At 34.6% G+C, this 57671-nt stretch carries 48 protein-coding genes, 1 tRNA gene and 2 pseudogenes (1 of these 51 running past the window's edge); 42 read left to right on the top strand and 9 right to left on the bottom strand.

Annotation, left to right across the window (positions count from 1 at the left end; all coding sequences use genetic code 11):
- A protein-coding gene (locus JCM6256_RS01945; RefSeq protein ID WP_025080156.1) for a competence protein CoiA crosses the window boundary here: on the top strand, positions 1 to 293 show its 3' end. The gene continues 568 nt to the left of window position 1, outside the view; the window shows 293 of its 861 coding nt (coding positions 569-861); its start codon lies off the left edge, out of view; it ends in the stop codon at positions 291 to 293.
- On the opposite strand, the gene JCM6256_RS01940 is transcribed toward JCM6256_RS01945, so the two are convergent.
- Both JCM6256_RS01940 and JCM6256_RS01935 read right to left on the bottom strand, forming a co-directional pair.
- The gene (locus JCM6256_RS01940) at positions 279 to 920 is read right to left on the bottom strand and encodes a DsbA family protein (RefSeq protein WP_025080155.1); all 642 of its coding nucleotides are present in this window, start codon (positions 918 to 920) and stop codon (positions 279 to 281) included. The two genes, JCM6256_RS01945 and JCM6256_RS01940, sit on opposite strands and share 15 nt — an antisense overlap.
- Before the next feature lie 102 nt (positions 921 to 1022).
- Positions 1023 to 1643 (bottom strand): CYTH domain-containing protein, encoded by a 621-nt coding sequence (locus JCM6256_RS01935; protein WP_025080154.1) that lies wholly within the window; start codon positions 1641 to 1643, stop codon positions 1023 to 1025.
- Positions 1644 to 1717: 74 nt separating this feature from the next.
- Here JCM6256_RS01935 and yjbM point away from each other — a divergent pair, with 74 nt between their 5' ends.
- The 5 genes from yjbM to JCM6256_RS01910 all read left to right on the top strand — a co-directional run bounded on the left by yjbM (position 1718) and on the right by JCM6256_RS01910 (position 8356).
- Positions 1718 to 2350: a GTP diphosphokinase gene (yjbM, locus tag JCM6256_RS01930; RefSeq protein ID WP_025080153.1), complete on the top strand. Its 633-nt coding sequence runs from the start codon at positions 1718 to 1720 to the stop codon at positions 2348 to 2350.
- Positions 2347 to 3147, top strand: a complete 801-nt coding sequence (locus JCM6256_RS01925; RefSeq protein WP_025080152.1) for an NAD kinase — start codon at positions 2347 to 2349, stop codon at positions 3145 to 3147. The genes yjbM and JCM6256_RS01925 overlap by 4 nt, the downstream gene beginning before the upstream one ends.
- Positions 3144 to 4034: an RluA family pseudouridine synthase gene (locus JCM6256_RS01920; protein ID WP_025080151.1), complete on the top strand. Its 891-nt coding sequence runs from the start codon at positions 3144 to 3146 to the stop codon at positions 4032 to 4034. Before JCM6256_RS01925 ends, JCM6256_RS01920 begins: the two co-directional genes overlap by 4 nt.
- Before the next feature lie 143 nt (positions 4035 to 4177).
- Positions 4178 to 5953 (top strand): oleate hydratase, encoded by a 1776-nt coding sequence (locus tag JCM6256_RS01915; protein ID WP_025080150.1) that lies wholly within the window; start codon positions 4178 to 4180, stop codon positions 5951 to 5953.
- A gap of 114 nt (positions 5954 to 6067) precedes the next feature.
- Positions 6068 to 8356, top strand: coding sequence for a glycoside hydrolase family 31 protein (locus JCM6256_RS01910; RefSeq protein ID WP_025080149.1), 2289 nt, complete (start codon positions 6068 to 6070; stop codon positions 8354 to 8356).
- Positions 8357 to 8401: 45 nt separating this feature from the next.
- Here the strand turns inward: JCM6256_RS01910 and JCM6256_RS01905 are convergent, their stop codons facing one another.
- Together JCM6256_RS01905 and JCM6256_RS01900 are read right to left on the bottom strand one after the other, a co-directional pair.
- The gene (locus JCM6256_RS01905; RefSeq protein ID WP_025080148.1) at positions 8402 to 9091 is read right to left on the bottom strand and encodes a TVP38/TMEM64 family protein; all 690 of its coding nucleotides are present in this window, start codon (positions 9089 to 9091) and stop codon (positions 8402 to 8404) included.
- 95 nt (positions 9092 to 9186) lie between these two features.
- Positions 9187 to 10221 carry a lactonase family protein gene (locus tag JCM6256_RS01900; RefSeq protein ID WP_025080147.1) on the bottom strand — a complete coding sequence of 345 codons (1035 nt, stop codon included), beginning with the start codon at positions 10219 to 10221 and terminating at the stop codon, positions 9187 to 9189.
- 174 nt (positions 10222 to 10395) lie between these two features.
- On the opposite strand from JCM6256_RS01900, the gene JCM6256_RS01895 reads away from it, so the two are divergent.
- The 13 genes from JCM6256_RS01895 (at position 10396) to JCM6256_RS01835 (ending at position 24809) form a co-directional block, all read left to right on the top strand.
- Positions 10396 to 10776, top strand: a complete 381-nt coding sequence (locus JCM6256_RS01895; protein WP_025080146.1) for a PTS glucitol/sorbitol transporter subunit IIA — start codon at positions 10396 to 10398, stop codon at positions 10774 to 10776.
- A gap of 11 nt (positions 10777 to 10787) precedes the next feature.
- A complete protein-coding gene (locus tag JCM6256_RS01890; protein ID WP_025080145.1) occupies positions 10788 to 11990 on the top strand; it encodes an AI-2E family transporter in 1203 nt (400 codons plus the stop codon).
- 50 nt (positions 11991 to 12040) lie between these two features.
- Positions 12041 to 12601, top strand: coding sequence for a tRNA (cytidine(34)-2'-O)-methyltransferase (locus tag JCM6256_RS01885; RefSeq protein WP_025080144.1), 561 nt, complete (start codon positions 12041 to 12043; stop codon positions 12599 to 12601).
- Position 12602: 1 nt separating this feature from the next.
- A complete protein-coding gene (locus JCM6256_RS01880) occupies positions 12603 to 12995 on the top strand; it encodes a DUF1149 family protein (RefSeq protein WP_025080143.1) in 393 nt (130 codons plus the stop codon).
- Between the two features lie 18 nt (positions 12996 to 13013).
- Positions 13014 to 15515 (top strand): DNA translocase FtsK, encoded by a 2502-nt coding sequence (locus JCM6256_RS01875; protein WP_025080142.1) that lies wholly within the window; start codon positions 13014 to 13016, stop codon positions 15513 to 15515.
- Positions 15502 to 16719: a M16 family metallopeptidase gene (locus JCM6256_RS01870; RefSeq protein ID WP_025080141.1), complete on the top strand. Its 1218-nt coding sequence runs from the start codon at positions 15502 to 15504 to the stop codon at positions 16717 to 16719. The genes JCM6256_RS01875 and JCM6256_RS01870 overlap by 14 nt, the downstream gene beginning before the upstream one ends.
- Positions 16716 to 17963, top strand: coding sequence for a M16 family metallopeptidase (locus JCM6256_RS01865; RefSeq protein ID WP_025080140.1), 1248 nt, complete (start codon positions 16716 to 16718; stop codon positions 17961 to 17963). The genes JCM6256_RS01870 and JCM6256_RS01865 overlap by 4 nt, the downstream gene beginning before the upstream one ends.
- Positions 17963 to 18691, top strand: coding sequence for an elongation factor P 5-aminopentanone reductase (gene ymfI, locus JCM6256_RS01860; RefSeq protein WP_025080139.1), 729 nt, complete (start codon positions 17963 to 17965; stop codon positions 18689 to 18691). The genes JCM6256_RS01865 and ymfI overlap by 1 nt, the downstream gene beginning before the upstream one ends.
- Before the next feature lie 77 nt (positions 18692 to 18768).
- Complete coding sequence (locus JCM6256_RS01855) at positions 18769 to 19878, top strand: helix-turn-helix domain-containing protein (protein ID WP_025080138.1); 1110 nt, start codon at positions 18769 to 18771, stop codon at positions 19876 to 19878.
- A gap of 36 nt (positions 19879 to 19914) precedes the next feature.
- The gene (gene pgsA / locus JCM6256_RS01850) at positions 19915 to 20493 is read left to right on the top strand and encodes a CDP-diacylglycerol--glycerol-3-phosphate 3-phosphatidyltransferase (protein ID WP_025080137.1); all 579 of its coding nucleotides are present in this window, start codon (positions 19915 to 19917) and stop codon (positions 20491 to 20493) included.
- Between the two features lie 191 nt (positions 20494 to 20684).
- Positions 20685 to 21791 (top strand): recombinase RecA, encoded by a 1107-nt coding sequence (gene recA, locus JCM6256_RS01845; protein ID WP_025080136.1) that lies wholly within the window; start codon positions 20685 to 20687, stop codon positions 21789 to 21791.
- A gap of 120 nt (positions 21792 to 21911) precedes the next feature.
- A complete protein-coding gene (gene rny / locus JCM6256_RS01840; RefSeq protein ID WP_025080135.1) occupies positions 21912 to 23546 on the top strand; it encodes a ribonuclease Y in 1635 nt (544 codons plus the stop codon).
- Between the two features lie 105 nt (positions 23547 to 23651).
- Positions 23652 to 24809, top strand: coding sequence for a glycosyltransferase family 4 protein (locus JCM6256_RS01835; RefSeq protein ID WP_025080134.1), 1158 nt, complete (start codon positions 23652 to 23654; stop codon positions 24807 to 24809).
- 31 nt (positions 24810 to 24840) lie between these two features.
- On the opposite strand, the gene JCM6256_RS01830 is transcribed toward JCM6256_RS01835, so the two are convergent.
- Positions 24841 to 25503 carry a YigZ family protein gene (locus JCM6256_RS01830; protein WP_025080133.1) on the bottom strand — a complete coding sequence of 221 codons (663 nt, stop codon included), beginning with the start codon at positions 25501 to 25503 and terminating at the stop codon, positions 24841 to 24843.
- 43 nt (positions 25504 to 25546) lie between these two features.
- Here JCM6256_RS01830 and JCM6256_RS01825 point away from each other — a divergent pair, with 43 nt between their 5' ends.
- The 17 genes and pseudogenes from JCM6256_RS01825 (at position 25547) to whiA (ending at position 46463) form a co-directional block, all read left to right on the top strand.
- Positions 25547 to 26833 carry an ATP-dependent helicase ComFA gene (locus tag JCM6256_RS01825; protein WP_025080132.1) on the top strand — a complete coding sequence of 429 codons (1287 nt, stop codon included), beginning with the start codon at positions 25547 to 25549 and terminating at the stop codon, positions 26831 to 26833.
- Positions 26830 to 27526: pseudogene (locus tag JCM6256_RS09415) on the top strand (ComF family protein). Before JCM6256_RS01825 ends, JCM6256_RS09415 begins: the two are co-directional and overlap by 4 nt.
- 78 nt (positions 27527 to 27604) lie before the next feature.
- Positions 27605 to 28150 (top strand): ribosome hibernation-promoting factor, HPF/YfiA family, encoded by a 546-nt coding sequence (hpf, locus tag JCM6256_RS01815; RefSeq protein ID WP_025080131.1) that lies wholly within the window; start codon positions 27605 to 27607, stop codon positions 28148 to 28150.
- A gap of 141 nt (positions 28151 to 28291) precedes the next feature.
- Positions 28292 to 30691, top strand: a complete 2400-nt coding sequence (gene secA / locus JCM6256_RS01810) for a preprotein translocase subunit SecA (RefSeq protein ID WP_025080130.1) — start codon at positions 28292 to 28294, stop codon at positions 30689 to 30691.
- Between the two features lie 59 nt (positions 30692 to 30750).
- Positions 30751 to 31867, top strand: a protein-coding gene (gene prfB / locus JCM6256_RS01805) for a peptide chain release factor 2 (protein ID WP_169787497.1) whose coding sequence is annotated in 2 segments (ribosomal slippage) — positions 30751 to 30822 and positions 30824 to 31867 — 1116 coding nt in all. Because the reading frame shifts where the segments join, the coding sequence is not laid out codon by codon here.
- An 8-nt stretch (positions 31868 to 31875) separates the two neighbouring features.
- The gene (locus JCM6256_RS01800) at positions 31876 to 32163 is read left to right on the top strand and encodes a hypothetical protein (protein ID WP_025080128.1); all 288 of its coding nucleotides are present in this window, start codon (positions 31876 to 31878) and stop codon (positions 32161 to 32163) included.
- Between the two features lie 11 nt (positions 32164 to 32174).
- The gene (hprK, locus tag JCM6256_RS01795; RefSeq protein WP_025080127.1) at positions 32175 to 33140 is read left to right on the top strand and encodes an HPr(Ser) kinase/phosphatase; all 966 of its coding nucleotides are present in this window, start codon (positions 32175 to 32177) and stop codon (positions 33138 to 33140) included.
- A complete protein-coding gene (gene lgt / locus JCM6256_RS01790) occupies positions 33141 to 33980 on the top strand; it encodes a prolipoprotein diacylglyceryl transferase (RefSeq protein ID WP_025080126.1) in 840 nt (279 codons plus the stop codon).
- Between the two features lie 29 nt (positions 33981 to 34009).
- Positions 34010 to 35028 (top strand): annotated as a pseudogene (locus JCM6256_RS09410) (NAD(P)H-dependent glycerol-3-phosphate dehydrogenase).
- 129 nt (positions 35029 to 35157) lie between these two features.
- Positions 35158 to 36084 carry a thioredoxin-disulfide reductase gene (gene trxB, locus JCM6256_RS01780; protein WP_025080125.1) on the top strand — a complete coding sequence of 309 codons (927 nt, stop codon included), beginning with the start codon at positions 35158 to 35160 and terminating at the stop codon, positions 36082 to 36084.
- A gap of 119 nt (positions 36085 to 36203) precedes the next feature.
- The gene (locus tag JCM6256_RS01775; RefSeq protein ID WP_025080124.1) at positions 36204 to 37928 is read left to right on the top strand and encodes a phospho-sugar mutase; all 1725 of its coding nucleotides are present in this window, start codon (positions 36204 to 36206) and stop codon (positions 37926 to 37928) included.
- A gap of 97 nt (positions 37929 to 38025) precedes the next feature.
- A complete protein-coding gene (uvrB, locus tag JCM6256_RS01770; protein ID WP_025080123.1) occupies positions 38026 to 40071 on the top strand; it encodes an excinuclease ABC subunit UvrB in 2046 nt (681 codons plus the stop codon).
- Positions 40061 to 42904 (top strand): excinuclease ABC subunit UvrA, encoded by a 2844-nt coding sequence (gene uvrA, locus JCM6256_RS01765; protein ID WP_025080122.1) that lies wholly within the window; start codon positions 40061 to 40063, stop codon positions 42902 to 42904. The genes uvrB and uvrA overlap by 11 nt, the downstream gene beginning before the upstream one ends.
- Before the next feature lie 67 nt (positions 42905 to 42971).
- Positions 42972 to 43514: an HdeD family acid-resistance protein gene (locus JCM6256_RS01760; RefSeq protein WP_025080121.1), complete on the top strand. Its 543-nt coding sequence runs from the start codon at positions 42972 to 42974 to the stop codon at positions 43512 to 43514.
- 89 nt (positions 43515 to 43603) lie between these two features.
- On the top strand, positions 43604 to 44482 hold the full coding sequence (gene rapZ / locus JCM6256_RS01755; protein ID WP_025080120.1) for an RNase adapter RapZ: 879 nt from the start codon (positions 43604 to 43606) through the stop codon (positions 44480 to 44482).
- 9 nt (positions 44483 to 44491) lie between these two features.
- A complete protein-coding gene (mgfK, locus tag JCM6256_RS01750; RefSeq protein ID WP_025080119.1) occupies positions 44492 to 45535 on the top strand; it encodes a gluconeogenesis morphogenetic factor MgfK in 1044 nt (347 codons plus the stop codon).
- Positions 45528 to 46463: a DNA-binding protein WhiA gene (gene whiA, locus JCM6256_RS01745; protein WP_025080118.1), complete on the top strand. Its 936-nt coding sequence runs from the start codon at positions 45528 to 45530 to the stop codon at positions 46461 to 46463. The genes mgfK and whiA overlap by 8 nt, the downstream gene beginning before the upstream one ends.
- 70 nt (positions 46464 to 46533) lie before the next feature.
- Here whiA and clpP read toward each other — a convergent pair whose 3' ends face one another.
- The gene (gene clpP, locus JCM6256_RS01740; protein ID WP_005718663.1) at positions 46534 to 47118 is read right to left on the bottom strand and encodes an ATP-dependent Clp endopeptidase proteolytic subunit ClpP; all 585 of its coding nucleotides are present in this window, start codon (positions 47116 to 47118) and stop codon (positions 46534 to 46536) included.
- 170 nt (positions 47119 to 47288) lie between these two features.
- On the opposite strand from clpP, the gene JCM6256_RS01735 reads away from it, so the two are divergent.
- Positions 47289 to 48911, top strand: coding sequence for an SH3-like domain-containing protein (locus JCM6256_RS01735; RefSeq protein WP_025080117.1), 1623 nt, complete (start codon positions 47289 to 47291; stop codon positions 48909 to 48911).
- Positions 48912 to 48935: 24 nt separating this feature from the next.
- Here the strand turns inward: JCM6256_RS01735 and JCM6256_RS01730 are convergent, their stop codons facing one another.
- Both JCM6256_RS01730 and JCM6256_RS01725 read right to left on the bottom strand, forming a co-directional pair.
- The gene (locus JCM6256_RS01730; RefSeq protein WP_236694701.1) at positions 48936 to 49388 is read right to left on the bottom strand and encodes a Fur family transcriptional regulator; all 453 of its coding nucleotides are present in this window, start codon (positions 49386 to 49388) and stop codon (positions 48936 to 48938) included.
- A 126-nt stretch (positions 49389 to 49514) separates the two neighbouring features.
- On the bottom strand, positions 49515 to 50948 hold the full coding sequence (locus JCM6256_RS01725) for an APC family permease (protein WP_025080115.1): 1434 nt from the start codon (positions 50946 to 50948) through the stop codon (positions 49515 to 49517).
- Positions 50949 to 51086: 138 nt separating this feature from the next.
- Here JCM6256_RS01725 and JCM6256_RS01720 point away from each other — a divergent pair, with 138 nt between their 5' ends.
- The 5 genes from JCM6256_RS01720 to JCM6256_RS01695 all read left to right on the top strand — a co-directional run bounded on the left by JCM6256_RS01720 (position 51087) and on the right by JCM6256_RS01695 (position 57504).
- Complete coding sequence (locus JCM6256_RS01720; RefSeq protein WP_025080114.1) at positions 51087 to 52592, top strand: LBA0864 family S-layer associated protein; 1506 nt, start codon at positions 51087 to 51089, stop codon at positions 52590 to 52592.
- Positions 52593 to 52663: 71 nt separating this feature from the next.
- Positions 52664 to 54166 carry a hypothetical protein gene (locus tag JCM6256_RS10730; RefSeq protein ID WP_025080113.1) on the top strand — a complete coding sequence of 501 codons (1503 nt, stop codon included), beginning with the start codon at positions 52664 to 52666 and terminating at the stop codon, positions 54164 to 54166.
- Between the two features lie 101 nt (positions 54167 to 54267).
- Positions 54268 to 54678 carry a GtrA family protein gene (locus JCM6256_RS01710; RefSeq protein ID WP_155833140.1) on the top strand — a complete coding sequence of 137 codons (411 nt, stop codon included), beginning with the start codon at positions 54268 to 54270 and terminating at the stop codon, positions 54676 to 54678.
- A gap of 3 nt (positions 54679 to 54681) precedes the next feature.
- Positions 54682 to 56304, top strand: coding sequence for a putative glycosyltransferase family protein (locus JCM6256_RS09405; protein WP_025080111.1), 1623 nt, complete (start codon positions 54682 to 54684; stop codon positions 56302 to 56304).
- 270 nt (positions 56305 to 56574) lie between these two features.
- Positions 56575 to 57504, top strand: a complete 930-nt coding sequence (locus JCM6256_RS01695) for a glycosyltransferase family 2 protein (protein ID WP_025080109.1) — start codon at positions 56575 to 56577, stop codon at positions 57502 to 57504.
- Positions 57505 to 57540: 36 nt separating this feature from the next.
- Here JCM6256_RS01695 and JCM6256_RS01690 read toward each other — a convergent pair.
- Positions 57541 to 57612, bottom strand: a tRNA-Arg gene (locus JCM6256_RS01690).
- Positions 57613 to 57671 lie beyond the last annotated feature (59 nt).

Here is a 57671-nt window from a genome sequence, read left to right as displayed (position 1 = left end):
CTAATAAGCTACGATATCAAATTGTTAATTTTAAGTTAGATGAGATTGGTATGCGAAAGTTTTGGTATTTTAGACCTAAAAGGAAAAAGTATCAATTAAATTCTGATTCGCAACGGCAATATTTAATGCGCCAAATAAAACAAAAAACTCATTTAGGCTTAGCTGTGGCAGAAAAATTATATCGAAATCATCTTTCTGTTGAACAACTGCCAGATGAGCTTTTTGAAAAATGGCGAAAACCAGGTGAAAAGAGTTCGCTATTTAAATATTTAGAAAAATTAGATCAAGCGTAGATGACTGTTGCCTGAAAAGACATTAGAAATATCGGTATTTTCTGTTGCTTCTATTTTTGGGGATGCAGGAGTTAAAAGAGTAGTAAGTTCATCTTGATTAATTACGCCTTCTAATAAAAATCCATAGTTATTATCATCATCTTCATTGAAAATAATAGTTGTAGGAGTTTTATGAATCTTCCATTGTTCAGCTAATTTACGATCTTGTTTGATAGAATTTTGAACGTAATCTGATTCCGCTAATGATTGAACATCTTTATAATTCAATCCTAAATTAAGAATGATTTCTTTAACAAGACAAGCTGAAAAACATGAACTATCAGTAGTCATTTTTTGTTGCAAATTAAAAAGGAAAGTTCGAGCTTTTTTATTTCCATAAGCTAGTTTAATTGCGTGGTAAATTTGTAAAGCTTGATTTGCAGTGAGGGTGTAATAAGAAAGGCCACAAGTTTTTTGCTCATCTTGATGACGACGAATAATGTCATCTTTAATAATATTCATACTTGTAATTGGTACAAAATGATAACAAGTATCAATATTTAATCTTTGAATGGTTTCCTTAATTCGACGCTCAGTATCGTAGCAATAGATACCAGTAGGGTTAATAAAAAGAAAGATCTCAAACATAAACTTAACTCCTGTTCATTTATTTCATAGTTACTTTAGCAAGAAATAATTGAAGAAACAAAGAATATGTTTTGTTTTCTATACAAAAATTTTCTTTATGTGTTATTTTCTGTGTGCTAAAGCGCGGGCAATTTTATTTTGATTGGTATTTTCTTTGGTCTGTGTAAATAAAAAATCTTTTTCAAGTTGAAGCTGTACTTTTTTAATTAATTCAGGATCAGTATTTTCAATTTCCAGTTCATAGTCTTCATAACCGTCAGGATATTGCGTATCATCCAAGGTTAATTCACAATTTTCAGGACCGTTTGCAAGTATACGGCGAGTTTTACTCCAAGTAAAAAGATTTAATTTCGTTTTCTCATCTTTAAAATGTTTGTCTAGATATGAACCAATATTACCAGAGAAAACAAATTTTTGATTGTTTTTTGCTTGGTCAACAAAATTTTTAGCATCGTCTAAAGAAAGATCATCGTTAATTTCAATGACTTCATGGAACTTCTTTTGCAAAGGGCGCGTATCTGGTACTTTCATTGTTTGTTCAGCATGATCACTATAAATACGAATTCGTAAACCGATATTGTGATCTTTTAAAACCCAGTCGGGCGTATCAAAATAATAATTTTCTTGAATAAAATCACTTTTCACAGGAAAGGCGGCAATTAGCTTTTGATAAACTTCTTTGCTTAGTATAGTTTTTGCTTCGATTTCACGATTTTTTGACAATTAGGTTCACTCCAATCTCTATTACTTAATTATATGTTAAAATTACAGGTGTTTGAATAAGAAAGGATTTTTTCATGAATATCGATTGGGATAACTTCTTATGGCCTTATAATGAGGCTGTTCGTGAATTAAAAGTAAAATTTCGTTCTTTAAGACAAAGCTTCTTGACTAAAGGAGAACATTCGCCGATTGAATTTGTGATTGGTCGAGTAAAAACCGTCGATTCAATTAAAGAAAAAATGCAACGGCGGGTAATCAGTCCAGAAGTTATTGAAACGGATATGCAGGATATCGCGGGAATTCGAATCGTAACGCAATTTGTTGATGATATTTACAAGGTTGTCGATTTGATCCATGAACGTGATGATATGGAAGTTGTGGAAGAGCGAGACTATATAAAAAATGCGAAGCCATCCGGTTATCGTTCATACCACATGGTAATTTCTTACACAGTTTATTTGCCTGAAGGGCCTAAAAAATTAATTGCTGAAATTCAAATTAGAACAATGGCAATGAACTTTTGGGCTACGGTTGAACATACGCTTAATTACAAATATCAGGGTGTATATCCGGAAGATATTTCTGAGCGTTTAAAATCAACTGCTGAAGCTGCATATCAACTTGATGAAGAAATGTCGGCAATTAAGGATGAAGTGCAAGAAGCACAGAAGATTTTTACAAAAAATAAGGGCAAGGAAAAATCATGAAAGTTGCAATTGCGCACAATAACTATAAAAACACCTTGAAGGTAGTTGCTCATTTAAAGGATTTATTGAGTAAAAAGAATATTGTTTATGATGAAAAATATCCTGATATAGTGATTACTGTTGGTGGTGATGGAACGTTGATCAATGCATTTCATCGCTATGCAAATCAGGTTGATTCAATTCGTTTTATTGGGGTGCACACGGGCCACTTGGGCTTTTATACAGATTGGCGCAATTATGATGTTGATAAGATGGTTGATGCCTTGCTTTTGCAAAAGGGTGAGGCGGCTAAGTATCCACTACTTGATGTAAAAATGATTACTGAATCAAACGAAGAACGGCATTTCTTAGCATTAAATGAATCAGCTATTAAGAGAGTATCGCATACTCTTGAAGCCGATGTTTATATTGAGGATCAATTATTTGAAAATTTTCGTGGAGATGGATTATGCGTTTCAACGCCTACTGGCTCAACTGCCTATAGCAAATCATTAGGTGGGGCCGTTATTCATCCAGGATTAAAGGCCTTGCAAATGACAGAAATTGCTTCAATCAATAATCGAGTTTTCAGAACTTTATCAGCTCCGATTGTTATTGCACCTGATCAATGGATAACGATTATTCCAAATACGGATCACTTTGTAATGACAATTGATGGTGAAAGAAAAGATGTCCGTAATGCCAAGAAGATTATTTATCGTATTTCTAAGCATTCAATTCAGTTTGATCGCTTTGGACATCATCATTTTTGGTCGAGAGTAAAGACGGCATTTATTAACGATGAAGAGGAAGAATGACACTTTTTAAGTTGAGAGTAACAGAAAAGGATCCCAAGAAATTAGGATCCTTTTTATTAAAAAATGGTTTTTCAAGACAAGCCTTAAATAAGTCTAAGCATCACCATGGGCAAATCTTTGTTAATCATAAACGGCGTTATACCAGTTATATTCTTAAGGTTGGAGATGAGGTTCTCTTTTTAACGGGAGAAGAAAAGAAAAATCCGTTTCTTAAGCCTTCAAATGGTGAAATTAATATTGCTTTAGAAACAAAAAATTATTTAGTAATTAATAAAGCGGCTGGCGTATTATCTATTCCTTCAAGGTATGAAGATGATGACGCTTTGGTTAATCGAGTAATGGGCTATTTTGCTCGTAAAAATGAGACCGATTTGAAGCCACATGTCGTAACTCGTCTTGATCGTAATACATCTGGCCTGGTTTTAATTGGGAAAAATGCAATTGCGCACGCGCGTTTTAGCAAAATTGGCAAGCAAGATTTTATTAAAAAGTATCATGCGATCGTTCATGGTAATTTTAATGAAAATGAATTAACTGGTTTAGTCGATGCACCGATTGGTAAAAAAGGTACAGGAGTTAAACGCAGTGTAATTATAGGCGGACAAAGTGCTCAAACCGAATATCGCGTTTTAAAGCAAGTTGATGGAGCGAGCTTGGTCGAACTGCGACTTTTAACGGGAAGAACGCACCAAATTCGCGTTCATATGAGTCATATAGGTCATCCCTTATATGGGGATGATATGTATGGTGCAAATGATAATTTTTCACGTCAGGCTTTGAACTGTTTTTATTTAAAATTTCCCGATCCTTTTTCCAATGAAACTCGTGAAATTAGGATTGAAGATCCGCAGGATATGACAGCTTTATGGAACAGATTATGCAAGTAATCTGTTCTTTTTCATTAATCAAAAGTTATAAGCAGATTTAAAGTTTGTAATTCTTTGAACAAATCCATTGATAAATGAAACCGCTTTTAATACAATAGAAGGTGAAAGATAAAAGCTATACTTATACAGAAAAGAGGAACAATATGTATTATTCAAATGGTAACTATGAAGCTTTTGCAGATACTAAAAAGGCAAAAGATGTTGATCATAAATCTGCATATATCATTGGTAGTGGCTTAGCTGGACTTTCTGCAGCTGTATTCTTAATTCGTGATGCTAAGATGAAGGGTGAAAATATTCATATCTTAGAAGAATTACCTGTAGCCGGCGGTTCACTTGACGGAACAGATCGTCCAAATGCTGGGTTTGTTGTACGTGGCGGACGTGAAATGGAAAATCACTTTGAATGTTTATGGGATATGTATCGTTCAATTCCAAGTTTGGAAGTGCCAGGCGCATCATACCTTGATGAATATTACTGGCTTGATAAGAAGGATCCTAACTCATCAAATTGTCGTTTGATCCATAAGCGCGGTGAACGTCTTCCAAGCGATGGTCAATATGGTTTAGGTAAGTGCGCAAATGAAATTGTTAAATTGATTATGACACCAGAAAGTGAAATTCAAGGTGAAATGATTGAAGATTTCTTCAGTGATGAATTCTTTGAAACTAATTTCTGGGCATATTGGTCAACCATGTTTGCCTTTGAAAAGTGGCATTCACTTTCTGAAATGCGTCGTTACTGCATGCGTTTCATTCACCATATCGATGGCTTGCCAGACTTTACTGCTTTGAAATTTAACAAATACAACCAATATGAATCAATGGTTAAACCAGTTTTGGCCTACCTTAAAGATCATAATGTTGATATTCAATACAATGTTCATGTTCAAAACGTTATTGTTGATCATGAAGCTGACAAGAAGATTGCTAAGAAAATTGTCATGACTAAAGATGGCAAGCAAAGCGACATTGATTTAACAACTAATGATCTTGTCTTTGTAACTAATGGTTCGATTACTGAATCATCAACTTATGGTGATCAAAACACTCCAGCTCCAGTTTCTCATGAAAAAGGCAGTTCATGGAAGCTTTGGGAAAACTTAGCTGCTCAAGATCCAGCATTTGGTCATCCAGATGTCTTCTGTGAAAATATTCCGGAACGCAGTTGGTTTGTTTCAGCAACAACTACAATGAAGACTAAGAAGCTTGCGCCATACTTTGAACGTTTAACTAAGCGTAGCCTTTACGATGGCAGAGTTAATACTGGTGGTATCATCACCGTAACAGATTCAAACTGGGGCTTAAGTTTTACTATTCACCGTCAACCTCACTTCAAGAGTCAGAAGCCAAATGAAATTGTAATTTGGATTTATGCTTTGTACTCAGACACAGAAGGTAACTACATTAAGAAGAAGGTTACCGAATGTACCGGTAAGGAAATTTGTGAAGAGCTCCTTTATCACTTAGGTGTTCCAGAAAATGAAATTTCACAAGATGCTAGCGAGGAAAACATGAACACAGTTCCTGTTTACATGCCATACATCACAAGTTACTTCATGGTTCGTCGTGATGGTGATCGTCCAGCTGTTGTTCCTGAAGGCTCAGTAAACCTAGCCTTTATTGGTAACTTCGCAGAAAGTCCAACCAGAGACACAGTTTTTACAACTGAATATTCCGTCAGAACTGGTATGGAAGCTGTTTACACGCTTCTTGATGTTGATCGTGGTGTTCCTGAAGTATTTGACTCTATTTACGATATCCGTCAACTTCTTCGTGCAATGTACTACATGGGTGATAAAAAGAAATTGGTTGATCAAGAAATGCCAATGCCTGAAAAGCTTGCAATTAAGACAGGTATGAAGAAGATTAAGAAGACATGGGTGGCTCAACTTCTTAAAGAAGCCAACTTAATGTAATGAATAAATAATAAAAAATCTGGATTTATTCCAGATTTTTTTGTTTTTCTCTAGAAATATAAAAGTGCTTGTTTTAGTATAAATTATGTAGAAAACGCTTACAGGAGAAAAATGATGAAATTTAAACAAGATAATCAAAGCTTTATTTTTAATAATGATAAAAGAGAAATTTCTTTAACAGTTTTAACGCCGGAGATTATTCGCTTTTTTGAAGATCATGGTGAAGCCAATCCTTCTTTTGCTATTGAAGGAGATAAGCAAATCAAAACAGATGTGAGTGTAAAAAATGATGATAATAAGATAACTTTAAAAACGTCCGCGTTAAAAGTCCTTGTAGATAAAGACTTGCATGTTGATGTTTATGATCGTATGGGACATCCTTTGGTTTTGGATTATAAAGAAAAAAGAAAACTACTTGATCGTGGAATTAATCCTGAACAAGAAAAATTAGCTGCTTCAGAAGGACATAATGTTAATGATGGATTAGAACAAGACAAGATTTTAGTCATTAAGAAAATGGCTACAGATGAACAGTTTTATGGTTTAGGGGATAAAACCGGATTTTTGGATAAACGTGGTTATGAATACGATAATTGGAATACTGATAATCCTGATCCTCAAGTTGAAAGTTTCAAAGCCTTATATAAGTCAATTCCATTTTTGATAGGTGTGAAGGAAGGACATCCATACGGATTATTCTTTGATGATAGCTATAAGAACCATATAGATTTAGGTAAAGAAAGTCAAAAATATTACTACTATTCCGCAAAAGATGGTAATTTAGATTATTACATTATTGGTGGAAAGACTTTAAAGGAAGTTATTACTAATTATACTTATTTGACTGGACGTGTTCCTTTGCCACAAAAATGGATGTTGGGTTACCAACAATCACGGTGGGGATATAGCGTTAGTCAAAAAGAAGTAAGTCGAATTGCAGATAGCTTGCGTGATAATGATTTGCCTTGCGATGTTTTGCATTTTGATATTGATTATATGGATGGTTATCGTGTTTTCACTTGGCGCAAAGATACTTATGAAGACCCTAAGAAATTTATTGCGGAATTACGTGATAAAGGATTTAGAGTTATGCCAATTATTGATCCTGGTGTAAAAGTGGATGAAAATTATTGGGTATATCAAGAAGGAATTAAGAATGGTTACTTTGCTAAAAGTCCAGATGGAACTGTTTATGTGAATAAGGTTTGGCCTGGGGATGCTGTTTACCCTGATTTTGCAAGAAAAGAAGTTCAAGATTGGTGGGGCAAAAATATTAAGTTCTTGGTTGATCTTGGAACTTGCGGCGTTTGGAACGATATGAACGAACCTGCCTCTTTTAACGGCCCACTTCCTGATGATGTTGTCTTTTCTGACGGTGAAAAAGCATCAACTCATGCCAAGATTCACAATGTTTATGGGCATAATATGGCTAAAGCAACTTACAATGGCTTAAAGAAATTATCTGGCAAGCGTCCGTACGTAATTACTAGAGCGGCTTATGCGGGAACTCAAAAGTATTCAACTGTTTGGACAGGCGATAATCAAAGTCTTTGGACTCATATTCAAATGATGATTCCGCAATTATGTAATTTAGGATTGAGCGGTTTTGCCTTTGCTGGAACAGATATTGGGGGATTCGGTGCTGATTGTACGCCGGAACTTCTTACGCGTTGGATTGAAGCTGCTATTTTCAGTCCGCTTTTGCGTAATCACGCTGCTGTTGGTACGCGTTCACAAGAACCATGGGCGTTTGGTGAACCAACTTTGTCAATATATCGTAAATACTTGAAATTGCGTTATCACTTAATTTCATATCTTTATGATCGTTTTTATCATGAAAGCAAAACAGGTTTGCCAGTCATGCGTCCGCTTGTTTTGAATTATCCAAATGATAAGCATGTTCGTAAGATGAATGATGAATATATGGTAGGTAGCGACTTATTGGTAGCACCAATTCTTATGGAAGGTCAGACAGCTCGCCAAGTTTACTTGCCAAAGGGTGAATGGCTCAATTTCTGGACAAACGCTGAATATACGGGTGAAAATACGATTTTAGCTAATGCACCACTTGATACTTTGCCTTTATTTATCAAGAAGAATACGATTTTGCCATGGGATAAAGAAAGAGATCATGTTGACCCAGATGATCATGATTTGATGACCTTTAGATTATTTGGCGATCATGGCAATTACATTCATTATCAAGATAATGGTGTTGATTTTGATTATGAAAATGGTAAATATAATTTATACGAAGTGAAGATTACTGATCAAACCTTTAGTGTTGATATTAGTCATTTTGGTTATGATAAGCCATATAAACGTATTGATTTGATCTCAGACCAAAGAAAGCAATCATTTGTTTTTGATGAAAAAGAAAATAAATATCAAGTAATGAAATAAAATTAAATTGAATAAAATAAAAAAGATTTAGGTTTGAATTGAAGCCTAAATCTTTTTTGTATGCTTTTTAATTTCACGCATAATCATTAAAAATGCAACAGCGATTGCAGCGATAATTACGAAGACAACAATTGTAGTAATAATTCTTTTAGCGTCTAAGTGCAAGATTGAGTCGCCGCCGTAAGCATATAAATATGCCATTGGAATGGCACCGATTGAAATTGGAATTAATCTGTTTTTGAATTCTTTGTTTATTAAAGCATTTGCGTAAGCAATTGTTGCGCTAGGGATGAATGGCAACATGTAACCAACTGTCAAACTTACTTGAGGATAATTTTGTCCCATCATGAGCTTATAGATTTTGCTGTGCTCCAGTTTTTTAGGATTATAGAGTTTTTGCAGTAAAAATAAAAGAATTATTTGTCCCAAAACAGCACTGATCCAGTTAACGATAAATCCGCGGGCTGGGCCATAGAGAATACCATTTAATACGCTAAATATACCATTTGATAAACCCGGAATAGCTACGGCTAAAGTATTAAGAACGAAAACAAAAATTAGATCTTCCCAGCCATGGCTGCGAACCATTTTGATCAACAATTCTTCATTATGATGATCGAAATGCATTAAAAGTTTTATTTCTGGTAAAAAGCTCAAATATAGATGATATAAAACAAGAAGGCCAAGCAAGCCACCAGCAATAAATAGCAATATTCGAATAGTTTTTCTGTTCATAAAAGACCTCCTCATTACATGTATAATTCTATTTTAACCTAAGAAAAAAGCTATGACCAACTGTCATAGCCTTTGTATGCAATAATTTTTAGTTATTAGTTACTGAAAACAACGCAGGTGCCCTCAGGAATTTCAATATCATGTTGAATAGGAGTAAGCATCCCATCTTCACTGCTTCTTAAGTAAAGAGTGGCATTATTAGTATTTTGGTTGGCAACAACAACGTATTTTTCGCTGTCATCCCAGTTGAAATCACGTGGGAATTCACCAAATACTGAAATTCTTTGCAATAATTTTAAAGTATGATCTTCATTAACTGCAAAAACAGTAATTGAGTCATTGCCACGATTTGAAACATAGATAAATCTACCATCATTACTGATGCGAATTGCGGCAGCACCATTATGCTTGTCCCAATCAACAGGAATAGTTGAGTAGGTAGCAATATCTTCAAATTCCCAGGTGTTTTCGTTGAATTTAACTACATTAATTTTGCTTGAAAGTTCACCAGCAACATAGAAATAGTTGCCATCTTTTGAAAAGACAATATGACGATCACCAAATCCAGCTTCGTTCTTGTAGGTGGCAAGGTGTTCGAGCTTATTTTCATCATTTAGGCGGTAAAATTCAACAGTGTCGTTGCCTAAATCACAACAAACCAAATTTCCCGCAGGTGTTTCATCAAAGAAGTGTGGGTGAGCGCCGTCAACTTGTTCAGGACGTGGGCCTAAAGTCTTAGCAGTGTGGGTATCAGTATCGAGTAAAGTTAATTTGCCGTTTTCGTCATAGCTGAATACTGAAATGATGCCTGTGTGATAATTGGCAGTATAAAGAAGATGTCTTTCACGATTGATTCCTACATAAGCTGGGGATGAGCCAGGGGTTAAGTAAGTTTCAACTTCTTCATATTGTCCGTTGTTTAATTTAAAGACGCTAATACCGCCTTCGTTGTTATTAGGCTTATTAATTGCAAAAATTAAATTGCCGTCTTTTCTAAAATAAGTAGGGCCACTAACTTCAATTATATTTTTCGCTTCATCTAAGCGAGCGGTTTCGTTTTCACCAGAAAAATCTAGTTCGTAAATTCCTTTAGAATCATGTTTGGTATAACCACCAATTAAAACTTTCATAGGGTAACCTCCATCTGAATATTCATAAAACTATTATAGAGCAAATATAATTTTTAAGTCGAAATTAAGTAGTGAGAAAATAGTTTTTTAAATAATTCTAGAAAGTTGATCGCTTAATTAGTTAAGCGGTTTTTCTTATGATAAAATTATAGGTAAGTAAGGAGTTGGATTTTTATGAAATGGACTGCAAATATTAAACGAATCGGAAAAAAAGCCGTTGATTCTAAAGACGGTATGGTAATTTTATTTGGCGTTGGTGCCAACAAAGAATTAGAAGATGTATCAGTTATTCAACAATTTAATACTGATACGCCTGCTAAGACTTTTGTATTTAAAAAAGGCGATACTATCACTGTAGATGGTCAAACTTATGTTGCTAATTATGTAGGCCCAATGGTTGAAAGCAATATTAAAGCTTTAGGTCACGCAACTTTATTCTTCAATCGTCCTGTTCCTAAGGCACCACTTGCCAATGCTGTTTACTTTGATCCAGATCCTGATCAAGCAATGCCAGATTTTAAGCTTGATGACGATATTGTTTATGAACATATTTAGTAGGATCTTTGATGGAAAATAGAAAACATTTTAAAAATACTTTTTTTGATAAATGGTTTTTAAACAATCGTTTTAGTGTTATATTATTTAATCTCTTGTTGTTCTTCCTAATTATTTGGGTGTTCAACAAGATTTCTTTTGTACTAAATCCGGCTTGGCTTTTCTTCAGTGCAATCTTGCCACCACTTCTACTTGCAGGAATTCAATTTTACATTATGAATCCGATAGTAGATTGGCTAGAAAAGCGTTGCAAAGTACCACGAGTGTTAACAATTGCGGTTTTATTCGTATTGGTGATTGTTGCTTTAATTTGGATTATTAATACAATTATTCCTATTGTGCAAGGACAGGTTAATTCCTTAATTAAAAATTGGCCTCACATTTGGAATGATGCGGTAAATACTACTCAAAATGCTTTAAGTGATCCACGCTTGCATGGTGTCCGCGGTAATATTGATAAATGGATTAACAACACTCAAAAAACCTTGTTTAGATCAGGTCAAGATACGATTAATGCGACAATTGGCAACATTTCTTCAGCTGTCAGCATCATTACAATGATCATGATGACCTTGCTTACGGCACCGTTTATTTTGTTTTTCATGTTAAAGGATGGACATCAGCTTAGACCATATTTGACTAAATTTGCGCCACAACGTTGGCAAGAAAGTTTCAGTCAATTGTTATATGACATTAACTTTGCTATTGCTTCATATATTCGTGGACAAATTACTGTTGCTTTTTGGGTAGGAGTAATGTTTGCGATTGGTTATAGCATTGTAGGTCTTCCATATGGTTATGCTTTGGCTATTTTGGCTGGAGTTTTAAACTTAATTCCATATTTTGGTACATTTATTGCATTTATTCCTGTTTTGGTAATTGCAATCATGACCTCTGTTCCAATGCTAATTAAAGTATTAATTGTTTTTGCAATTGAACAAACAATTGAATCTCGTTTAATTAGTCCTTTAATAATGGGCAATAAGTTGGAGATGCATCCCATTACAACAATTTTGCTCTTAATAGGTGCAAGTTCAGTTTGGGGACTTTGGGGTGTAGTTTTTGGAATTCCAATCTATGCATGCTTGAAGATTATCATCTCTCGTGTGTACAATTATTATCGAAAAGTATCAGATGTTTTTGATGATACTGATGACACAGCCACAAGAGATTTGATTTTAAATAAAGATATATCGAATAAAACGAATAAGTAAAAAACGTGGTTTGTTGAACCGCGCTTTTTTGCTAAAAAGGGAGAAATTTTATGACTAATCACGTAGTTTTATATGAACCATTAATGCCTGCAAATACAGGAAATATTGCACGTACATGTGCAGGTACGCATACTGTTCTTGATTTGATTGAACCATTAGGTTTTCAAATTGATAATAAGAGAATGAAACGTGCAGGTCTCGATTATTGGGATAAAGTGGATATTCATATGCATGATGACTTGGATGCATTTTTGAAGACTTTAGGTCCAAATGATGAAATGTATTTGATTTCCAAGTTTTCATCAAAAAATTATTCAGAAGTAGATTATACTGATCCAAATAAGAATTATTACTTTGTTTTTGGTAAAGAAACTACTGGTTTACCAGAAACATTTATGCGAGAATATTATGATCGCAATTTGCGTATTCCAATGTCTGATGACATTCGCTGTTATAATTTATCAAATTCAGTAGCTATGGTGCTTCTTGAAGCTTTGCGTCAACAAGGCTTTCCAAATATGGAAACTAGCCACCACTATGAAAATGATAAATTAAAAGACGACTATAATCGTCCAGAAAGATATGAACGTAATTTAGGGGATGAGAAGTAATATGGAATTTGAAAAGGAAACGCCAGTCATGGTGCGTGCATTTCACTATGATTTAAATGATGAACCAAAAGTAAAGAATGAAGTAAATGTTGCCTTTAGAAAAGCTGCTCGTCAAAACGAGGATGGGACAACTGATGAAGGTGAAGGTGGCAGTTATTTCGAAGTTTCTGTTGTCTTTGATGTTGCCCCAAGTCCGGGTGAATTTTCAGTAAGTGGACAAATTAGTCAAATTGTAAAATTAAAGGATTACTATGGCGATGGTCAAGATCTTGATAATAGTGACTATAAAATTTTAAGTCGTCCTCTTGTTGAATATATTGAAACTTTGACTTATGAAGTTACACAAGTTGCTTTGGATCAGCCAGTCAACTTGAACTTCCAAGCTAACTTTTAAATTTGATTAGGTGAGGTCATGCCTAAGAAAAGAAAAAAGAGAGTAATAAAGAAAAAAACTACACGAAAAACAAAAGCAAAAAAAGAACAAGCTTTGTATTGGGTAACGGCGGGGCTTGTTCAAATTGTGTTGGCTATTCTTGCTTTTAGTAAAGTAGGAGCTCTTGGCAAGCAAGTTGCTAATTTGATTCGTCTATTTTTTGGTGATTCTTATTTAATAGCTAGTGCCTTAATGGTGATTTTTGGCCTAGTAATGGTGATTTATAACCAACCAGCACATCTCAAAGTTAAAAGAATATGTGGCCTAATTCTTGCACTTTTTGGCATACTTTTAATTCAAAGCAGCATATATTTTGCTAACGAAGAAGTGAATAATGCATTTATGAATTCCTTTTGGCATGAAATGTCAGGTGAATTCGGTCGTGCTGGCGTAACTGTATCTGTTGGCGGTGGCTTATTTGGAACATTAGGCTTTCAAATTTTGTATTCACTTTTGGGACAGATTGGGATTCGTGTATTAGCTATTTTATTTATCCCTGTTGGATTTTTGATGTTTTTTGACGTCAAATATCGGACTATCATTAATAAGTTTCAATTTGTTAGCCAAAACTTTATTGATAAGAATAAAGAGGTTGGCAGCAAATTAAAAGATAAATATGGTGAGTTGCGTGAAAAACAGCAGGAACGCAGGTTAGAAAAGAAATCTAATCGGGATTCTTTACAAGATCCATTAGCTGATGATAGTAAAGATATTTTTCCGGATATGGGTGACTTTAATAGTCAGACCTCTTTGCCGGCTTCATCTGTAGAAGAAAGTAATGATGAAAGCGAAGAAGAGAGTGTGCCAGAAGTTATTACCTCTGATGATTCCGACGAAAAGGAGAAACCAAGCTTTTATTCCGATGATCATTCTGAACCGCAAATCCAAGTTGCTCCTCAATCAGGTGAAGATCCTGTTGAAAGCGATAGTTTGCCCAAGTCTCATTCATTTGCTGATGAAGATAATAAAATTAAGCAAGAATTAGAAGGCGTTGATCATGGTGAAATTAAACCTACGAAGGTTAATCCAACTTATAAAAAGCCGCCTTTAACATTGCTTGATCCAATAAAAAGTACAGATCAAAGTACTGATAAGCAGCTTATTCAAAAGAATACGCAGACTTTACAATCAACTTTCAAAAGTTTTGGTGTAAAAGTTATTATTAAAAAAGCAATTTTGGGTCCAACCATAACTCGTTATGAAGTTCAACCTGCAGTAGGGGTTAAAGTAAGTAGAATTGTTAATTTGTCAGATGATTTAGCATTAGCCTTGGCTGCTAAGGATATCAGAATTGAAGCGCCTATTCCTGGAAAGCCGTATATTGGTATTGAAGTTCCTAATCGTGCAACTTCAGTGGTGTCATTTAAAGATGTAATGGAACATCAAGATGCTAAGGCTAAAAAAGATCCATTATCAGTTCCACTGGGAAAAGATGTTACAGGACAAACTATTTCAGCTAATTTAGCTAAAATGCCCCACCTTTTGATCGCTGGATCTACTGGTTCTGGTAAATCTGTTGCAATTAATACGATTTTAACGAGTATTTTGATGAAGTCGCGACCAGAAGACGTCAAATTGGTTTTGATTGATCCAAAAATGGTTGAATTATCTGTTTACAACGGTGTCCCTCATTTATTGATTCCTGTTGTTACAGATGCAAAATTAGCAGCTAATGCTTTACACAAAGTTGTTAAAGAAATGGAACGACGCTATAAGTTGTTTGCGGCCAGTGGTGCTCGAAATATGGCTGAATATAATCAAAAGGTTGCTGAAAATAATCAGGATAAAACTAAGCCTGCAATGGAAACTTTGCCATGTATTTTAGTTGTTGTTGATGAACTTAGCGATTTAATGATGGTGGGTGGTCATGATGTTGAAGGTGCAATTGTTCGTTTGGGACAAATGGCACGTGCTGCCGGCATTCATATGATTTTAGCAACTCAACGTCCAAGTGTGGATGTTATTACTGGATTAATTAAAGCAAATGTTCCATCAAGAATTTCATTTGCAGTTTCAAGTGGAGTAGATTCACGTACAATTCTTGATCAAACGGGTGCTGAAAAATTGCTTGGTCGAGGAGATATGCTTTATATGCCAATTGGTGCTTCTAAGCCTGAACGTATTCAGGGAGCCTATATAGCTTCTCATGAAGTAGAAAAAGTTATTTCATGGGTAAAAGAGCAACAAACAGCGGAGTATGATCAAAACATGATTCCACAAAAGGGAGCAGCTTCTTCATCAGAAGGATCGAATAATGATGAGCCAGAAGATGAGTTTTATAATGAAGCAGTTAGCTTGGTGAGAAAGCAACAAACAGCAAGCGTATCAATGCTGCAACGTAGATTTAGAATAGGTTACAATCGTGCTGCAAGAATTGTTGATGAAATGGAAGCTAAGGGAATTGTGGGTCCGTCAGAAGGTTCCAAACCTCGTCAAGTTCTTGTTCCGCCAGAAAAGGATGAAAATAATGCTCAAAGTTAATACTTTAGTAAAACAAAATACTAAATTTACAACAGCCACTCTAGGCTGTTTTTTGCGTATGCCGTTGACAAGTCATAATTTGGCTTACGCAAGTTTGATTGCTAAATCTCAAATGAATGCAACGATATATTTTCGTACAATTCGTGAACAGCAACGCGAACTTTCTAAGTTATATGATTTACAATTTGAAGTTACGCCACAATTATTTGGTAAACAAATTATCATTTCATATGTAGCCAATTTTCTTGAGCCTACAGAAGTATTAGATCCTGAATATACGTATGAAAAAATTGTAGATATTTTGGAAAAGCTTATTCATTGTCCAGATGTCTTTAATTCAGATTTGCTTGAATTAACTAAAAAGCAATTATTATCAGATTATAATGAATTAATGCAACAGCCATCTAATTATGCAATTGAGCGTTTCTTTAAGTTGTGGTATAAACATCAGCCAGATTATGCAGAAAATTTTATGGGCCCAATTGAAGAAATAAAGGAAGCTAGTATAGCTTCAGCTCAAAAGTTTGTTAAGGCTATGGAAAAGATGCCGTCTTCAGTTATTTGTATAGCTCGTGATAGTAAGCAAATGGAAAAATTGATCAAAGATAATTTTAAGCAAGTCGGTGTTCTTGAAGAGTTTATGACGAATGATTTTAGTATACCTGCTGAAAAGTTAGACATTGATCAAGTTGATAATTATGGCAACTTACAAGCCCAACTTATGATGGGATATGGCTATCGAGAAAAGCTAGATTATAAAAAACAAATTTGTGGTATGGTTTTGTCACAGTATTTAGCTGGTGATCAATCTTCAAAGCTATTTACTAAAATTCGTGAGGAGTTAGGTGCAGCTTACGATGTTGAGGCAAATAATTATGCAAACAATTGCTTATTCTTAATTAATGCCGGACTTGATCCTGATCAAGTTGATGAAGCTAAGGCAATTATTAAGAATGAAGTAAAACAAGTCGCGATTGGTAAAATTGATCTTGATCTTTTAAAGAAGGCAAAAAAGAGTTTATTGAATACACAACTTATTGGACAAGATCAAGAAAATTGGCAACTTGCCCAAATGTTGAGAGATCAATTGTTTCCAGACTATCAAGATTTTGATCGTGAGAAGGCGATTAAGTATGTAACTGCGAAGCAATTAGAGAAGTTTGCTCAAAATCTATTTTTTAATGAAAGTTATGTTTTAAAATGATTTCACCTAAAATTATTAAACGTCAATATGATTCTGGCTTTGAAGCAGATATTTTATTACGAAAGCAATTTAATCAACGTTTTTTTGGAATAATTGTTGATTTTGGTAGTAGCGATCCTCAAGAAATTGCTGGTTCAGCACATTTTTTGGAGCATAAGCTTTTTGCTAAAAAAGATGGCGATATTTCGCATAAATTTGAAGAATTGGGTGCGGATGTTAATGCATTCACTTCATTCAATGAAACGATGTTTTATTGTAGCGGGATTGAACATAATCAAAAATTAATTGAATTGTTGTTTAGAATAGTTGGGGAACCATATTTTACTAAAGAAAATGTAGCTAAAGAGGCTCCAATTATTCAGCAAGAGCTTGCTATGTATCAAGATGATCCTAATTGGGCAATTAATAATACAATTATGAAAGAAATGTTTGCCACATCAAATTTAGGATTGGATGTAGCAGGAACTAAAAAATCAATTGATGCGGTAACCGCCGAAAAATTGTTACAGGTCTATAAAGAGAACTATTTGCCAACTAAAATGCATTTTATTGCTTGTGGTGATTTTTCGGATTATCAAGTTAAAACAATTTTTAGTTTAGTTAATAAATTACAAAAGAAATATTTTTCTACTAATAAAAAAGCAAAATTTGATCACACTGAAGTTATAGGTCAAATGAAGGATGTTGCTTTATCATCGCAGAGCAATTCAAATTTGTTTGGAGTGGGAATTTATTTAAAAAACTTTAAGAAAGTATTATCAAGTCTTGATTTAGCTCAAACTTTGCTTGAAATAATGTTAGAATCAAAACTAAGTGTAATCAGTCCGTGGTTTGAACGAATGAAGAAAGAGAATTTATTGAGCAATCCGTTGCAAATTTCGGTAAATTATACTCGGCAAGGAAGCTTTGTGACTATTTTTGGGGTTAGTGAACAGAGTCGAAGAGTAATTGATGCAATTAAAGAAGAGCTGAAAGAATTAGTTCCAAATAGGGAAAGGAATTTTTCAGAGGACTTTTTTGAATTGCAGAAAAAAGAATGGTTAGCACAAAATGTGCGAAGTTTGAACAACTTATCATATTTAGCAGTTGAAACAGCAGAGGAAAGTTTAGATAATGAAGATTCTTTTGCTAATTTGCGCAAATTGCAAACTATGAGTTTTGATCAATATCTTGAACACTGTGAAACTTTAATGAAAGATAGTCAAATTTGCTCAGCACGTCTAAAAGGAAAGGACGAAAAATAGTGAAGCGGGCAATTGTTTTTGGAGCAACTGGCGGTATTGGACAAGCAATCTGTAATGACTTAGCAGATGCTGGTTGGTCGCTTTATTTGCATTGCAATAGTAATTTTGATGCAGCAAATATCGCTAGCCAAGAATTGATGAAAAAATATCCAAATCAAGATTTTATTCCTGTTAAACTTAATTTTGCGACATCTGATGAAGAATTGACAAATTTTGTCAATAATTTATTACCAGTTAATGCAGCTGTTTTTGCACAAGGAATAACTAAATATGGTTTCTTGAATGACCAGAAGTTATCGGATATTGAGAAAGTTATGCAAGTTAATTTAACTGTACCTGTTAAATTGACTAAATTGCTTGAGCCAATGCTGATTAAACAAAATTTTAGTCGAATTGTATATTTAGGTTCAGTTTATGGCGGTCAAGGCAGCGCACTTGAGGCTGTTTATAGTTCTACTAAAGCTGGCTTGACTAGATTTACGCAAGCTTATGCTCGTGAAGTTGCATCGACTAATTTAACTGTAAATGTTATTGCGCCAGGAGCGGTAAATACTGAAATGAATGCAATGTTTTCTAAAGAAACTTTGCAAGAAGTGAGGGACGAAATTCCTGCTGGCCGATTAGCAGAAGGTAATGACATTTCCTTTTGGGTAAAAACTTTATTGGATAAACGCAGCGGTTATTGTACGGGACAAACGATTTACATTACAGGTGGTTGGCTTGTATAATAATTAAAGTCGGGTTTTAATACCTAAGTAGTTCATGGTATACTCAATTTGTTAACTTAAATTTTGAAGAGGTAAATATGGCAGATATCGGAGAAAAATTACGCAGTGCCAGAGAAGAAAAAGGTTTATCGATTGAAGATATTGAAAAGGCTACCAAAATTCAAAGTAGATATCTGACAGCAATCGAACAAAATGATTTTGATAAACTTCCTGGAGATTTTTACGTAAGAGCATTTATTAGACAATATGCACAAATTGTTGGATTAGATGGTAAGGAATTGCTTAGCGAATATCATCAAGATGTGCCTGAATCTAAACCAGATGAATATGTTGAAAACTCTATTGATAATAAGAGTGAAGAGGTCCGTGAAACAACGGATAATAAGAAGAATTTGTGGAAGAATTACTTACCAAGAATTGCTATCGGTCTTGGTGTAATTATTGTTATTTTAGTTGTTTATGTTTTGTATGCTAGACTTTCTTCTAACAATCAAAATAATACTGCAGATAACAATGATAACGTTACTGTTTCTTCACAAAGTTCTTCTTCTAAGAAAGCAGCTCCTGTTGTTAAGAAGAATAATGTAAAGGTTAGCCGTATTTCTGATAATGAATATCGTGTTACCGGCTTGAAGAATAATCGTCGTTTGGTTATTAAAGCTGGGCAACAAACTATTACCACAAGTGTATCTGTAAACGGAACTCCTGTAGGTACTCAACAAAGTCTTGCTGCAAATCAAAAACGTACCGTAACTGTTCCAAGTGATGCTCAACGTGTAGTTATTACTTTAGGAAATGATAATGGTACTTCAATTAAAATTGGTGATAAGCGTGTATCATACGCACCAATTGGTAATTACCGTTCAATAACTTTGTTGATTGGTAAGGCTAAGCATCAATCTAATAACCACGATCATAATGCTAATAGTACTAATAACGATAATGCCAATAATAGTACTACTAATAGTTCTTCAACAACTAATAATCGACAAAGCAATAATACTACTCAAAGTAGCAGAAGCCGTCAGAGCGAAACTCAAAGTAGTAGAACAACAACTCAGTCTTCTACTCAAAGTCAAACTCAAAGCAGCCAAACTCAAAGTAGTCAACAACAATCTACTCAACAATCAAGTGCTGCTAATACTACCAACAATGGCAACAACGGTGACAGTGGGAATGCTCAATAATTGAGTTTTGACATAAAGTAAAAATAGGAGATTAAAATGAATTTACCTAATAAATTAACAATGTTCAGAATCTTTATGATTCCAGTATTTATGTTGTTATTAATTTTTAAGGGTGCAACAAATGGCTATGTAGCACCAACAGGCGTTATGCAAGGCCACGTTGTTTCTTGGCTTCAAGTCATTGCCATGGTTGTGTTTGCAGTCGCTTCAGCAACCGACTGGCTTGACGGTCATATTGCTCGTTCACGTGGATTGGTTACCAACTTTGGTAAATTTGCGGATCCACTTGCAGATAAAATGTTGACAATGACAGCATTTATTTTCTTAGTTAGTTTAAAATTGGCACCAGCTTGGGTTGTTGCAATTATTGTCTGCCGTGAACTTGCTGTTACAGGTTTGCGTTTGATCGTTGTTGAAAACGACGGCGAAGTTATTGCTGCTAAAATGCCAGGTAAAATTAAGACTACTGCTCAAATGTTAGCAATTATCTTTTTACTTGTTGGCGATCCATTTTACATTGGTACAGTTTTACTTTACATTGCTTTAGTATTTGCTGTTTACTCAGGTTACGATTATTTCCATTCATCATGGAGCGTATTCAAGGGTTCAATGTAATCATAATTGAAAATATTTATGAAGAGAAAGTTTTTATACTTTCTCTTTATTTTTTTCGGCAAAAAATAAAATTTTTGCGTATTTATATATGAGAGGGTAAAAAAACTAAAACGCTAGTTCGCTTTTTTCTTGCAATCTCACTAGGATACAAAGTATAATTATTAAGTAAATTCATTAGGAGGTATTAAAGTTTGGCCAAAGATGAAAAAAAGGCTGCTTTAGATGCAGCGCTTAAGAAAATTGAAAAGAACTTTGGTAAGGGTGCTGTTATGCGTATGGGTGAAAAAGCTGATACGCAAATTTCAACAGTTCCTACAGGTTCAATTGCTTTAGATGCAGCCCTTGGTGTCGGTGGATATCCTCGTGGCCGTATTATTGAAGTTTATGGTCCAGAATCATCAGGTAAAACTACAGTAGCTTTACATGCTGTCGCTGAAGTTCAAAAGCGTGGCGGAACTGCTGCTTATATCGACGCGGAAAACGCAATGGACCCAGCTTATGCAGAAGCATTAGGTGTTGATATTGATTCGCTTATTTTGTCACAACCCAACACTGGTGAAGAAGGATTGCAAATTGCAGATACCTTGATTTCTAGTGGTGCTATCGATATCGTTGTCGTGGATTCTGTAGCTGCCTTGGTTCCTCGTGCTGAAATTGAAGGTGAAATGGGTGATGCCCACGTTGGTTTGCAAGCAAGACTTATGAGTCAAGCTTTGCGTAAACTTTCAGGTACAATTTCTAAAACCAAAACTATCGCAATCTTTATCAATCAGATTCGTGAAAAAGTTGGAGTTATGTTTGGAAATCCTGAAACAACACCCGGTGGCCGTGCTCTTAAGTTTTACTCAACAATTCGTCTTGAAGTAAGAAGAGCCGAACAAATTAAGCAATCTGGTGAAGTTTTAGGTAACCGTGTCAAAATTAAAGTTGTTAAAAACAAGGTTGCTCCACCATTTAAGGTTGCAGAAGTTGATATTATGTACGGCAAGGGGATTTCTCAAAGTGGGGAATTGCTTGATATGGCCGCAGATAAGGATATTATTGATAAGGCTGGATCATGGTACTCATATAAGAGCGATCGAATTGGTCAAGGCCGTGAAAATGCTAAGAAGTATTTGGAAGATCATCCAGATATTTACCGAGATATTCAATCTCAAGTTCGCCAAGCTTACGGTATTGATGAACAATCAATTGCTGATCGTGAAAATCCAGAGAAAATCAAAGAAAAGCGTGAAGCCGATAATAAAGCAAATCCAACAGCTTCTGATGATAAAAAAGATGCCAGTACGGAAAATTAAAGAAATTAGTTTAAACCTTGGAATTTAATTTCCAAGGTTTTTTCTTGCTGATTGACAGAGACATTTTTGTTCTTTATCATTGAATTGTGTGAATAATTCTAAAAAAAGGCGATAGTAATCATGGTAAATAATAATATTTTGATTCCCGCCGTAATTGCTATTGTTTTTCTTTTAGTGGGATTAGGCATAGGTTATGCTATTCGAAAACATTCTTGGGAAAAGAAAGCCCAAAATGCTCAGAATGATGCAGATCATATTCTCGCAGATGCTAAGGCACAAGTTGCAACTGCCAAAGCAGAAGTTGATGCACAAAAGCAAGCTGCTCAAGCAGTTAAGCAAAGTGCAGAAAATACCAAAAAAGAAAAAATTCTTGAAGCTCAAGAAGAGATTAATGATTATCGACAAAAAACAGAAGATAGTTTGAGCAAGAAACGTGATGAAGTTTCTCGTGCAGAGAACCGTCTTCAACAACGTGAAGATACTCTTGATCATAAAAATTCTTTGTTGGATGAACGAGAATCCGATATTTCACAAAGAGAAAACCAATTGAAACAGCAGCAAGCTAATTTAGATGACAAGCTTAATGAAGCCAATGATTTAATTGAGCAAAGACGTCAAAAACTATATGAAGTCGCTGAACTTGATCGAAAACAAGCTGAAAAGATCGTTCTTGATCAATTATCTGACGAATTAGTTAAGGAACGTGCCGAATTGATCCGTAATAGCAATGAAGAAGTTCAAGCTAAAGCAGATCATTTTGCTCATAAAGTTTTAGTTGATGCAATTCAAAGTAGTGCAGCTGATACAGTTGCTGAAACTACAGTTTCAGTTGTTGATTTACCTAATGAAGAAATGAAAGGTAGAATCATTGGTCGTGAAGGACGAAATATTCGTTCTTTTGAGGCTTTAACTGGAATTGATTTAATTATTGATGATACACCAAAAGTGGTGACATTAAGTGGTTTTGATCCTATTAGACGTGAAATTGCCAAGCGTGCGATGGAACGTTTAATTAAAGATGGTCGTATTCATCCAGCTCGCATTGAAGAAATGGTTGATAAGGCTCGTAAAGAAGTTAACGATGATATTTATGAGGCCGGAGAAAGTGCTTTGATGGATTTGGGAATTCACCGTATGAATCCAGAATTAGTTAAAACTCTTGGACGACTTAAATATCGTACTTCTTATGGTCAAAATGTTTTGGCTCACTCTGTTGAAGTGGGTAAGTTAGCTGGCACAATGGCTGCGGAACTTGGCTTAGATGAAAAACTAGCAGTTCGCGCGGGATTATTACACGATATTGGTAAGGCCATTGATCATGATATTGAAGGTTCACACGTTGAAATTGGTGTAGAACTTGCTCGTAAATATCATGAACCAGAGGTCGTTATTAATGCAATTGCCGCACACCACGGGGATGTACCTAAGTTATCGTTTATTGCTGAACTGGTTGTTGCAGCAGATACGGTTTCATCAGCACGTCCTGGTGCAAGAAGCGAAAGTCTAGAAAATTACATTAGACGTTTAACAGAATTAGAAAAGATTGCGATGAGTTATCAAGGCGTTAAGCAAGCTTATGCAATCCAGGCTGGACGCGAAGTTCGCGTAATGGTTGAACCTGACGAAATTTCAGATGATCGCATTGTTGTTTTGGCACGAGATATCCGTAATCAAGTTGAAAAAGAATTAGATTACCCAGGTAACATTAAAATTACTGTTATTCGTGAAAAACGTGTGGTTGCAGTTGCAAAATAAAAGCGTAGGAAGAAGTCCTACGCTTTTTTCATTGCTTTAGTGGGTTGATTGTTATTTGGATCTACTTGTATAATTAGAACAAGTATTTAAAGAAAGTAGTCAAATATGTTTAAAATTATTGTTGATTTATTCTTTATGGTTATAATCCAAGCAGCGATTACACCATTCATTAGAAGATTAGCTTTTGTGTTAGGCGCTGTTGATAATCCTAATGCAAGAAGGGTTAACAAAAAGCCTATGCCGACAATTGGAGGACTGGGAATTTTTGTAACTTTTAATATTGGTGCTTTTGTATTATTGCGTGAACAGTTTCCAACACACGAGTTATTCGCTGTATTGCTGGCTTCAAGCGTAATCGTTTTGACAGGATTGATTGACGACATTCTTGAATTAAAACCAAGACAAAAGATGTTTGGAATTTTTATTGCTTCCTTAGTTATCTACTTCCTTGCAGGAATTAGAATGAATGTATTGAATCTGCCATTCGTTAGTCATGAGGTTAACTTAGGTTGGTGGAGTCTGCCAATTACCATTTTTTGGATTTTAGCATTAACTAATGCGGTTAATTTGATTGATGGATTAGATGGTTTAGCAGATGGAGTATCAATGATTTCTTTGGTAACAATGGGAATAGTTGGTTATTTCTTTTTGCATACGCATCAACTTTATGTGCCAATTGCTTGTTTTATGCTTGCGGCATGTTTACTTGGCTTTTTACCATATAATTTTCATCCTGCAAAAATCTTTTTAGGTGATACTGGAGCACTTTATATTGGATTTATGATTGCTGTATTATCCTTAAAGGGATTGAAAAACGTAACTTTTATTTCATTGCTTGTACCAATCATTATTTTAGGTGTACCAATTACGGATACTGTTTATGCGATGATTCGTCGTCGACTTAATAAGCAGCCAGTTTCTCAAGCGGATAAGCACCACCTTCATCACCAATTAATGAGAATGGGACTAACACATAGACAAACAGTTTTAACAATTTATGCCTTGTCACTCATTTTTTCATTTATTTCATTATTGTTTTTACTTTCACCATCATGGGGTATTTGGCCATTAATTTTGGCATTATTGTTGGCTCTAGAAATATTTGTTGAATCGATTGGTTTACTAGGTGAAAAATATAAGCCATTAATGCATTTGATTCAAAAAATTATTAATAAAAAGAGTAAAGTTGATCCTACTGTAGAAGTTTGGCACTTGGGTCAGGAAAAACCAGAGCAGTTAAAGAGTAAAAAAGAGAATAAATAAAAAGAATCAGTTCATTTGAACTGGTTCTTTTTTAATGCTCATGAAAATTATTGTCTTCAATTGGAATTTCATTATAACGTTTTTCACCTTTAGAAAACTCAACTTGACCAGAAAGAAGATTAATAATTTTATCTTTAAAATCATTTAAATCATCTTCATCTAGGAAAACCTTAATGGTAACGTTAACGCCATATTGTGTATCAGAAACAAAAACCTTATTTTGTTTGATAAAGTGATCGATTTCGTCGAAACGATTGTAAGGGACGGAAAATATCAATTCTTGTTGTAAAACACGCTTAACGACACCGATATGTTCAACACCTTGAGTAACGCTGTTTGAATATGCACGAATTAGACCACCGGCTCCGAGTTTTATTCCACCAAAGTACCTCGTAACAACAACGGTAACGTTTTTAAGATTCATTAATTGAAGCGCCTTAAGTTCAGGGATGCCAGCCGTGCCAGAAGGCTCACCGTTATCGCTGGCTTTTACTTGATCATCATTTAAACCGATTGTATATGCGTAGGTATTATGAGTGGCGTCATGATGTTGCTTAGATATTTTTTGAATGAATTCATTTGCCTCGTCAACAGTTCTAGTTCTTGCAAGGCTAGCAATAAATTTACTCTTTTTGATAATAATTTCATGACTGCCATTTTCTTTAATTGTTAAAAAATTTTCTTTTTCTGACAAAGATATCGCCTCTTTTTGCGTATTTAATAATGGGAGGTAAATTATGAATGATAATTCAACTCAGTTATTAGGCCGACAATGGCCGACCAGTCAAAAGGATTCTAGCATATTTACGGATTGTAGCAAAATTTCAGCAATTGAAAACGATCATTGTAATCGCTGTGGCAGTGAAGTAAAAGAAAAATTGCCAAATGGAAAAAGATATTGTCGAGGCTGTATTGGTATAGGGAGAATTGTTGAAGGAGATTGGCTGGTTAGAAACGAAAGAGAAATTAAATTTCCCACTTTAAAAAATGGTGGATTGACTTGGGATGGAAAATTAACCGATCTGCAAGAAAAAATATCTGAACAGTTGGTAACCAATTTTTCTCGAAAGAAAGGAAGTCTGGTTCATGCTGTAACAGGTGCCGGAAAAACAGAGATGCTTTTTCAAGTGATTGCGGAATGTCTGAAAAAGGGAAAGAGAGCATGCATTGCCATTCCAAGAATTGATGTTGTTAATGAACTTTTTCCTCGATTTCAAATAGCCTTTGCAAATGTAAAAATTGGAAAATACCATGGGCGTGAATATCATGAACCAAATAATGAACAGTTAACGATTTGTACAACACATCAATTACTGAAGTTTTATCATGCTTTTGATTTATTGGTGATTGATGAGGTTGATTCTTTTCCATATGTTGGAAATAAACAGCTGCATTTTGCAGCCAAAAATGCGGTGAAAATTGATGGTGTTCGAACTTATTTAACAGCAACGCCTACTCAGGATTTATTACAAGAAGTTAAAGCAGGAAAGTTAGAAATTTTAAAATTGAATCGTCGTTTTCATGGAGGCCTTCTTCCTGTGCCAAAAGAAAAATTGTTTTTCAGACCCTTTATTTATAAAAATAAAATTAATACTGCACTGATTAAAGAAATTGTTCATGTAATCAAAAAAGGACATCCTTTGCTTTTATTTGTTCCTCGAATAGAAGAAATACCAATTTATTTAGAAAAGTTACGAAAAATAGAAGAATTAAAAAATATAGAAATATCGGGTGTTCATGCTGCTGATCCACAAAGAATAGAAAAAGTTCAAGCTTTTCGTGAACAGAAAATCCAATTGCTAATAACAACGACTATTTTGGAGCGTGGAGTAACTTTTAAGCATGTTTGGGTAATTATTGTCGCAGCCGACGATTCAATTTATACGGCCGCAAGCTTAGTACAAATAGCCGGTCGAGTGGGTCGAGCAAAAGATGATCCCAATGGATTAGTCTTATTTTGTTATCGAAAATATACTAAGAATTTACGCTTAGCCGTAAAACAAATTAGAGGGATGAATCAATGAATCGCTGCTTATTATGTAACCAATATTTTATTCCTGAAATTTCATTTTTGAATATTCTTTCTCCAGTAGAAAAGCATGAAGCAAAATTGTGTCAACATTGTCTAAATAAGTTCGAATTGTTAGGAAAAATACGTTGTTTTTTATGCTCTAAGAATTTGAATAAGGAAGGGATTTGCAATGATTGTCAAAGATGGCAAACGATTTACAGAAATGACCCTCTAAAAAATTATGCAATTTTTCGCTACAATGCATTTTTTCATGATTTGATGGTGAATTATAAACGTTATGGTGATTATGTTTTGTATCAAGTTTTACAGGAATTATGTCATGAAAAATTAAAAAGTATGAATTATGATGCATATATTCCGATTCCTACTTCCCCTGAGCATATGGAAAAAAGACAATTTGATACTATTTCAGCTATATACGCTGATCTTGTGCCACTTACGCCACTTTTGCAAAAAAAATAGTGGTAGTGGTGCACAGGGAGAGAAAAGCCGCCAGGAAAGGCTAATGAGCCCGCAAAGCTTTTTGATTGCAAAAGATGTACAACTAAGGGAAAATATATTTAAGGGGAAAATCTTACTATTAGATGACATTTACACAACAGGAAGGACGCTCTATCACGCACGTGACAAGCTTCGAGAGCTTTTTCCTGAAACTATAATTGAAAGCTTTTCAATTTGTAGGTAAAAATATGTTAAACGCTTACATTTTCTGGTATAATATAAATATAAAGAAAACCGCATAGCGGTGAAAGGAGAACCTTATATGTTAAAATACAATGTTCGTGGAGAAAATATTGAAGTAACTGATGCTTTAAGAGACTACGTTGAAAAGCGTTTAAAGAAACTTGAAAAGTACTTTGAATTAAACCAAGATGTAATTGCTCACGTAAACTTAAAAGTATATCGTGATCACTCTGCTAAAGTAGAAGTTACTATTCCTTTACCATACTTAGTTTTAAGAGCAGAAGAAACCACGGATGATATGTACCGCAGTATTGATTTCGTTTCTGAAAAACTTGAACGTCAAATCAGAAAGTACAAGACTCGTGTAAACAGAAAGAGTCGTGAAAAGGGCTTAAATGACTTCTTTGTTGAAGAACCTGTAGAAGAAGAAAAGAAGTCTAGCGAATTCGACATTGTTCGTAACAAGCGCGTAAACTTGAAGCCAATGGATCCAGAAGAAGCTATTTTACAAATGGATATGCTTGAACATGACTTCTTTGTATTCCAAGATGCAGAAACTAATGGTACTAGCATCGTTTACCGTAGAAACGATGGCAGATACGGTTTAATTGAAACTGACGAATAAAAAATATAAACATAAATAATTTTTGAAAGCCTCGCGCGATAAAAAGCACGGGGCTTTCGTTGTGAAAATTTTTATTTTGCAGATATTCATGGTAAAATTAGTCTGTATTTTTAGACTTTCAACATATAAGGGACCGATTTAATGGTAAATATTTTAAAGAAACTTTATAACGAAGATAAACGAGAACTTAAACGATTTGAAAAATTAGCAAATAAAGTTGAAAGTTATGCTGATGAAATGAGCAAACTTTCAGATGATGAATTGAAGGCAAAGACTCCAGAATTTCGCAACCGTTTGAAAAATGGTGAAACTTTGGACGATATTTTACCAGAAGCTTTTGCCGTTTCAAGAGAAGGTGCTAAGCGTGTTTTAGGTTTATACCCATTCCACGTACAAATTCTCGGTGGTATTGCTTTACACTTTGGTAACATTTCCGAAATGATGACTGGTGAAGGTAAAACTTTGACTGCTACCATGCCAGTTTATTTGAATGCTCTTGAAGGTAAAGGCGTTCACGTTGTTACTGTTAACGAATACTTGTCCAGTCGTGATGAAAGCGAAATGGGACAACTTTATAAATGGCTTGGCCTTACGGTTGGTTTGAATTTAAATTCAATGTCACCAGATGAAAAGCGTGAAGCCTACAATTGTGATGTTACTTATTCAACTAACTCAGAACTTGGTTTTGATTACTTGCGTGACAACATGGTTGTTTACAAGGAACAAATGGTTCAACGTCCACTTAATTACGCTATTATTGACGAAGTAGACTCAATCTTAATCGATGAAGCTAGAACTCCTTTGATTATTTCAGGCCAAGCTGAACAAGCCAATAGTGATTATATTCGTGCCGATCGTTTTGTTAAAACTTTATCAGAAGATAAAAGCGATGATGATGCTGACGATGATAAAGATTATGGTGATTACAAGATTGACTGGCCAACTAAAACTATTTCTTTAACTAGAACTGGTATTGAAAAGGCTTGTCAACATTTTGGCCTTAAGAACTTGTATGATGTTGAAAACCAAAAGTTGGTTCACCACATTGATCAAGCTTTGCGCGCTAATTACATTATGCTTAAGGATATTGATTACGTTGTTCAAAACGGCGAAGTAATGATTGTTGATTCATTTACTGGTCGTGTAATGGAAGGACGTCGCTATTCAGATGGTCTTCACCAAGCCATTGAAGCTAAGGAAGGCGTAAAGATTCAAGAAGAATCTAAGACTCAAGCCACAATTACTTACCAGAACTTCTTTAGAATGTATAAGAAGTTATCAGGTATGACGGGTACTGGTAAGACGGAAGAAGAAGAATTTCGTGAAATTTACAACATGCAAGTAATCACAATTCCTACAAACCGTCCAATTGCCAGAAAAGATATGCCAGATATTTTGTATCCAACTTTGGATTCAAAATTCCATGCAGTTGTTGAAGAAATTAAGAAGCGCCACGCTAAGGGACAACCTGTTTTAGTTGGTACTGTTGCTATCGAAAGTTCAGAACGTTTGAGTAATCTTCTTGATCAAGAAGGTATCCCACACGCAGTTTTGAATGCTAAGAACCACGCCAAAGAAGCACAAATTATTATGAATGCAGGTCAACGTGGTGCCGTAACTATTGCGACTAACATGGCTGGTCGTGGTACTGATATCAAACTTGGGCCAGGCGTCAAGGAACTTGGTGGTTTAGCCGTAATCGGTACTGAAAGACATGAATCTCGTCGTATTGATAACCAGCTTCGTGGCCGTTCAGGTCGTCAGGGTGATCCAGGTTATACACGTTTCTACTTATCACTTGAAGATGATTTGATGAAGCGTTTCGGTGGTGATCGTGTAAAGAACTTCTTAGATCGCTTGTCAGATAACGATGATGATAAAGTTATTGAAAGTCGCTTGATTACTCGACAAGTTGAATCGGCTCAAAAGCGTGTTGAAGGTAACAACTACGATACTCGTAAGCAAACTTTGCAATACGATGATGTTATGAGAATTCAACGTGAAATTATTTACGGTGAAAGAATGCAGGTCATTGAAGCTGATAATTCATTAAAGAATATTTTAATTCCAATGATTCACCGTACAATTGACCATCAAATTGCAATGTTTACTCAAGGTGAGCGTGAGGACTGGCGCCTTGATTCGTTGCGTGACTTTATCGTTTCAAGTTTAACTTCTGAAGATGTTGCAGACTCAATTGATTTTAAGACAATTAGTGTTGATGATTTAAAGAAGAAACTTTACGACATCGTTGAAAAGAACTTTGAAGATAAAGAAAAAGCTTTAGGCGATCCTTCACAAATGCTTGAATTTGAAAAAGTTGTTATCTTACGTGTTGTTGATGATCGTTGGACAGATCATATTGATGCAATGGATCAACTTCGTCAATCAATTGGACTTCGTGGTTATGGTCAATTGAATCCATTGGTTGAATATCAAGATTCAGGTTACAGAATGTTTGAAGAAATGGTTTCTAATATTGAATTTGACGTTACTCGTTTATTCATGAAGGCAGAAATCAGACAAAACTTAAGTCGTTAATAAAAGAAGGGGAGGAAGTATAAGCTTTCTCCTTTTTTGTTGAAAATTAAGGTGAAAAAATGGAATTTAGTGAAATTCAAAGTGTGCTAGACGAACTTAAAAAACGTTTAGATCACTTTAGGGGGTCTCTTTGACTTAGATGCAATTGATGAAAGCATCGGTATTAATGAACAAAAAATGGCTGAACCTGATTTTTGGAATGATCAGGATAATGCGAGAAAGTTAATTGATGAAACAAATTTATTAAAAGAAAAACGTGATTCATTTTTGTCCTTAAAACAAGGATATGAAGATGAAATTACTGCATTGGACTTGCTTCGTGAGGAACCTGATCCGGATTTGCATCAGGAAGTTGAAGAAGATTTGAGTAAATTGCAGGATGAATTTCATGAATATGAATTAGATTTGCTTTTATCGGGTAAATATGACAATCATAATGCATTAATGGAAATTCACCCTGGTGCCGGCGGTACGGAAGCTATGGATTGGGCAGATATGCTCTTGCGGATGTATCAACGTTATTGTGAAAACAGCGGCTTTAAATTTGAAATAAATGATTATGAAGCAGGTGAAGAAGCAGGCGTAAAAAGTGTAAGTATTCGTATTGTAGGAAAGAATGCTTATGGGATGCTAAAATCTGAAAATGGAGTGCATCGTTTAGTTAGAATTTCACCTTTTGATTCGGCTAAACGTCGTCATACCTCTTTTGCATCCGTAGAAGTAATTCCTGAAGTTGATGATAGTATTCAAATTGATATCGATCCAAAAGATTTGCGAATTGATGTCTATCGTTCAAGTGGTGCTGGTGGACAGCATATTAACAAAACTTCTAGTGCTGTTCGAATTACTCACTTGCCAACAGGAATTGTTACAACTTCACAAGCTCAACGGTCACAAATCCAAAACCGTGAGACAGCAATGAATGAATTGCGGGCCAAACTTTTCCATCTGGAAGAAGAGAAAAAGCGAAAACAAAAGCAAGCTTTAAAAGGTGAGCAGAAAGAAATTGGCTGGGGTTCACAAATTCGTTCGTATGTTTTCCATCCTTATAATTTGGTTAAGGATTTACGTACTGGTCATGAAACTGCCGATACTAAAGGCGTAATGGATGGTGATTTACAACCATTTATTTATGCATACCTACAATGGCGTCTTAGTCAGGAAAATCCAGAATAGGTGAAAAAATGAGTTTTAGTGGAATATTAATTTTAGTACTTGCTGCAGTTGTAATTCTTGCTTTGCTGTTTGTATTTTTCCATGTTTTTATTGCCCTGCTTCCGGTAGCACTTATTGCAGTAGTAATTATTTGGTTAATTTATCGGTTTACGGGTAAGAAAAATAACGCTAATATTTTAGATAAGGAAAGCGATTACAATAAAGACTGGTTTTCTGGTTTTAATAATTCAAATCAAAGCGAACCTCGCAAAAAGGCTCGTAATGTTCAAGTCAAAGATATTGACGATAAAAAATAGAGGCATAAAAAATGGTAGAATCAGTTAAATTAACAAAATTAATTCGTGACATTAGTGTTGTTCACGTTTATCAAGGCAATCAATATGTTGCAGAAAAAAATATTAGCGTATCAGATATTTACCGTCCAGGATTGGAATTAACAGGATATTTTGATTTTTATCCTAAGCAAAGAATCCAATTATTAGGAAGAACAGAAATTTCTTATGCTGCGCGTTTGGATCATGATATTCGCAAGCGTGTTTTTACGAAAATGTGTACACCAGATACACCATGTTTTTTGATTTCACGTTCTCTTCCTGTTCCTGAAGAACTGAAAGAGGCAGCGGATGAAGCAAAAATCCCAATTTTGCAGTCAGCCGATTCTACTACATATTTATCAAGTATTTTAACGGACTATTTGCGTCAACGTTTAGCCGTTAGAACCAGTATTCACGGTGTATTAGTTGAAATTAAAGGAATGGGTGTGCTTTTAACAGGTGTTTCTGGTGTTGGTAAATCAGAAACAGCTTTGGGTTTAGTTCAACGTGGGCACCGTTTAATTGCTGATGATCGTGTTGATGTTTATCAAAAAGATCATGAAACCGTCATGGGTGAAGCTCCAAAGATTTTGAAGCATTTAATGGAGATTCGTGGCATTGGAATTATTGATGTCATGAATTTGTTCGGTGCAGGTGCTGTAAAGGACCGTACCCAAATTCAATTGGTTATCAACTTAGCTAACTGGGATAATAAAGCCAATTATGATCGATTAGGCTTTAACGAAGATACTCGTGAAATTTGTAATGTACCAATTCCACAAGTTACAATTCCGGTTAAAGTAGGTAGAAATATTGAAATTATTATTGAAGTAGCTGCCATGAACTTTAGAGCTAAGAAGATGGGCTATGATGCTACCCAAACTTTTGATGATAATTTAGCTAATTTGATTTCTGATAATTCTAAAAAAGATACAGAAAAGGAAAAAGGAAATAAATAGATGCTTAGTTTGGCCTTAAATCCAGTTGCTTTTCAACTAGGCTCACTTAGCGTTAAATGGTATGGCATAATTATGGCTGTTGCCATTGTATTAGCGACTTGGATGGCAATAACAGAAGGTAAGAAAAGACAAATTATTCCCGATGATTTTGTCGATTTATTATTATGGGCAGTGCCACTTGGTTATGTTGGTGCTAGAATCTATTATGTAATTTTTGAATGGGGATATTATTCTAAACATCCTGATCAAATAATTGCGATTTGGAACGGCGGAATCGCTATCTATGGGGGATTAATTGCTGGCCTTATAGTTTTACTAGTATTTTGTTATAAACGTTTCTTACCGCCATTTTTGATGCTTGATATCATTACTCCCGGCGTAATGGCCGCACAAGTTTTAGGACGCTGGGGTAATTTTATGAATCAGGAAGCTCATGGTGGCCCAACAAGTTTACATTTTTTAGAAAGCTTGCATTTGCCGGAATTTATTATTCAACAAATGAAAATAAATGGCGTTTACTATCAACCAACTTTTTTGTATGAATCATTTTTGAATTTAATTGGGTTGATTTTAATTTTGAGTTTACGCCACAAAAAACATTTATTTAAGCAAGGCGAAGTTTTCATGTGCTACTTAATGTGGTACGCTGTAGTTCGATTCTTTGTAGAAGGTTTAAGAACAGATAGTTTGTATATTTGGGGTACAATTCGTGTATCACAAGCTTTAAGTTGTGTTTTATTTATTGTAACTTTAATTTTATTTATCTATCGGCGTGTTAAAATTAAACCTAAATGGTATCTTGATGGTAGTGGGTTAAAATATCCGTATACTAGAGATTAAAAATTCAGTTAGAAAGATTGAGAGAAAAAATGACAAAAATTGCAGTTTTAGGTAATGGTTCTTGGGGTTCAGTATTGGGCTCAATGTTAGCAGATAATGGAAATGATGTAATTCTTTACGGAAATATTGATAGCGTAAATGAAGAAATCAATGCTACTCATACTAATAGTCATTACATGAAGGATTGGAAATTAAATCCTAATACTAAAGCAACCGGTGATCTTGAAGAAGCTTTGGATGGTGCAGAAATTGTTTTATTTGTTTTACCAACCAAGGCGGTAAGAATTGTTGCCAAAAATGTACGCAAAGTTTTGGACAAAACAGGTAACAAGCCACTTCTTGTTACTGCTACTAAGGGTATTGAACCTGGAACTAAGAAACTTATTTCAGAAATTTTAACTGAAGAGATTTATCCAAACGATACTGATAAGATTGTGGCAATTTCAGGTCCAAGCCATGCAGAAAATGTTGCTCAAAAAGATTTAACTGCTATTGCTTGTGCTTCTACTAATGAAGAAAATGCAAAGTTTGTACAAGAAAAGTTTTCAAATGATTATGTTCGTTTCTACACTAACGATGATTTAATTGGTGTTGAAGTTGGTGGCGCTGTTAAGAATGTTATTGCAATTGCTGCCGGAATTTTAGTTGGTAAGAAGTATGGTGATGATGCAAAGGCTGCTCTTATGACTAGAGGACTTGCTGAAATCGCTCGTTTAGGTGTTAACTACTTTGGCGCTAAGCAATGACTTTCAGCGGCTTGTCAGGTATTGGTGACTTGATCGTAACTTGTACATCATCAAATTCACGCAACTGGCGTGCAGGTAAGCAAATTGGTGAAGGCAAGAGCTTGGATTATGTTTTGAATAACATGGGTCAAGTAGTTGAAGGTGCAACTACTGTTAAGGCTGTTCATGAATTAGCTGAAGAAAAGAATATTGATATGCCAATTAGTGAAGCTATTTACCATGTTCTTTATGAAAATGCTGATGTTGATGAAGAAATTAAGAAGATGATGGGCAGAAGTCCTAAGTCAGAAATTCGTCTTTAATATTGAAATATTTAAAAGTGTTTAAGACTTTGCTCTTAAGCACTTTTTAATTTTTATAATCAAATTTGTTGTAACGTAATTTAAAGTAGATTAGAATTAGCTTATAAAAAGTAAGATCGAGGTGCTAATATGGCAAAAGAATATGATGTAATCATTATTGGAGCAGGACCAGGTGGATTGACAGCTGCAATTTATGCTTCTAGAGCAAACTTAAATGTTTTGATTTTGGATCGCGGACCATATGGTGGTCAAATGAATAATACTGACGCGATTGACAATTATCCAGGCTTTCCGGACATTAAAGGTCCAGAATTAGGCGAAAAAATGTATCAATCTGCGATGAAATTTAATCCAGATTTTGAATATGGCGATGTTCAGTCTGTTAAAGTAGAAGGTCAAAATAAGATTGTGACAACAGATACAGCTGAATATAGTGCTCCAGTTGTCATTATTGCAACAGGGGCTGACCATAAAAAATTAGGGGTTCCTGGCGAAGAAGAATATTCTGGAAAAGGTGTTTCTTATTGTGCAGTTTGCGATGCCGCCTTCTTTAAAGACGAAGATGTAGCCGTAATTGGTGGTGGTGATTCCGCAATTGAGGAAGGAATTTATCTATCACAAATGGCAAAATCTGTGACAGTTGTTCATCGTCGTGACCAATTGCGTGCTCACCCTAACTTGCAAAAACGTGCTTTTGATAATGACAAGATGAAATTTGTGTGGAATGCACAAACTGAATCAATTGACGGAGATGGTAATAAGATTACTGGGATTACTTATCGTGATAAAGAAACTGGTGAAGAAAAGCACTTATCAGTTCGGGGCGTCTTCATTTATGTTGGCGTAATTCCTCAAACCGCGCCATTTAAAGACTTAGGAATTTTAGATGAACAGGGTTGGATTCCAACTAATGAAAATATGGAAACTAAGGTTCCCGGCATTTTAGCTTTAGGTGATGTTCGTTCTAAAGATTTGCGTCAAATTGCTAATGCGGTTGGTGACGGAAGCATTGCTGGTCAACAGGCTTATAATTATATTCAAAGTTTAAAAGATTAATAAAAATGCTTACATTTTTGTAAGCATTTTTATTTTAGAGTTAATTTATCTAGTCTAAAATAGTAAAATAGAGAACGAGGGACAAAAGTTAAAATTTTCAATGAAGAATTGAGGTTCACATGGACGCACAAGAAACTTTTGCAGAATGGAAAAAAGCTAATAATTTACCAGATTATTTAAAAGATCAATTAGATCAATTAGGTCAAGATCCTAAATGGGTTGATGATGCTTTTGGTCAAGATATTAATTTTGGTACGGCCGGAATGCGTGGTCGACTTGAACCAGGTACTAATCGAATTAATTTATTTACCATTGGTCGAGTAACGGAAGGGTTGGCACGTTTAATCGATGAAAATGGCGATGAAGCCAAAAAGCGTGGCGTTGCTATTTCATTTGATTCACGTTATCACTCAAGAGAATTTGCTGAACATGCAGCACGTATTTTAGGTGCACATGGAATTCACGTTTACTTATTTGATGATTTGCGCCCAACTCCTGAACTTTCATTTGCAGTTCGTTATTTACACACTTTTGCAGGAATTAACATTACTGCTTCACATAATGCTAAACAATATAATGGTTATAAGGCATATGGTGAAGATGGTGCTCAAATGGCTCCAGAAAATGCAGACCGTTTATTTGCGTATGCTCAAAAGGTAACTGATATTTTTTCTGTTAAGGCAGCTCCAGTAACTGAATTACGTGCTAATGGTACATTGCAATTAATTGGTGAAGATGTTGATGAAGCTTATTTAAACGAATTAAAGAATGTCAACATTGATACTGAAATGGTCAAAGCAAATGCAGACAAGTTAAAGATTATCTATACTCCACTTCATGGTACAGGAAAAATGCTTTATGACCGTGCCTTTAGACAAGGTGGATTTGATAATGTGATTCCTGTTCCAAGTCAATCAATTATTGATCCCGAATTTCCAACAACTATCAAGCCAAATCCTGAATATCGTGATGTCTTTAAGCCTGGTTTTGAATTGGCTAACAAGGTTAATGCTAATGTAATTATTGCTACTGACCCTGATGCTGATAGAATGGGTGCTGCAGTTAGAAAAGAAGATGGCGATTTCCAAGTTTTAACTGGTAATCAAATTGCTACTTTAATGGCTAACTATTTGCTTGAACACCTTAAAGAAAGTGGCAAATTGTCTAGCGATTATGAAATTGTAACTTCTGTTGTTTCAAGTGCATTACCATTTAAGATTGCTGAAAGCTACGGTATTAAGACTAAGCATGTTTTAACCGGATTTAAATATATCGGTGAAGAAGTTGACCGCATGAAGAAGGAAAATGATGGCAAATTCTTAATGGGCTTTGAAGAAAGTTACGGTTACTTATTCAAACCATTTGCACGTGATAAGGATGCCATGCAAGGTGCATTAATGTTTGCTGAAGTGGCAAGCTATTACGCTTCTAAGAATATGACTGTCTTTGACGGTTTGAAAGAAATTTGGAAGAAATACGGCACAGCTTACGAAATAACTAAAGCAATTGAAATGCCAGGTATTGGTGGCCAAAAGAAGATGGCAGCTCTTATGAGCAAACTTCGTGATGAACATCTTACTGAAATTGGTAATGCCAAGGTTCTTAAAATTCAAGATTTCTTGAAGAAAGAAACTATTGAAAATGGTAAGACAACGCCACTTGAAGGCTTCCCAGAATCTAATGTTTTGAAGTATTTCTTGGATGATGAAACTTGGGTTGCTCTTCGTCCATCAGGTACTGAACCGGTAATTAAGGCATATGTTGGCGTTAATAAGAAAGATATTGCTACTGCTAAAAAGGCTGCAGAAGATTATCAAGCAGTTTTAGCAGATTTATTAAAATAATGCATATTAAGTGCGAAAGCACGTTCGAAGTAGTAAAATATAATCATCAATAAAAGTTGGACTCTGAGTCCAACTTTTTTCATGAGGAGTATTTTTGATGATTAGACGACAAGAAAATCGCAAGTTTGAACTTGTATCAAAATACAAGCCTGCTGGAGATCAAGAACAGGCAATTGATAAATTAACTGAAGGTTTTAAAAAGGGCTATAAAGAGCAAATCCTAGAAGGTGCAACTGGTACAGGAAAAACTTTTACAATGGCCAATATTATTGCCAAACTGAACAAACCAACTTTAGTTATTTCACATAATAAAACTTTAGTTGGTCAGCTATACGGCGAATTTAAAGACTTTTTCCCACATAATGCAGTTGAATATTTTGTATCTTACTATGATTACTATCAACCAGAAGCTTATGTGCCTCAATCAGATACATATATTGAAAAGGATTCATCAATTAATGATGAAATTGATCAGCTTCGTCACGCTGCTACGTCTGCTTTGATGGAAAGAAATGATGTAATTGTAGTAGCCTCTGTTTCAAGTATTTATGGTTTAGGTGATCCACGTGAATATGCGAAGAGCGTTTTGATGCTTCATGAAGGTGATGAGTATGAACGCAATACTTTGCTTAGAGACTTAGTAAATATTCAATATGATCGTAATGATATTGATTTTCAGCGTGGCAGATTCCGGGTTCGCGGTGATGTTGTCGAAATTTTTCCAGCTGGCAATTCTAAGCATGCTTATCGTGTTGAATTTTTTGGCGATGAAATTGATCGAATTGTTGAAATCGATTCATTAACTGGTGAAGTTATTGGCGAAAGAGAAAGTATTTCACTCTTTCCAGCAACTCACTTCATGACTAATGATGAACAAATGAAGCGAGCACTCAAGGCAATTTCTAAAGAAATGAATTTACAAGTCAAAAAATTTGAAGGCGAAGGTAAACTTCTTGAGGCACAACGAATCAAGCAAAGAACTACCTATGACATGGAAATGATGGGAGAAGTTGGCTACACTAACGGTATTGAAAACTATTCTCGTCATATGGAAGGTAGAAAAGAGGGTGAACCGCCTTATACTTTGCTAGATTTCTTCCCAGATGATTTCTTGATTTTAATCGATGAATCCCACGCAACTATGCCGGAAATTCGCGCTATGTACAATGGTGACCGTAATCGTAAGAAGACTTTAATTGACTATGGTTTTCGTTTGCCATCTGCGCTTGATAACCGTCCTTTGAAACTTTCAGAATTTGAAAAACATGTTCATCAAATTTTGTATGTTTCAGCTACTCCCGGTGATTATGAATTAGAACGAACCGATCATAAGGTTGAACAAGTAATTCGTCCTACGGGATTGCTTGATCCAAAAGTTGAAGTTCGTCCAATTGAAGGACAGATCGATGATTTAGTTGGCGAAATCAATAAGCGAATTGACCGTAATGAGCGAGTTTTTGTCACGACCTTGACTAAGAAAATGGCAGAAGATTTAACGGATTATCTTAAGGATTTGGGCATTAAAGTCCGCTATTTGCATTCAGATATTAAAACACTTGAAAGAATGCAAATTTTACGTGATCTTCGTCTTGGAAAATTTGATGTTTTAATCGGAATCAACTTGCTTCGTGAAGGAATCGATGTTCCAGAAGTTTCTTTAGTTGCGATTCTTGATGCTGATAAGGAAGGATTTCTTCGTGCTTATCGTCCACTTGTTCAGACAATGGGACGTGCGGCTCGTAATGCCAATGGGGAAGTAATTATGTATGCTGATACGATTGCTGACTCCATGCGTGCAGCGATTGATGCAACTAATCGTAGACGTAAGATTCAAATGGAATTCAATAAAGAGCATGGAATTACGCCTAAAACAATTATTAAACCAATTCGTGATGTGATTTCTGCTACTAAGAATGGTGGTAAGGACGAAGAAAAATCTGACAGTTTTGCAGATTTGAACTTTGATGAATTGACTGCTAAGCAAAAGCAAGCAATGATCCAAACTCTACGTCAGCAGATGCAAGAAGCCGCTAAAAAGCTGGACTTTGAAGAAGCTGCTAATTTACGTGATGCAATTTTAGAGTTGCAAAATGAGAACAGAAAGCCAAAAAAGATAAAGGGGAAGAATTTCAATGGTAAATGATAAGATTGTAATTCGTGGGGCCCGCGAACATAATTTAAAAGATGTTAATTTAACAATTCCTAAAGATAAATTGGTAGTTATTACAGGGTTGTCTGGTTCAGGAAAAAGTTCTTTAGCCTTCGATACTTTGTATGCCGAAGGTAGAAGACGATATGTTCAATCTCTATCAAGCTATGCGCGTCAATTTTTAGGTCAAATGGATAAACCTGATGTTGATTCAATTGATGGTTTAAATCCAGCTATTTCTATTGATCAAAAGACAACGTCTCATAATCCTCGTTCAACTGTAGGAACGGTTACAGAAATCAATGATTATTTACGTTTGCTTTGGGCTAGAGTTGGTACGCCAATTTGTCCTAATGATGGTACGGTGATTGAAAGCCAAAGTGTTGATCAAATGGCTGATCGGATTATGGCTTTGCCGGAAAGAAGCAAAATTCAACTTTTAGCTCCTGTAATCCGTGAAAAGCGTGGTGAACATAAAGAAGTATTTAAACGAGTTCAGCGTGCGGGATATGTTCGTGTAATTGTCGATGGTGAAATGCACGAAATTGGTGAAGATTTTGAATTAGAAAAAAATAAGCGCCACTCAATTGATATTGTAGTTGACCGTTTAATTGTAAAGCCAAGCATTCGTTCACGTTTATTTGATTCAATTGAAGCTGCTCTTCGTCTTTCTGATGGCTACATGAATGTTGACGTTATTGGTGGAGAAATGATGAATTTCTCTGAGTATTATGCATGTCCTAAATGTGGTTTTACTGTTGGTGAGATGGAACCACGTTTATTTTCATTTAATGCTCCCTTTGGTGCTTGTCCTGCCTGTGATGGATTAGGGATGAAATTATCTGTTGATGAGGATTTAGTTATTCCAGATAGATCAAAAACTTTATCTGAAGGAGCATTAATTCCTTGGAAGACTTCTAAATATTATACTGGCATGCTTGAACAAGCTTGTGCTGCCCTTAAGATTCCAATGGATAAGCCTTTTAATAAATTAACTAAAAAACAACGTCAAACAATTTTATATGGATCCGATAAACCAGTAAAATTTCACTTAACTGGTGATTTTGGAGTTAATGACACAACGCAAGCTTTTGAAGGTATTATTAATAATATCGATCGTCGTTATCACCATCCAATGTCTAAGTTTATGAGGGACGCGATGGGCAAGTATATGACAGAGCTTACTTGTACTACTTGTCATGGCAAGCGATTAAATGAAAAGGCGTTGGCAGTTAAAGTTGGAGATCTGGATATTGCAGAGGCTTCAGATCTGTCAATTAATAAGGCTTTATCCTTCTTTAAGGGATTAAAATTTGGCGAGCAGAAGACAACTATCGCTAAACCAATTTTAAAAGAAGTTAGAGATCGTTTATCATTTCTTGATAGTGTTGGTCTTGATTATTTGACTTTGTCACGTTCAGCCAATACTTTATCTGGTGGAGAAGCTCAGCGTATTCGCTTAGCTACGCAAATCGGTTCTAATTTGTCAGGTGTTATGTATGTATTAGATGAACCATCCATTGGATTACATCAACGTGACAATGACCGTTTAATTGCTTCACTTAAGAGAATGCGTGATTTAGGCAATTCATTGATTGTTGTTGAACATGACGACGAGACAATGCGTCAGGCAGATTATTTAGTTGATATGGGTCCGGGAGCCGGGAGTTATGGTGGTAAAGTTATGGCTGCCGGTACGCCTGAAGAAGTAGAAAAAAATCCTGATTCATTAACTGGTCAATATTTAACGGGAAAGAAATTTGTTCCTGTTCCGTTGAAACGTAGAAAAGGTAATGGTAAGAAAGTAACTGTTAAAGGTGCGGCAGAAAATAATTTAAAGAATATCAATGTTGATTTTCCATTAGGAAAACTTAATTTGGTTACTGGAGTTTCTGGATCAGGGAAATCTACGTTGGTTAATACAATTTTAAAACGTGCTTTGGCACAAAAATTAAACAATAATTCTGCAAAACCAGGAAAATACAAGAGTATCACTGGCTATAAAAATATTGAAAAATTAATTAATATTGATCAAAGCCCAATTGGTCGTACTCCACGTAGTAATCCAGCTACTTATACGGGCGTTTTTGATGATATTCGTACTTTATTTGCGCAAACTAATGAAGCAAAGATGCGTGGGTATACTAAAGCAAGATTTTCATTTAACGTTAAAGGTGGACGTTGCGAGGCTTGTCACGGTGATGGAATTGTAAAGATCGAAATGAACTTTTTGCCTGATGTATATGTTCCTTGTGAAGTTTGTCATGGTGCACGTTATAATTCTGAAACCTTGGAGGTAACTTATCGTGAAAAGAATATTGCCCAAGTTTTGAATATGACAATTAATGAAGCTACAAAGTTCTTTAAGAACATTCCAAAAATTGAGCGCAAGCTGCAAACTATTGTTGATGTTGGTTTAGGCTATGTAAAACTAGGGCAGTCAGCTACAACTTTATCCGGTGGTGAAGCTCAAAGAATGAAGTTGGCTGCCGAACTTCAAAAATTATCAACTGGTAAAAACTTCTATATTTTGGATGAACCAACGACAGGTCTGCATACAGATGATATTAAACGCTTAATGAATGTTTTAGAACGCTTGGTTGATGAAGGAAATACTGTTTTGATTATTGAACATAATCTTGACGTTATTAAGTGTGCTGATTGGATCATTGACTTAGGACCTGAAGGAGGAGAAGGTGGCGGAAATATTGTTGCAACTGGAACTCCTGAAGAAATTGTTAAAGTGAAAGAAAGTTATACAGGTAAATATTTAAAGCCTGTATTAGATCGTGATAAGAAGTTAACTGAAGAAGCTGAAAATAAATAATTTTTAATTATCGACATGTTTTGTTATCCTTGAATAAGTATAAAAAGTTCTTCAAGGAGGAATAATAATGGATAATTTTTCTACTTCACGAAATAGTCGTGGCTTTGACTGGGGCGCATTTATTGCCGGAATTTTAATGGTAGTTGCCTCATTCTTATTAATTCGTCACCCAGAAAAAGGTTTGCATGCCTTTGTCTTAGTGTTCGGTATTGTTTCAATTTTGCAAGGTCTTGTATGGCTTGCAGGTTACTCACGTTTTCGTAATTTCTTTGCTCGTAGCTGGGTAACTTTGGTTTCTGGTATTTTGGATATCATCGTTGGTATTTTGTTCTTATGTTCATATGATATCGGCGGTTTAACAATTGCTTACTTATTTGCTATTTGGTTCTTTGTTGACTCTGTAGTCGGCATTGTATTCTCATGGCACTTAAAGGATTTTGCTAATGGATACTTCATTTTTAGTTTGATTATGAATATCTTGAGTTTAATTATTGCAATTTTCTTAATTCTTAATCCAGTTATTGCGGCATTAAGTTTAATTTGGTTAGTTGCATTTTGGTTATTAGTATTTGGAATTAACCAAATTGTAGTTGCTTGGATGCACCGGTAAGATAAATTAGAGCCTCAGGGCTCTTTTTTTTGCGTAAAATAAAAAAGAAACACCCGGTATGCTATAATTGGATCAGGAGGTCTGACTTTATGGCTGATGAAGAAAAAAAACAGTTATTGATTGTAACTGGAATGAGTGGCGCAGGAAAAACAGTTGCTGCACATGCTTTAGAAGATATGGGTTATTTTGTTGTTGATAATTTGCCACCAACTTTGTTAGGTAGTTTTTGGGATTTAATGATAAATTCTAATGACTTTAAAAAAGTGGCTGTTGTTATTGATTTAAGAGTAAAAACTTTCTATACAGATCTACTTGATGAAGTAAATTCACTTGAAGATAGTGGTAAAGGTCAAGCAACAATTGTTTACTTGGATTCTTCAGATGATACTTTGGTAGCTCGTTATAAAGAAACACGCCGTTTACCACCTTTAGCAACCAGTGGTCGCCTTCTTGATGGGATTCAGGAAGAAAGACGTATTCTTACACCTATCAAGAATCGTGCTAATTATATTATTGATACCTCAAAATTATCTGCTAAGGAATTAAAACAAAAATTATTAGACACATTTAGTGAACGAAAGCATCAACAATTTTCAATTGAAGTAATGTCATTTGGATTTAAATATGGTATGCCAATTGATGCCGATATTGTAATGGATGTACGTTTTTTGCCAAATCCTTTTTATATTCCTGAATTAAGACCTTTTACTGGTTTAGATAAAAGGGTATTTGACTATGTAATGAATAAAGAAGAAACACAAGTCTTTTATAAAAAGTTGCTTGATTTGCTTGAAACGGCAATTCCCGGCTATGTAAAAGAAGGTAAAGAGAAACTTACAATTGCGATCGGTTGTACTGGGGGACAACATAGAAGTGTTTCTATTGCACAACAACTTGCAAGAGATTTAGCTAAAAAATATCCCGTTGATATTACTCATCGTGAAGTTAGTCGTTATATTAGAAAGTAGGTGTTGAGTGTGACGTATGGAGAAACTAAAATGGTTCGTGTTATTAAGGGCAGACGACCCCGCGTTGTAGTTATTGGTGGCGGAACTGGGCTTCCCGTTGTACTTAATGCTCTTAAGGATCAAAATGCTGAAATTACTGCTATAGTTACTGTTTCCGATGATGGTGGTTCATCAGGTTCAATTAGAAACTTTATTAATGTTGTTCCCCCTGGTGATATTAGAAATGTATTAGTTTCATTAAGCGATATTCCTCAGGAAGAAAAAAATATTTTCCAATATCGTTTTGATTCTTCAGATTCATTTTTCTCGGGACATGCTATTGGTAATCTGATTATTGCAGCTTTGAATGAAATGCACGGCAATATTTTTGATGCAGTTCAATCACTTTCTAAGATGATGAATGTTGACGGACATGTTTTCCCAGCATCTAATGAGCCGCTGACTTTAAACGCTGAATTTGTTGATGGTACGACTGAATCTGGTGAAACGGAAATTACTTCTAAAGATAAGCGTATAAAACGTGTTTGGGTAACTGATACAGATGATGATGAAACTCCTAAAGCTGTTTTGCCTGTTTTAGCTGCAATTATGCAAGCTGATGCCGTAGTTCTTGGGCCAGGAAGCTTGTTCACCTCAATTTTACCTAACCTAATGATTTCTAATTTAGGTGAAGCCGTTCGTGAAACTAAGGCCGAAGTAATTTATATCTGCAATATTATGACTCAACGTGGGGAAACTGATCACTTTAGTGATGCGGATCATGTTCGTGTGATTAATGATCATTTAGGTGGCCATTATATTAATACTGCACTTGTTAATGGCGCTAAAATCGATATGGATAAATTCCATCCTGAAGACTATGATGAGTATTTAGAGCCAGTGCGTAATGATTTTAAAGGTTTACGTGAACAAGACTGCCGCGTAATTACGGATGATTTTATTGATCAACGCCACGGTTTAGTATTTCATGATGGTGAAAAAGTTGGTGAAGAAATTATCAATCTAGCTTTTGAAGCAATGTCACGTAAGAGAATGGATGAAGATAATGGCTAGTTATGCTAGTGATGTTAAAAAGGAGTTAACTTCGCTTCCTGTGCACCCAGAACATGCAAAAGCAGAGTTAGCTGCTTTTTTGCGTATGAACGGTGTTTTAAATTTGCACGATCATCAATTTAGTTTGGATATTACAACGGAAAATCCAGCAATTGCAAGAAGAGTTTTTAAGTTAATTAAGGTAGCTTTTGGTGTTGAACCATTATTAATTGTTTCTCGTAAAATGAAGCTAAAAAAGAATAATCAATATTTAGTACGTCTTCAGCAAAAAGTGCAAGAAATAATGGAAAATCTTCAAATTTGGGATCCAGAAAAAGGTTTAATTACCCGAATTCCTAAAAAAATTATGGACTCACGAGAAGGGGCTATGTCATATTTACGTGGTGCCTTTTTGGCTGGTGGAAGTGTAAATAATCCTGAAACAAGTCGATATCATTTAGAAATTTATTCAACTTATGAAGATCATAATGAAGATTTGCGAGATTTAATGAATAAATATTTTTATTTAAATGCGAGGGTAACTAAACGTCGGAGTGGCTATATTGCCTATTTGAAAGAAGCAGCAAAAATTGGCGACTTTTTACATATTGTGGGTGCTTTAAATGCGATGCTTTCATTTGAAGATTTGCGTATTATGCGGGATATGCGTAATTCCGTAAATCGTTTAGTTAATTGTGATACGGCTAACATGAAAAAGACAGCTTCTGCAGCGGCCAAGCAAGTTGAAGACATTCAATTGATTGAGGAAGAAAAAGGTTTGGATACTTTACCCGAAAAATTGCAAAGCTTAGCACGTTTTCGTTTGCAACATCCGGAACTTTCCCTAAAGGAATTGGCTGCTCAAATTCCTGATGGTCCCATTTCTAAATCGGGAGTTAATCACCGCTTAAAAAAAATACGTGAAATAGCAAATAATTTGAGAGAATGAAAAAAGGTTTTACTACTTTTTGTAGTAAAACCTTTTTATATGTATATCTTTTATGCTTATTGATTAATTATTACTTTTTCTTGTTGACCATAATTTCGTCGATCAAACCATATTCTTTAGCTTCTTCAGCAGTTAAGTAATTGTCACGTTCGGTATCCTTTTGAATCTTTTCCAAAGGTTGACCAGTAGTTTCGTGCAAAATTTCGTTGATCTTCTTGCGGCTCTTTAAGATTTCGTTAGCTGCAATTTGAATGTCGGTTTGTTGACCTTGAGCACCACCTAAAGGTTGGTGAATTAATACAGTTGAGTTAGGAAGTGCGAAACGCTTACCCTTAGTACCGCTAGTCAAAAGAATTGAGGCCATTGAAGCAGCCATACCAATTGCAATAGTAGATACATCTGATTTAATAAAGTTCATAGTATCCATAATTGCAAGACCAGAAGTAATAACGCCACCTGGTGAGTTAATATAAAGAGAAATGTCCTTGGTGTTGTCTTGTGCATCAAGGAATAATAATTGGGCGATAATTGAGTTGGCCATTTGGTCATTGATTTCGCCACTAAGCATAATGATTCTGTCTTTTAATAAACGTGAGTAAATGTCATAAGCGCGTTCACCACGTGCTGTTTGTTCAATAACTGTAGGTACAAGCATGTATTTGCCTCCTATAAATATTTAATTAGCACTCTTATAAGTACAGTGCTAATTAAATCACTTACTTTTGTTCATGTCAAACAAAGTGTATTAATTTTGTATTTTTTGTTACACTACTTTTATATTACAATATAAAAGTAGTAATTTATTGTATTTATGGGGGATATAATTTGAATTATAAAAAATTATTGACAGTCACTTCAGCTGTAACACTCAGTTTTGGATTGTTAGCAGGATATTCAAACTCTGTTTCTGCTAAAGATTCAGATAAAGACAGTGATAAGACAACTATTAGTAAGGATACTAATGTAACTGAGAAAAAGTCTACTCCAGCACAAGTAACTACTAGTTATGATTTAATGACAAAAGTAGCCGGAAGCAAAAATTACAAGGTATGGAAAACAGTTAGTGGCGGGAAAGTTTATACTAAGGTTGCTGATGGTATTAATTTCCGTTATAACCATATTCAATCAAATCAAAGTATTAAAACTAAGAAGTATACTTATTGGTTGATTTATGTTGATGGTCGTCGTGTTGGTTGGGTCAATGAAAATTATTTCTCAAGAAATGATATTGCAGTTCCTAAGACTGTTTCTCTTGTAAATAATGAAAATGCGCTTTTTGATACAAGAAATGCTATTAGTTATGCAACTGATGATACAGGAACCGTTGTTGATAATAATGAAGTTAAAGTTTCAAGAGATAGTGTAAACTGTACTGATCCTAAGACTTATACAATTAAATATACTTATGGTAAAGCCAAAGCTTCTACTAAGGTAACTGTAAGAAAGTCTACTTCTGAAGGTATTGGTGATGCTGATGCTGTAACGCCAAAAGAAGGAACTAATAAACTTAAGAGTCCAAATAGTCACTATGGTTCTTCACTTAATTACATTAATCCTAAAGAATTTACTCCTGAAAAGAAGACTCACTCTTGGACTAGTGGTGATATGACTTTAAGTACTCGTCTTTTCCAACCTGTTTTGCTTAGCGTAAAGACTGATACAAACAATGATGGTAATATTAACCGTGTTGGTCATATTCCAGAAGGTTTGACTGTTTCAAATGGTTGGGCATATACAAGTTTGCTCAGTCATACCAATTTGATTCAAGGTCACATTGTTGGTTATAATTTGGATAAGTTGACTAATCCATATAACGCACAAAAATTACTTACTATGAGCCAATCTAAGTTTAATTCTTACGTTAAAAACATTAAAGTAAGTCCATACATTCCAATTGGTCATGGTCAGGCAATGGGCTCAACTAAAAAATATGTATATGTTTTAGTTAACGATAATACTGAAAAAGATAGTAACGATTCAGAAGAATTAATTCAAATTCGTAAGAGTGATATGCTCATTAATAAGATTTGGACCGTTAAATGCTGGAATGGCGATGAAAATTCACCACGTTACTTTAAGAATGCGGTAATTACTAGTGATCATCAAATGTATGGTCTTTATTATGATAAGATTAATGACCGTTATGAATATTGGTCATTGACTCGTACTGGTGATAACTGGAATACAAGTTTAGTTGGGGCTACAAAAGGTACTTTTGTAGATAATGATTCACCAATTCAAGGTTTTACTTATGATACTAAGCACAAGAATTTCTATCTTGGTTTTAATGATTTAATTGTTAAGGTAGGTCGTACTGGTGAGTTGAAGAAGTCATACACATTTTCAACTGGACGTGAACTTGAAGGTATTTCAGTGAGCGATCAATACTTGTACGCTAACTTAGCACAACGTGCTGAATTACTCAAAAGTAAAAGTAAAATTAATTGATTCTATTAACAAAAAAGCGAGATATTACATCTCGCTTTTTTTTGTATTTAGTTTTTGTTGACATTCGGGGCAGAGACCATAAATTTCAAGATGACTTGAAGAAGCTATGAAGCCAGTTTGTTTTTCAGATTCTGAACGCATTTTATTTTCAATTTGATCAAAATCTGGATAAAATACATCAGCAATTTTGCCACAATTTTTACAAATTATATGAAAATGAGGCTTTATAAAATAATCATAATGACTAGAATTACTACCATTTTTTATCTCAATAGCAATACCAACAGAAATTAATGAATTTAAAGTATTATAAATAGTTGCCTTGTTTAATTGACCATGATCGGTTAGATCTTTATAAATAGTATCGACTGTTGGATGATTATTATGATTCATGAGATAATTTAAGATTTTAAGTCGAGGTTTAGTAGCTTTTAAATTTCTTTCATGAAGGAGTTCTTCTGCTGTCTCTTTAATCAATCCATTTGCCTCCATATGGTTTTTTTCTTCAATATTAAGTGTATCATGAAATATTAAGATTATTAGTAGAAATACCCCAAACAAAAAAAGCACCGATTGGTGCTTTTTCTTATATAAATTATTTTGTTAGGCTAAATTATTTTCTTGATGTTTCTTAATAGCTGGCAAAATTAAACCTAAAGCTACTAAAACAATTGGCGTAATAATATTCAAGAATAATGTGAATGGATCTGGTGAGTAAATACCGAAGATACAACATGCGGCGGTAACTACGAAACACCAGACACCTGCAGTGTAAGCTAAACCTTGATGCTTAGTCATTTGGTATGTCGTTTCAAATTTTTGTTGGTGTTTTCTCAAAGCGATGTAAGCTGCGAATACCCAAAGGTAACGAAGTGGCATGGTAGTTGAATTTAACTTAACCAATTGTGCCATAACAGCTTGAGCATCAGGAAGCAAGGCTTGAGCGGCAATTAAACCACCGGAAAGGATAACAATCATCCAAATACCATTAATGTATGCACCATGCTTGTTAAGCTTAAGTAAGCCTTTAGGAATAAAGTTTTTAGCTTCTTTACTACCAAGTAACATTCTAAGCGGTGCGTCAATACTGATAACAAGAGTAGAGAATTGACCAATTACATTACACCATGAATAAATGTACATGAATAAACCGCCAACATGGTAGTATTCACCTAATTTTTGGAATGCCATGTAAGCACCGTTGGAAATGTATTCGTTTAAGTTGTTGTTAACAACTTTAGGATTAAACATCATTGCCATGGCAAAGGTACCAAGAATTGCAGATACCATAACCATAATTGCTAAAGCCATCATTGCTTTAGGGAAGTTCTTTGATGGATCCTTAACCTTGTTAACATATGGTGAGATTTTTTCACATCCACCAACAGCAAATACTAAAATTGAAAGTGAGGTTAAATATTTAACATTGAAAGTTGGCATTAAGCTCTTCCAGTTAAAATTGATAGAGTAGTAGCTAGCATGTGGATTTAATGCTGGAGCTGCGAACATCATGATAATGAATAAAATAGACATTACAAACATTGAAGTACCGGCAACAGTAGCCAATCCCTTCAAAACAGGAATACCACGGCTAGCAACCCAACAGAAGAATAAAAATACAACTAGAGTTGCAAGCTGAGTTGAAGCAGTTGGTAAGCTATCGTACCAATAGGTATTTCCGAAAATCCCCCAAGCCATAGCTCTCAAGCCGCCTGTACCTTTACTTGAAATATATACAATATGGCAAGCCCAATAAGTCCATCCAGCATAATATGCCCATTTGGCGCCCATTGTAGCATTTACCCAAGATGAAACCCCACCTTCAGAATTTTTGAAAGTAGCGCCAAGTTCCCCGACCATTAAAGCATAAGGAACAAAGTACAGGAGGAACATAATTATCCAACTGAAGATAACTTTTGTTCCGTCGAAGTAGACATAACCGTTAACAACGTTACCGAATCCCCAAACAGTGGAGAAGGCCATCATTGCTAGAGTCGTCCACATCATTTTTTTAGGATTATTTTGCGATTCAACCATAAATTTCTCCCTATTACTAATATAATTGTGAACTTTTTAATTATATAACAGATAGGAGTTATTTGGGTGAAGGTTAATAAAACTCTCATAAAAATGTATTTCCATAATTAAGAATTGTGGTAAAATAACTTTGTTTTTATGGGAGGTATAAAAATGAATGTTAAGAAAAGAGTAACCTGTGCATTAGCAGTCAGCGCTTTATTTTGTAGTAGCGCCATTTTATTTAATAGTAATCATGTTTCTGCAAAGAGTTATAGTAAGGCTGTAACTAAGATTGCTGGAAATGGTAATTATGCAATTTATCATCGCGTTTCTAAGAATGGTCCATCTGGAAAGTTTACTTCAACCAAGTATTTTAAGCATGGACAAATTCAATCTAAGAAATATATTTCTACTAAAAAGGGAAATTTCTGGGAAATTATTGTTGATGGACGCAATGTAGGTTGGGTAAGTCAAAACTTTTTTGCTAGAAATCAAATTTCTGTAGCTAAAGAAGTTTCTTTAGTAAAGAATTCAGATTATTCATTCCCAACTAGGGATGCTATTAATTATGTTACTGATAGTCAAGGAACAGCTGTAAATCCTGATAAGGTTAATGTTTCTCAATCAGGTGTAAGTACTAAGTCTGCAACTGTAAATTATAGTTATGGTAAAGCAAAAGCTAGTGTAGATATTACAGTTCATGATGGTGATGATGCAGATGCAGATAAAACACCACAAAAAGGTTTTAAGACTGTAAGTACTTGGAAGGGTAGTTCAAAAGGTTCATCTCGTAATTGGAACAGAGCTCATGGATATCGTTCAGAAACTCGAGGCAATGTCTTTAAATCAAATGGCTTAACTTTAAGAACCAGATTATTCCAACCACGCTTTGTAAGTTTAGGCTATGGTCAGGCTGCTGATCGTATGGGTCAAGTTGGTGTCATTCCAGAAGGTATTACTGTTAATAACGGAATTTTCACTACTTCAATGTTTACAAGCAGTTCAGATAATCATGGTCACTTGGTTTCTTATAATTTAAATGCAATTAAAAGTAAAACTGCAGCTCAAAATTTGACTACAATGAGTTGGAATACTTTTAAATCATATGCTCAAAATATTAAAGTGAGTCCATATATTAAATTGGGACATGGTCAATCACTTGGATCATCAAGTTCTTATATTTATGTAATGGCTAATGATAACAAGTATAATAATGGTCCTAAATCTGAAGAAATCTTCCAAATTCGTAAGAGTGATATGAAGATTAATAAGATTTGGACTTTTAGAATTGCTTCTAACCGTTACATTCATAATGCAACATTTGTTGGTGATGGTACCATGTATGCTTTATTCCACAATGGTGGTAATAATTATTATGAATATTGGAAGTTAACTCTTGATGGAGATAACTGGGATGCAGAAGAAGTTGGTGCAACCAATGGTAATTTTGTATCAAATTCACCAGTTCAAGGCTTCGCTTATGGCAATGGTCGTTTCTTCATTGGATTTAATGATAATATTTTCCAAGTTTCAGAAAACGGTAAGGCTCAAAAGCATTATCACTTTAATGCTCGTCGCGAAATCGAAGGGTTATCTGCAACTGGATCAAAACTTTATGTTCAATTTGCACAACGTGCAGAATTAACACAGGGAAATATTTAGTTCAATAAATTTTTATATTGTATGTTATAAAAGTTGTCTTTTTTAAGACAACTTTTTGATTGGTTGAATAAATGAAGAATAAAAAAGTCGGATTTGTTTTTCTATCGTTTTTAACTATTGTTTTTTTATTTTGCTATTCTAAGAAAACATATGCAAAAAGCTATTCTGATTATCAGACTAAAATTGTTAATAATCATAAATTTAATATTTATCGCTTTTTGACTAAAAGTGGGCCCAAAAGTGTAATGAGCAATACAAAAACATTACACTATGGTAATTATCAATCCAAATTAATGCGTAAAAATCATCATCAACGATATTGGTATGTATTGATTGATGGACATAATGCTGGATGGGTTAATGAAAAGGCATTTCAACGAAATAAAATTTCCGTAGCTAAAAATGTTAGCTTAGTTTATAACCCGGTTTATAATTTTCCAGTTCGAGATGCTATCAATTATGTTACAGATAAACATGGGACTTCTGTGAGTGCTAACAAAGTTAAGGCTTCGCAATTATCGGTATCATCTAAGGATATTGGTGAGCATAATATTAAATATTCTTACGATAAAGCCCACGCATATTCAACCGTTGTGGTTAGAAAAGATCAAAATGAAGGGATAGTTAAGCCAAAAATAAAAGCTCAACCGGGTAAAAGTACATCAACTTGGAAGCATCATTTTAAGAGTTCTGGAAATTGGGGTAAAAGTTATGCTCCCGAAACTAAATCACATGTTTTAATAAGCGGAGGATTAAAACTTAGAACTGTTTTTTATCAACCAGCAACTTTAAGTCAAGGAAACACATTACGAGGTACTGTTGGTCCAACACCTGAAGGGATGACTATTTCAAATGGCCGAGTATATATATCAATGTATTTGGATCCTAATTTGCAACATGCAAAGGTTGTTTCGTATAAATTAAATAAAGTTCCTAATAAATATGATTTACAAAAGTTACCATGGCTTCCTTGGAATAAATTTGTTAGTTTTGCAAAGTATATTAAGGTTAGTCCTTTAATCAAAATGGGACATGGACAGAGTTTAAGCTCTACTAAGAAGTACTTATATGTAATTGCTAATGATCATTTGCTTAAAAATAGTTTTAATTCTGAGGAAATAATCCAAATTAAAAAGAGTAATTTACAAATCAAAAAAATTTGGACTTTTAGGATTTGGAACATAAGTAAAAAATACAGCTATTACATTCATAATGCTGTTTTTGTAAATGATCATGAATTCTATGCAGTTTTCCATAATTCTACCAGACATAAATTTCAATATTGGAGAGTTGTGCGTCATGGTAATAAATGGATACCTAAAGAGGTGGGAGTTACACAGGGAGAATTTATGAAAAATAATTCACCAGTTCAAGGCTTTACCTATAACACAAGTAATCAACAGTTTTATTTAGCATTTAACGATTATATTTTTAGAATTGCTAGAAATGGTCGTTTGTTAAATACAAGTCATTTCCATACGGGAAGAGAATTTGAGGGAATAAGTATAGATAAAAACAAATTATATGCAGAGTTAGCTGAGCGACCAGAATTAATGGCAAGTTTAATCAAATGACAAAAAGCACTTCAAGTGAAGTGCTTTTTGTCATTTGATTTATTCAATTCTTTACTCTAATATTATTACGTTAACCCATAACGTAATAAGGAATGCAGATAATGATAGAAAGAATTCATAATTTAATTAAAAGTGAAAGTTTTATTCAATTGGTGAAGTATGGACTAATTGGAATTTTAGGATTAATAGTTGATTTTGGTATTTATGCCCTATTGACTATCTGGCTTAAAATGAATCCAGAAATTGCTAATTTTATTTCATCTAGTTGTGGTTTGATTAATAACTTTTTTTGGAATAGCTTTACTAATTTTAAGGTTCATGATCATTTGTTTAAAAGGTTTATTGAATATTATATTGTGGGTCAAATTACAACTTTGTTTACAACAATTTGCTTGTTTGTCTTTGTAAATTTATTGCATCAAGACAAGATAATTGTCAAAGTAATTGCAACTATAATTGCAACCTTGCTTCAGTTTGGTGTGAATAAGGCAGTAACTTTCAAAAAGGAATAAAAATTGAATAAAATAAGAAGTACTAATTGGCAAAATTGTTTAAAAAATTGTTGGCCATTTATTGTAATACTTTTAATGACATATTTATTAGCTGCGATTCAACTTCGTAATGGCGGAACCATTTTAGATATTGATACGATTTTTCACTATAATCGTTTTTTTGATGCTAGTGAACAACTTCGTACAGGCAATTTTTCGTATTTTCAAACTAATTTTGCGTTTAATCAAAGTGGTAGAGTTGTTAATGCAGTATATGGACCATTATTTGCTTATTTCAATGGCCTATTAATATTAATTTTTGGCACTTGGTATAATTATCAAATTGCAACATATTTTATTATTTGTATGTCTGCAGGAACGGGGATGTATTTATTAGCGCGTAAAGCAAATATTAATAAATATATGTCGACTGCTTTAGCAATTTTATATTTAAATATAGGTACTATTCAGGCATGGTTTGATCATTCTAATTTGGCCGCATGGGGTGGTGTCTTCGCACCTTTTATTTTGATTGAGGGAATAAATATGGTTCAAAACCATAAATCTCCTCTACGTTGGATACGCCTGATGCTTGTAATGAGTTTAGTTGCGCAGACACATATTCTTAGCACATTGATTTTGACTTTAGCTTTGATTCCATTTTGGTTTGCCGGATATTTTAAAGCGATTGATCGTAAAAAGATGATTATCGATCTCCTTAAAGCGATTGTAGGTACAATAGTTTTATCTGCAAATGTTTGGGGTGCGATTTTAGTTATTTATCAAAATCATATTGCTCCGACTTTAAGTCATAATTTGGCAAATAATGCTTTGAAAATTAGTGGCTATGGAAGCTTGCGGGATGATATTCTTGCTAGTTTGCTTTTCATTTTTATAATTCAGATCATTTATGTATTGTTAAATTATAAAAAAATGCCTCTTAATTTGTTTGTCACGATCGAGGGTGGCATATTTTTATTTCTTTCAAGTAAATTGATGCCATGGGATTTTTTACAAAGTAAGGTGAAATTTTTAACGTCTTATTTGCAATTCCCGCATCGTTTTTTACTAGTTGCATATCCATTATTGCTATTAGGAATTGGACTTTCTATGAATAGCTTGAATCTATTGAAGAATAATATCTTTTATAAAATAGCGTGGGTAGCAGTAGGAGTTGTAATTTTAGAAAGTTTTGGATCTAATTATTCTCGAATTACACAACGCTCAACTTTTAATCGTGCGGAAGTATATCGAGCAAATTCATCTAAATATTATTCAACCAAAAATATGTATGATAAGTATCGTTATACTGAGAGCATAAATGATATGCCGGATGATTATTTAGTATCAGGTTTTTCTAAAGATGATAAAAGTAAATTATATGTTCAAGTACCGGCTCGTGGTATTTACTATAAGAATACTGGTGATATTAAGAAAATTAATCAAATTCTTCATGATAAAAATAAAAAGAAACAATTATTGGATTTAATTATTAAAATAAATCCAGATTATTTGCCAATATATCATGGTAAAAAATATGGATCAGAGGTTGATTATTACTATATAAATAATGTAATCAAACCTGAGCAAAGCGGAAAATTTAAATATAGGGTCCTAAGGTGGGTCTTTAAAGCTCACTTGGGATAGTTCTAAAGATGAAGAAATTTCTTTACCCTTGGTAATGTATAAACAATCTAGCTTGACTTTTAATGATAAAAAAATATCTGATCCAAAATTAGGAAATATTGGCACGCCTGTTGTTAAGCAAAGAGTAGGAAAAAATACTGCTGTATTAAAATTTATTACCCCGGTGTGGTTTAAGCTATTAAGTGTAACATCGATGTTAGCTTGGATTATAATGTGTATCTATATTGTTAAATATTTATGTAGGTATAGAAAAAGATTAAGAAGGATATAATGAAGAAATTATCAATCGTGGTTCCATGTTATAACGAAGAAGAAAGTGTACCACTATTTTATCCAGCTGTTGAAAAAGTGGTTAAAGAAATGGATGTAAGTATTGAGTATTGGTTTGTTAATGATGGATCTGAAGATAATACTTTAAATGAATTGCGGAAATTGCATGCCAATCATCCGCAAGAAGTTCATTATGTTTCTTTTTCACGTAACTTTGGCAAAGAGTCTGCTCTTTATGCTGGGTTACAGGCAGCGACAGGCGATTATGTAGTTGATATGGATGTCGATTTGCAAGATCCTCCGGAATTTTTGCCACAGATGTATAAATTGCTACAAACTGGAGAATGGGATTGTATTGGGACTAGGAGAGTTGATCGAACTGGTGAAGCGAAAATTAAATCGTTTTTAAGCGATATGTTCTATAAATTTATAAATAGAATTTCGAATACCAGAATTGTCCCTGGAGCTCGTGATTATAGAATGATGACGAGACAAATGGTTGATGCGGTTTTGTCAATGCGAGAATACAGCAGATTTTCAAAAGGAATTTTTTCTTGGGTTGGTTTTAGAACTAAGTATCTTGATTATCATAATATTGAAAGAGTTGCAGGAGAAAGTGATTGGAATACTTGGAAATTATTTAAATATGCTTTTGATGGAATTGCGGATTTTTCCCAAGCTCCATTAAATATTGCCGTTTGGATAGGAAGTACCTCAGCATTTATCGCCATTATAGGATTTATTGCTGTTATAATTAGACACGCACTTAATCCGGATGCGGCAGTATTTGGTTGGGCTTCATTAGTAAGTATCATTTTGCTTATTGGTGGTTTGCAACTACTATGTATAGGTATTATTGGTAGATATATTGGGAAAATTTTCTTACAAGTAAAGCAAAGGCCAATTTATATTATTCAAGAAAAAAAGTAAAAAGGTTGTCACTTAATGTGACAACCTTTTTTAATATGGACCCCCTGGGAGTCGAACCCAGATTTTAAGAACCGGAATCTTACGTGCGATCCATTACACTAAGGGTCCGTATAGACACTCTAATTATAGCAAAAAATATTATGAAATAAAAACCTTTTCACTTCGGT

This window comes from Lactobacillus hamsteri DSM 5661 = JCM 6256, from assembly GCF_000615445.1.
Lineage (GTDB): Bacteria > Bacillota > Bacilli > Lactobacillales > Lactobacillaceae > Lactobacillus > Lactobacillus hamsteri.
The sequence above is the reverse complement of the archived record's forward strand: the minus strand, read 5'-3'. Positions and strand labels throughout refer to the sequence as shown.

Coding starts and splice junctions, on each gene's coding strand:
- JCM6256_RS01940 (WP_025080155.1), bottom strand. CDS start 920: ATGTTTGAGATCTTTCTTTTTATTAACCCTACTGGTATCTATTGCTAC.
- yjbM (WP_025080153.1), top strand. CDS start 1,718: ATGAATATCGATTGGGATAACTTCTTATGGCCTTATAATGAGGCTGTT.
- JCM6256_RS01925 (WP_025080152.1), top strand. CDS start 2,347: ATGAAAGTTGCAATTGCGCACAATAACTATAAAAACACCTTGAAGGTA.
- JCM6256_RS01920 (WP_025080151.1), top strand. CDS start 3,144: ATGACACTTTTTAAGTTGAGAGTAACAGAAAAGGATCCCAAGAAATTA.
- JCM6256_RS01915 (WP_025080150.1), top strand. CDS start 4,178: ATGTATTATTCAAATGGTAACTATGAAGCTTTTGCAGATACTAAAAAG.
- JCM6256_RS01910 (WP_025080149.1), top strand. CDS start 6,068: ATGAAATTTAAACAAGATAATCAAAGCTTTATTTTTAATAATGATAAA.
- JCM6256_RS01905 (WP_025080148.1), bottom strand. CDS start 9,091: ATGAACAGAAAAACTATTCGAATATTGCTATTTATTGCTGGTGGCTTG.
- JCM6256_RS01900 (WP_025080147.1), bottom strand. CDS start 10,221: ATGAAAGTTTTAATTGGTGGTTATACCAAACATGATTCTAAAGGAATT.
- JCM6256_RS01895 (WP_025080146.1), top strand. CDS start 10,396: ATGAAATGGACTGCAAATATTAAACGAATCGGAAAAAAAGCCGTTGAT.
- JCM6256_RS01890 (WP_025080145.1), top strand. CDS start 10,788: ATGGAAAATAGAAAACATTTTAAAAATACTTTTTTTGATAAATGGTTT.
- JCM6256_RS01885 (WP_025080144.1), top strand. CDS start 12,041: ATGACTAATCACGTAGTTTTATATGAACCATTAATGCCTGCAAATACA.
- JCM6256_RS01880 (WP_025080143.1), top strand. CDS start 12,603: ATGGAATTTGAAAAGGAAACGCCAGTCATGGTGCGTGCATTTCACTAT.
- JCM6256_RS01875 (WP_025080142.1), top strand. CDS start 13,014: ATGCCTAAGAAAAGAAAAAAGAGAGTAATAAAGAAAAAAACTACACGA.
- JCM6256_RS01870 (WP_025080141.1), top strand. CDS start 15,502: ATGCTCAAAGTTAATACTTTAGTAAAACAAAATACTAAATTTACAACA.
- JCM6256_RS01865 (WP_025080140.1), top strand. CDS start 16,716: ATGATTTCACCTAAAATTATTAAACGTCAATATGATTCTGGCTTTGAA.
- JCM6256_RS01855 (WP_025080138.1), top strand. CDS start 18,769: ATGGCAGATATCGGAGAAAAATTACGCAGTGCCAGAGAAGAAAAAGGT.
- pgsA (WP_025080137.1), top strand. CDS start 19,915: ATGAATTTACCTAATAAATTAACAATGTTCAGAATCTTTATGATTCCA.
- rny (WP_025080135.1), top strand. CDS start 21,912: ATGGTAAATAATAATATTTTGATTCCCGCCGTAATTGCTATTGTTTTT.
- JCM6256_RS01835 (WP_025080134.1), top strand. CDS start 23,652: ATGTTTAAAATTATTGTTGATTTATTCTTTATGGTTATAATCCAAGCA.
- JCM6256_RS01825 (WP_025080132.1), top strand. CDS start 25,547: ATGAATGATAATTCAACTCAGTTATTAGGCCGACAATGGCCGACCAGT.
- hpf (WP_025080131.1), top strand. CDS start 27,605: ATGTTAAAATACAATGTTCGTGGAGAAAATATTGAAGTAACTGATGCT.
- secA (WP_025080130.1), top strand. CDS start 28,292: ATGGTAAATATTTTAAAGAAACTTTATAACGAAGATAAACGAGAACTT.
- JCM6256_RS01800 (WP_025080128.1), top strand. CDS start 31,876: ATGAGTTTTAGTGGAATATTAATTTTAGTACTTGCTGCAGTTGTAATT.
- hprK (WP_025080127.1), top strand. CDS start 32,175: ATGGTAGAATCAGTTAAATTAACAAAATTAATTCGTGACATTAGTGTT.
- lgt (WP_025080126.1), top strand. CDS start 33,141: ATGCTTAGTTTGGCCTTAAATCCAGTTGCTTTTCAACTAGGCTCACTT.
- trxB (WP_025080125.1), top strand. CDS start 35,158: ATGGCAAAAGAATATGATGTAATCATTATTGGAGCAGGACCAGGTGGA.
- JCM6256_RS01775 (WP_025080124.1), top strand. CDS start 36,204: ATGGACGCACAAGAAACTTTTGCAGAATGGAAAAAAGCTAATAATTTA.
- uvrB (WP_025080123.1), top strand. CDS start 38,026: ATGATTAGACGACAAGAAAATCGCAAGTTTGAACTTGTATCAAAATAC.
- uvrA (WP_025080122.1), top strand. CDS start 40,061: ATGGTAAATGATAAGATTGTAATTCGTGGGGCCCGCGAACATAATTTA.
- JCM6256_RS01760 (WP_025080121.1), top strand. CDS start 42,972: ATGGATAATTTTTCTACTTCACGAAATAGTCGTGGCTTTGACTGGGGC.
- rapZ (WP_025080120.1), top strand. CDS start 43,604: ATGGCTGATGAAGAAAAAAAACAGTTATTGATTGTAACTGGAATGAGT.
- whiA (WP_025080118.1), top strand. CDS start 45,528: ATGGCTAGTTATGCTAGTGATGTTAAAAAGGAGTTAACTTCGCTTCCT.
- clpP (WP_005718663.1), bottom strand. CDS start 47,118: ATGCTTGTACCTACAGTTATTGAACAAACAGCACGTGGTGAACGCGCT.
- JCM6256_RS01725 (WP_025080115.1), bottom strand. CDS start 50,948: ATGGTTGAATCGCAAAATAATCCTAAAAAAATGATGTGGACGACTCTA.
- JCM6256_RS01720 (WP_025080114.1), top strand. CDS start 51,087: ATGGGAGGTATAAAAATGAATGTTAAGAAAAGAGTAACCTGTGCATTA.
- JCM6256_RS10730 (WP_025080113.1), top strand. CDS start 52,664: ATGAAGAATAAAAAAGTCGGATTTGTTTTTCTATCGTTTTTAACTATT.
- JCM6256_RS01710 (WP_155833140.1), top strand. CDS start 54,268: ATGATAGAAAGAATTCATAATTTAATTAAAAGTGAAAGTTTTATTCAA.
- JCM6256_RS01695 (WP_025080109.1), top strand. CDS start 56,575: ATGAAGAAATTATCAATCGTGGTTCCATGTTATAACGAAGAAGAAAGT.